Origin of the sequence: Nocardioides taihuensis (genome assembly GCF_042657275.1) — a bacterium.
Classification (GTDB): Bacteria; Actinomycetota; Actinomycetes; order Propionibacteriales; family Nocardioidaceae; genus Nocardioides; species Nocardioides taihuensis.
In genome coordinates this window covers 68,209-123,846 of sequence record NZ_JBHSKD010000023.1, presented here as the reverse complement: position 1 = coordinate 123,846, position 55,638 = coordinate 68,209, and the positions used below count along the sequence as shown (strand labels likewise).

General features: G+C 73.0%; 55 protein-coding genes and 1 tRNA gene (1 of these 56 only partly in view). 37 read left to right on the top strand and 19 right to left on the bottom strand.

Annotation, left to right across the window (positions count from 1 at the left end):
* The 3 genes in view from ACFPGP_RS16885 to ACFPGP_RS16875 are tightly spaced (each overlapping or abutting the next) and all read right to left on the bottom strand, a layout consistent with a single transcriptional unit that may run on beyond the window.
* Positions 1-268 carry the 5' end (the start) of a YlbE family protein gene (locus ACFPGP_RS16885; RefSeq protein WP_378591938.1) on the bottom strand. 1,157 nt of this gene lie to the left of the window's left edge, so 268 of the gene's 1,425 nt are visible here — the first part of the coding sequence; the start codon lies at positions 266-268; its stop codon lies beyond the left edge, outside the window.
* Positions 265-1,671, bottom strand: coding sequence for an FdrA family protein (locus ACFPGP_RS16880; protein ID WP_378591937.1), 1,407 nt, complete (start codon positions 1,669-1,671; stop codon positions 265-267). The genes ACFPGP_RS16885 and ACFPGP_RS16880 overlap by 4 nt, the downstream gene beginning before the upstream one ends.
* On the bottom strand, positions 1,668-2,393 hold the full coding sequence (locus ACFPGP_RS16875; protein WP_378591936.1) for an oxamate carbamoyltransferase subunit AllH family protein: 726 nt from the start codon (positions 2,391-2,393) through the stop codon (positions 1,668-1,670). Before ACFPGP_RS16875 ends, ACFPGP_RS16880 begins: the two co-directional genes overlap by 4 nt.
* Before the next feature lie 79 nt (positions 2,394-2,472).
* Between ACFPGP_RS16875 and ACFPGP_RS16870 the strand changes: the two genes are divergently transcribed.
* From ACFPGP_RS16870 to ACFPGP_RS16835, 8 genes are all read left to right on the top strand, one after another.
* Entirely contained in the window at positions 2,473-3,732 is a 1,260-nt protein-coding gene (locus ACFPGP_RS16870) for a PucR family transcriptional regulator (protein ID WP_378591935.1), read from the top strand.
* Between the two features lie 162 nt (positions 3,733-3,894).
* Positions 3,895-5,259 carry a uracil-xanthine permease family protein gene (locus ACFPGP_RS16865; RefSeq protein ID WP_378591974.1) on the top strand — a complete coding sequence of 455 codons (1,365 nt, stop codon included), beginning with the start codon at positions 3,895-3,897 and terminating at the stop codon, positions 5,257-5,259.
* On the top strand, positions 5,256-6,080 hold the full coding sequence (locus ACFPGP_RS16860; RefSeq protein WP_378591934.1) for an FAD binding domain-containing protein: 825 nt from the start codon (positions 5,256-5,258) through the stop codon (positions 6,078-6,080). Before ACFPGP_RS16865 ends, ACFPGP_RS16860 begins: the two co-directional genes overlap by 4 nt.
* A 13-nt stretch (positions 6,081-6,093) precedes the next feature.
* On the top strand, positions 6,094-6,582 hold the full coding sequence (locus ACFPGP_RS16855) for a (2Fe-2S)-binding protein (protein ID WP_378591933.1): 489 nt from the start codon (positions 6,094-6,096) through the stop codon (positions 6,580-6,582).
* The gene (gene cutA / locus ACFPGP_RS16850; protein WP_378591932.1) at positions 6,579-8,972 is read left to right on the top strand and encodes an aerobic carbon-monoxide dehydrogenase large subunit; all 2,394 of its coding nucleotides are present in this window, start codon (positions 6,579-6,581) and stop codon (positions 8,970-8,972) included. The genes ACFPGP_RS16855 and cutA overlap by 4 nt, the downstream gene beginning before the upstream one ends.
* Positions 8,969-9,586, top strand: a complete 618-nt coding sequence (locus ACFPGP_RS16845) for an SRPBCC family protein (RefSeq protein ID WP_378591931.1) — start codon at positions 8,969-8,971, stop codon at positions 9,584-9,586. Before cutA ends, ACFPGP_RS16845 begins: the two co-directional genes overlap by 4 nt.
* Positions 9,583-10,980, top strand: coding sequence for an amidase (locus tag ACFPGP_RS16840; RefSeq protein WP_378591930.1), 1,398 nt, complete (start codon positions 9,583-9,585; stop codon positions 10,978-10,980). Before ACFPGP_RS16845 ends, ACFPGP_RS16840 begins: the two co-directional genes overlap by 4 nt.
* Before the next feature lie 10 nt (positions 10,981-10,990).
* Positions 10,991-11,413 (top strand): RidA family protein, encoded by a 423-nt coding sequence (locus tag ACFPGP_RS16835; RefSeq protein WP_378591929.1) that lies wholly within the window; start codon positions 10,991-10,993, stop codon positions 11,411-11,413.
* A gap of 354 nt (positions 11,414-11,767) precedes the next feature.
* On the opposite strand, the gene ACFPGP_RS16830 is transcribed toward ACFPGP_RS16835, so the two are convergent.
* Positions 11,768-12,355: a GrpB family protein gene (locus ACFPGP_RS16830; protein WP_378591927.1), complete on the bottom strand. Its 588-nt coding sequence runs from the start codon at positions 12,353-12,355 to the stop codon at positions 11,768-11,770.
* 197 nt (positions 12,356-12,552) lie between these two features.
* On the opposite strand from ACFPGP_RS16830, the gene ACFPGP_RS16825 reads away from it, so the two are divergent.
* The 6 genes from ACFPGP_RS16825 to ACFPGP_RS16800 all read left to right on the top strand — a co-directional run bounded on the left by ACFPGP_RS16825 (position 12,553) and on the right by ACFPGP_RS16800 (position 20,273).
* Positions 12,553-13,758 (top strand): fatty acid desaturase family protein, encoded by a 1,206-nt coding sequence (locus tag ACFPGP_RS16825; RefSeq protein ID WP_465263268.1) that lies wholly within the window; start codon positions 12,553-12,555, stop codon positions 13,756-13,758.
* Positions 13,759-14,165: 407 nt separating this feature from the next.
* Complete coding sequence (locus ACFPGP_RS16820) at positions 14,166-14,852, top strand: lysophospholipid acyltransferase family protein (protein ID WP_378591926.1); 687 nt, start codon at positions 14,166-14,168, stop codon at positions 14,850-14,852.
* 111 nt (positions 14,853-14,963) lie between these two features.
* Positions 14,964-17,057: a hydantoinase/oxoprolinase family protein gene (locus tag ACFPGP_RS16815; RefSeq protein ID WP_378591924.1), complete on the top strand. Its 2,094-nt coding sequence runs from the start codon at positions 14,964-14,966 to the stop codon at positions 17,055-17,057.
* Positions 17,054-18,973, top strand: a complete 1,920-nt coding sequence (locus ACFPGP_RS16810) for a hydantoinase B/oxoprolinase family protein (protein WP_378591923.1) — start codon at positions 17,054-17,056, stop codon at positions 18,971-18,973. Before ACFPGP_RS16815 ends, ACFPGP_RS16810 begins: the two co-directional genes overlap by 4 nt.
* 143 nt (positions 18,974-19,116) lie before the next feature.
* Positions 19,117-19,530 (top strand): SRPBCC family protein, encoded by a 414-nt coding sequence (locus tag ACFPGP_RS16805; protein ID WP_378591921.1) that lies wholly within the window; start codon positions 19,117-19,119, stop codon positions 19,528-19,530.
* Positions 19,527-20,273: an SDR family oxidoreductase gene (locus ACFPGP_RS16800; RefSeq protein ID WP_378591920.1), complete on the top strand. Its 747-nt coding sequence runs from the start codon at positions 19,527-19,529 to the stop codon at positions 20,271-20,273. The genes ACFPGP_RS16805 and ACFPGP_RS16800 overlap by 4 nt, the downstream gene beginning before the upstream one ends.
* A 6-nt stretch (positions 20,274-20,279) precedes the next feature.
* Here the strand turns inward: ACFPGP_RS16800 and ACFPGP_RS16795 are convergent, their stop codons facing one another.
* Entirely contained in the window at positions 20,280-20,963 is a 684-nt protein-coding gene (locus tag ACFPGP_RS16795) for a TIGR00266 family protein (protein ID WP_378591919.1), read from the bottom strand.
* A gap of 184 nt (positions 20,964-21,147) precedes the next feature.
* On the opposite strand from ACFPGP_RS16795, the gene ACFPGP_RS16790 reads away from it, so the two are divergent.
* The 3 genes from ACFPGP_RS16790 (at position 21,148) to ACFPGP_RS16780 (ending at position 23,594) form a co-directional block, all read left to right on the top strand.
* Positions 21,148-22,083, top strand: coding sequence for a carbamate kinase (locus tag ACFPGP_RS16790; protein ID WP_378591917.1), 936 nt, complete (start codon positions 21,148-21,150; stop codon positions 22,081-22,083).
* Positions 22,084-22,112: 29 nt separating this feature from the next.
* Positions 22,113-23,216 (top strand): barbiturase, encoded by a 1,104-nt coding sequence (gene bar / locus ACFPGP_RS16785; protein WP_378591916.1) that lies wholly within the window; start codon positions 22,113-22,115, stop codon positions 23,214-23,216.
* Positions 23,217-23,348: 132 nt separating this feature from the next.
* A complete protein-coding gene (locus ACFPGP_RS16780) occupies positions 23,349-23,594 on the top strand; it encodes a hypothetical protein (RefSeq protein ID WP_378591915.1) in 246 nt (81 codons plus the stop codon).
* Between the two features lie 15 nt (positions 23,595-23,609).
* Here the strand turns inward: ACFPGP_RS16780 and ACFPGP_RS16775 are convergent, their stop codons facing one another.
* Both ACFPGP_RS16775 and ACFPGP_RS16770 read right to left on the bottom strand, forming a co-directional pair.
* Positions 23,610-24,167: a TIGR03086 family metal-binding protein gene (locus ACFPGP_RS16775; RefSeq protein WP_378591914.1), complete on the bottom strand. Its 558-nt coding sequence runs from the start codon at positions 24,165-24,167 to the stop codon at positions 23,610-23,612.
* Between the two features lie 54 nt (positions 24,168-24,221).
* Positions 24,222-25,379, bottom strand: coding sequence for a CaiB/BaiF CoA transferase family protein (locus ACFPGP_RS16770; protein ID WP_378591913.1), 1,158 nt, complete (start codon positions 25,377-25,379; stop codon positions 24,222-24,224).
* A 43-nt stretch (positions 25,380-25,422) separates the two neighbouring features.
* On the opposite strand from ACFPGP_RS16770, the gene ACFPGP_RS16765 reads away from it, so the two are divergent.
* From ACFPGP_RS16765 to ACFPGP_RS16755, 3 genes are read left to right on the top strand one after another with little or no spacing between them, the layout of a single operon-like run.
* Entirely contained in the window at positions 25,423-28,683 is a 3,261-nt protein-coding gene (locus tag ACFPGP_RS16765; RefSeq protein WP_378591912.1) for an ATP-dependent helicase, read from the top strand.
* A complete protein-coding gene (locus ACFPGP_RS16760) occupies positions 28,680-31,913 on the top strand; it encodes an ATP-dependent helicase (protein ID WP_378591910.1) in 3,234 nt (1,077 codons plus the stop codon). Before ACFPGP_RS16765 ends, ACFPGP_RS16760 begins: the two co-directional genes overlap by 4 nt.
* A 28-nt stretch (positions 31,914-31,941) precedes the next feature.
* A complete protein-coding gene (locus tag ACFPGP_RS16755; RefSeq protein ID WP_378591909.1) occupies positions 31,942-32,520 on the top strand; it encodes an STM3941 family protein in 579 nt (192 codons plus the stop codon).
* Here the strand turns inward: ACFPGP_RS16755 and deoD are convergent.
* Complete coding sequence (gene deoD / locus ACFPGP_RS16750; protein WP_378591908.1) at positions 32,507-33,244, bottom strand: purine-nucleoside phosphorylase; 738 nt, start codon at positions 33,242-33,244, stop codon at positions 32,507-32,509. The genes ACFPGP_RS16755 and deoD overlap by 14 nt on opposite strands.
* 50 nt (positions 33,245-33,294) lie before the next feature.
* Here deoD and nudC point away from each other — a divergent pair, with 50 nt between their 5' ends.
* Positions 33,295-34,206: an NAD(+) diphosphatase gene (nudC, locus tag ACFPGP_RS16745; RefSeq protein WP_378591906.1), complete on the top strand. Its 912-nt coding sequence runs from the start codon at positions 33,295-33,297 to the stop codon at positions 34,204-34,206.
* Between the two features lie 81 nt (positions 34,207-34,287).
* Here the strand turns inward: nudC and ACFPGP_RS16740 are convergent, their stop codons facing one another.
* Positions 34,288-34,539 (bottom strand): mycoredoxin, encoded by a 252-nt coding sequence (locus ACFPGP_RS16740; RefSeq protein ID WP_378591905.1) that lies wholly within the window; start codon positions 34,537-34,539, stop codon positions 34,288-34,290.
* Between the two features lie 93 nt (positions 34,540-34,632).
* On the opposite strand from ACFPGP_RS16740, the gene ACFPGP_RS16735 reads away from it, so the two are divergent.
* The 6 genes from ACFPGP_RS16735 to ACFPGP_RS16710 all read left to right on the top strand — a co-directional run bounded on the left by ACFPGP_RS16735 (position 34,633) and on the right by ACFPGP_RS16710 (position 38,328).
* Entirely contained in the window at positions 34,633-36,672 is a 2,040-nt protein-coding gene (locus ACFPGP_RS16735; RefSeq protein ID WP_378591904.1) for an ATP-dependent helicase, read from the top strand.
* Between the two features lie 209 nt (positions 36,673-36,881).
* Positions 36,882-37,070 (top strand): hypothetical protein, encoded by a 189-nt coding sequence (locus ACFPGP_RS16730; RefSeq protein WP_378591903.1) that lies wholly within the window; start codon positions 36,882-36,884, stop codon positions 37,068-37,070.
* Positions 37,071-37,190: 120 nt separating this feature from the next.
* The gene (locus ACFPGP_RS16725; protein ID WP_378591901.1) at positions 37,191-37,508 is read left to right on the top strand and encodes a WhiB family transcriptional regulator; all 318 of its coding nucleotides are present in this window, start codon (positions 37,191-37,193) and stop codon (positions 37,506-37,508) included.
* A gap of 114 nt (positions 37,509-37,622) precedes the next feature.
* Entirely contained in the window at positions 37,623-37,784 is a 162-nt protein-coding gene (locus ACFPGP_RS16720) for a hypothetical protein (protein WP_378591900.1), read from the top strand.
* Between the two features lie 36 nt (positions 37,785-37,820).
* Positions 37,821-38,018 carry a hypothetical protein gene (locus tag ACFPGP_RS16715; RefSeq protein ID WP_378591897.1) on the top strand — a complete coding sequence of 66 codons (198 nt, stop codon included), beginning with the start codon at positions 37,821-37,823 and terminating at the stop codon, positions 38,016-38,018.
* A gap of 133 nt (positions 38,019-38,151) precedes the next feature.
* Positions 38,152-38,328, top strand: coding sequence for a hypothetical protein (locus tag ACFPGP_RS16710; protein WP_378591896.1), 177 nt, complete (start codon positions 38,152-38,154; stop codon positions 38,326-38,328).
* Between the two features lie 11 nt (positions 38,329-38,339).
* Here the strand turns inward: ACFPGP_RS16710 and ACFPGP_RS16705 are convergent, their stop codons facing one another.
* A complete protein-coding gene (locus ACFPGP_RS16705) occupies positions 38,340-39,203 on the bottom strand; it encodes a hypothetical protein (protein ID WP_378591894.1) in 864 nt (287 codons plus the stop codon).
* Between the two features lie 123 nt (positions 39,204-39,326).
* Positions 39,327-39,485 (bottom strand): DUF5679 domain-containing protein, encoded by a 159-nt coding sequence (locus ACFPGP_RS16700; protein WP_089503918.1) that lies wholly within the window; start codon positions 39,483-39,485, stop codon positions 39,327-39,329.
* A gap of 213 nt (positions 39,486-39,698) precedes the next feature.
* Between ACFPGP_RS16700 and ACFPGP_RS16695 the strand changes: the two genes are divergently transcribed.
* The 3 genes from ACFPGP_RS16695 to ACFPGP_RS16685 all read left to right on the top strand — a co-directional run bounded on the left by ACFPGP_RS16695 (position 39,699) and on the right by ACFPGP_RS16685 (position 42,450).
* On the top strand, positions 39,699-40,490 hold the full coding sequence (locus ACFPGP_RS16695) for an enoyl-CoA hydratase/isomerase family protein (RefSeq protein ID WP_378591892.1): 792 nt from the start codon (positions 39,699-39,701) through the stop codon (positions 40,488-40,490).
* A gap of 338 nt (positions 40,491-40,828) precedes the next feature.
* Positions 40,829-41,896 (top strand): PHP domain-containing protein, encoded by a 1,068-nt coding sequence (locus ACFPGP_RS16690; protein WP_378591891.1) that lies wholly within the window; start codon positions 40,829-40,831, stop codon positions 41,894-41,896.
* On the top strand, positions 41,893-42,450 hold the full coding sequence (locus tag ACFPGP_RS16685) for a M48 metallopeptidase family protein (protein ID WP_378591890.1): 558 nt from the start codon (positions 41,893-41,895) through the stop codon (positions 42,448-42,450). The genes ACFPGP_RS16690 and ACFPGP_RS16685 overlap by 4 nt, the downstream gene beginning before the upstream one ends.
* Here the strand turns inward: ACFPGP_RS16685 and ACFPGP_RS16680 are convergent.
* Together ACFPGP_RS16680 and ACFPGP_RS16675 are read right to left on the bottom strand one after the other, a co-directional pair.
* Positions 42,366-42,998: an NUDIX hydrolase gene (locus ACFPGP_RS16680; protein ID WP_378591889.1), complete on the bottom strand. Its 633-nt coding sequence runs from the start codon at positions 42,996-42,998 to the stop codon at positions 42,366-42,368. The two genes, ACFPGP_RS16685 and ACFPGP_RS16680, sit on opposite strands and share 85 nt — an antisense overlap.
* The gene (locus tag ACFPGP_RS16675) at positions 42,995-44,341 is read right to left on the bottom strand and encodes a zinc-dependent metalloprotease (RefSeq protein WP_378591888.1); all 1,347 of its coding nucleotides are present in this window, start codon (positions 44,339-44,341) and stop codon (positions 42,995-42,997) included. Before ACFPGP_RS16675 ends, ACFPGP_RS16680 begins: the two co-directional genes overlap by 4 nt.
* A 40-nt stretch (positions 44,342-44,381) precedes the next feature.
* On the opposite strand from ACFPGP_RS16675, the gene ACFPGP_RS16670 reads away from it, so the two are divergent.
* The 6 genes from ACFPGP_RS16670 (at position 44,382) to ACFPGP_RS16645 (ending at position 49,932) form a co-directional block, all read left to right on the top strand.
* Positions 44,382-44,822, top strand: a complete 441-nt coding sequence (locus ACFPGP_RS16670; RefSeq protein ID WP_378591887.1) for a molybdenum cofactor biosynthesis protein MoaE — start codon at positions 44,382-44,384, stop codon at positions 44,820-44,822.
* A gap of 47 nt (positions 44,823-44,869) precedes the next feature.
* Complete coding sequence (locus ACFPGP_RS16665) at positions 44,870-45,136, top strand: hypothetical protein (RefSeq protein ID WP_378591886.1); 267 nt, start codon at positions 44,870-44,872, stop codon at positions 45,134-45,136.
* Between the two features lie 47 nt (positions 45,137-45,183).
* A complete protein-coding gene (locus ACFPGP_RS16660; protein ID WP_378591884.1) occupies positions 45,184-46,251 on the top strand; it encodes a YlbL family protein in 1,068 nt (355 codons plus the stop codon).
* Complete coding sequence (locus ACFPGP_RS16655) at positions 46,248-46,856, top strand: PPA1309 family protein (RefSeq protein ID WP_378591883.1); 609 nt, start codon at positions 46,248-46,250, stop codon at positions 46,854-46,856. Before ACFPGP_RS16660 ends, ACFPGP_RS16655 begins: the two co-directional genes overlap by 4 nt.
* Positions 46,853-49,810, top strand: coding sequence for a UPF0182 family membrane protein (locus tag ACFPGP_RS16650; RefSeq protein WP_378591881.1), 2,958 nt, complete (start codon positions 46,853-46,855; stop codon positions 49,808-49,810). The genes ACFPGP_RS16655 and ACFPGP_RS16650 overlap by 4 nt, the downstream gene beginning before the upstream one ends.
* A gap of 48 nt (positions 49,811-49,858) precedes the next feature.
* Positions 49,859-49,932, top strand: a tRNA-Met gene (locus ACFPGP_RS16645).
* A gap of 184 nt (positions 49,933-50,116) precedes the next feature.
* On the opposite strand, the gene ACFPGP_RS16640 is transcribed toward ACFPGP_RS16645, so the two are convergent.
* From ACFPGP_RS16640 to ACFPGP_RS16625, 4 genes are all read right to left on the bottom strand, one after another.
* On the bottom strand, positions 50,117-51,295 hold the full coding sequence (locus ACFPGP_RS16640; protein WP_302707428.1) for a tyrosine-type recombinase/integrase: 1,179 nt from the start codon (positions 51,293-51,295) through the stop codon (positions 50,117-50,119).
* Positions 51,296-51,321: 26 nt separating this feature from the next.
* Complete coding sequence (locus tag ACFPGP_RS16635) at positions 51,322-51,777, bottom strand: helix-turn-helix transcriptional regulator (protein ID WP_378591880.1); 456 nt, start codon at positions 51,775-51,777, stop codon at positions 51,322-51,324.
* 64 nt (positions 51,778-51,841) lie between these two features.
* A complete protein-coding gene (locus tag ACFPGP_RS16630; protein ID WP_378591879.1) occupies positions 51,842-53,413 on the bottom strand; it encodes a hypothetical protein in 1,572 nt (523 codons plus the stop codon).
* Complete coding sequence (locus ACFPGP_RS16625) at positions 53,403-53,768, bottom strand: hypothetical protein (protein ID WP_378591877.1); 366 nt, start codon at positions 53,766-53,768, stop codon at positions 53,403-53,405. Before ACFPGP_RS16625 ends, ACFPGP_RS16630 begins: the two co-directional genes overlap by 11 nt.
* Before the next feature lie 229 nt (positions 53,769-53,997).
* Here ACFPGP_RS16625 and ACFPGP_RS16620 point away from each other — a divergent pair, with 229 nt between their 5' ends.
* Complete coding sequence (locus ACFPGP_RS16620) at positions 53,998-54,852, top strand: hypothetical protein (RefSeq protein ID WP_378591876.1); 855 nt, start codon at positions 53,998-54,000, stop codon at positions 54,850-54,852.
* Positions 54,853-54,888: 36 nt separating this feature from the next.
* Here the strand turns inward: ACFPGP_RS16620 and ACFPGP_RS16615 are convergent, their stop codons facing one another.
* Positions 54,889-55,050: a hypothetical protein gene (locus tag ACFPGP_RS16615; RefSeq protein WP_164519692.1), complete on the bottom strand. Its 162-nt coding sequence runs from the start codon at positions 55,048-55,050 to the stop codon at positions 54,889-54,891.
* Positions 55,051-55,059: 9 nt separating this feature from the next.
* A complete protein-coding gene (locus ACFPGP_RS16610) occupies positions 55,060-55,290 on the bottom strand; it encodes a hypothetical protein (protein WP_378591874.1) in 231 nt (76 codons plus the stop codon).
* Positions 55,291-55,638: the final 348 nt, after the last annotated feature.

The following is a 55,638-nucleotide window of genomic DNA, read 5'->3' as shown; positions in this document are numbered from 1 at the left end:
CGGCGTGCAGGAACTCGCCCCGCTCGAGCCCGAGCACCTCCGACGCGGGCCCGACGTCGACGAGGTGGGCGGTGACACCGAGCACCGCCGCGAGCGCCTGCTCGTTGGCGGCCCGGCGCCGGGCGTCGGCCGCGACCGCGACCAGGTCGTCCTCGGTGCCCGGCATCGGCGGGCGCCAGTCGACGCGCGTCACCCCGGCGGCCTGGGCCTCGACCGCGTCGGCGAGCAGGCCGGCGCCCACGCCGACGACGTGCTCCGCGGACGTCATGCCGCACCTCCCGCGGCTCCGGCGAGCTGGACCGCGCGGCGCGCGGCCCGGGCGTTGGACAGGTGCACCTCGGCACCGGCCTCGACCAGCGCGGCGACCTGGCGGTCGCGTCCCTGCGGGTCGCGGGAGGTGCCGACGACCGTCACCACGACGGGTTGGTCGAGCGCCCTGATCGCGGGTGCCAGCCGCGCCGCGGGGTCGGGCTCGGCGCCGTGCCCGAGGACGACGTCGAGCAGGACCACGCCGGTCTCGGGCAAGGCGCCCACCGCCGCCAGCCGCTCGAGCCGCAGCGTGGGGTCGATCATCGGGTGGGCGCGGCCGCGGGTGTACTCGTCGTCGCCGAAGTCGGTGAAGCTGCCGTCCACCCCCAGCGCCTCGGCCACCAGACGCGCCTCGGTGCACAACGTGCCACCGACGAAGAGCCCGTGCAGCCGCCCGCCGCGGCCCTGCCGCGCGCGGCCCGCGACCGGCCACGCGGGGACGGGGCGCCCCAGCTGGGCCAGCGTCGCCTCCGCGACGGCGGTCAGGTCGCGCCGGCCGGGTCCGAGCAGCCCCGACCCCACCGGCGTCGTCAGCTCCCCGACGTACGACGCGAGCGCGGCCGCGACCTCGTCGGCCGGCGGCTTGGAGACGAGCACCACGACCTCGGTCGCGGGGTCGGCGTCGAGCCTGCGGAGTGCCTCGCGGGTGGCCGCGCCGCCGACCTCGGCGGAGAGGTCGCGCCCGCCCACGCCGAGCGCGTGCGAGATGCCGACGCCGGCGTGGTCGAGCAGCGCGAGCAGCTGCTGGCAGCCGGTGCCCGACGCGGCGACGATGCCGACCGGGCCGGGGGCGACGGCGTTCGCGAAGCCCAGCCCCACGCCGCCGACCACCGCGGTGCCGCAGTCGGGCCCCATCACCAGCAGGTCGCGCTCGGCGGCCAGGCGCTTGAGCGCGACCTCCTGCGCCACGGGCACGTTGTCGCTGAAGACCATCACGTCGCTGCCGGCCTCGAGCGCGTCGACCGCCTCGACGAAGGCGCTCGCGCCCGGCACCGAGACCAGCACCAGCGCACCCGGGGCGAGGCGGAGCGCCGAGGCCGTGGTGTGGGGCGGCTCCTCGGCCGCCTCCGACGTACGCCGTGCCGGCGCGCGCAGCGCCTCCTCGACGGCGGCCAGGGCCCGCTCCAGGGTGCCGTCGTCGGCGTCGGGCGCGAGCCGCACGGCGACCACCAGGTCGTTCGGGCCGGTGCCGTCGGGCACGGTGAACCCCATCGTGGTGAGCACGTCGACGTTGAGCGCGGTGGCCATCGCCACCTGCCCGGCGGCCACGCCCGACACGTCCTGCAGCACCCGGCTGACGTCGAGCAGCGCGACGGAGTCGGCGTACGCCCCCGGGCGCACCTCGACGTGGACGGCGCTCACGCGGCGATCCTGCCGATCCCGTCGTCCACGTCGACCGAGGAGCGCCGGCCCAGCGCCAGGGCCGCGCCCGCGAGCAGCCCGGCACCCGACGACGCGCCGACGGCGAGCACGGCGTCCGCGGCCGCGGCCTCGCGCGGCGTCTCCAGCGCGGCGAGCCAGACCCCGAAGGCGGGCACCACCTCGCCCCGGACCGCGCAGTCGAGCAGCGTCGCCGAGAGCAGCGTGGTGCGGCCGGCGAGCGCGCCCACCCGGGCGTCGACCTCGTCGGTCGCGATCCCGGCGGCCCGGTGCACCGCCAGCCACCCGCACAGCACGTCGTCGCCGTACGGCGTGAGGCCGGGGCCGAGCCCGACCAGCCGGTCCACGTCCGCGAGGTCGAGCGTGCCCGGTCGCACGAGAGCCGGGTCGATCCGCGGGACCCGCACGTCGACGAGCCGCGCGACCGGCAGCGGCACGCCGCCGAGGTGCAGCACCCCGCCGGCCACCACCGCCCGACCGTCCGGCACCTCCGCCAGCCGCGAGCGCAGCCCGCAGGGCACCGGCACGGCCGCCCGCGAGAGCACGCCGACCGCCCGGTCGCCGGGCTCGCCACCCAGCGCGACGTACACGGCGTCGGGCCCGCGGTGCACGACCTCGAGCGGGCCGTCGGCGGCGGCGAGCAGGCCCGCCACCCGGGGCGACGCGGCGACCGGGACCGCGGCCGGCAGCGAGGCGTGGCTCATGCCTTCCGACGCTAGCGGCGGGCCGATACGTTTGCCGATGTGAGGTTGTGCCGAACAGACCCGTGGAAGGGTGCAAGTCTTGCCAGCCGTTGACCCGACCGCCGCGCTGGCGCGGGTCGACGCGCTGCACACGGCCCTGACCGCGATCGTGCTGGAGGGCGGCGACCTCGCCGGCATCGCGGCCGAGGTGGCGCGGGTGCTCGACCTCGGCGTGCTCGTCACCTCGACCGACGGCCGCGAGCGCGCCGCCCACCTCGCGCCCGGCCACCGCGACCTGCTCGAGGCCGCGGGCCTGGTCGACGACACCGGCCGGGTCCGCGTGGAGCGGATCGACCCGGCCGGCACCCCGCTGGCCGACGGGCAGGTGCGCTGGCTGCGCGTCGCCGCCGGCGGCGACGACCTGGCGCGGATCGTCGTGCTCCGTCCCGGCCAGCAGGTCGGCGCGGCCGACGTGCACGCGCTCGAGCGCGCGGCCACCGTCGCCGCGCTGCTGATCACCCGCGAGGAGGCCGTCACCGCCGTCGAGAACAAGTACCGCGGCGACTTCCTGCGCGACGTCTTCCTCGGCCGCGCCGGGGACCCGGCGTACGTCGAGGCGCACGCGCGCACCTTCGGTTGGGACCTGCGCCGCCCCGTCGTCGTGGTCGCGGCCGAGCTCGACCCCGACGAGCAGGGTGAGACGTCGCCCGAGGCGCGGCGCTGGCAGGAGCGGTTCGCCGCCGCGTGGCGGCAGGTGACCGCGCGCCTGCACGCGGAGGTGCCGACCGTCGACTTCTCCTCGCAGGTGGTGGCGCTGCTGCCGGTCCCCGACGAGGAGGGCCCGGGTGTCACGGGGGAGAAGGTCGTGCACGAGGTGGTCACCGAGGTGGCCGGCGACAAGGGCGGGGGCCGCCGGCCGTTCTCGGTCGGAGTGAGCCGCCGCGTGACCTCGCTCGAGGAGATGCCCGACGCCTTCGCCCAGGCCTGCCGGGCGGTGCAGGTCGGCCGCCGGGTGCGCGGGGGCGCGTCGACGACGTTCTTCGACCAGCTCGGCGTGCACCGCCTGATCGCGCTGGTCCCGGACGCCGGCGAGCTGCGCGCCTTCGTCCGCGACGTGCTCGGGCCGCTGGCCGAGGACACCACCGAGGCCCGCGACCTGCGCGAGACGCTGCGGATCCTGCTCGACACCAACTTCAACGTCGCCGAGGCCGCACGCCTGCAGTTCTTCCACTACAACACGCTGCGCTACCGGGTCGGCAAGCTCGAGCGGCTCCTCGGACCGCTCTCCTCCGACCCCGACCTGCGCCTCGACGTCGCCCTCGCGCTGCGGGTGCTCGAGCTGCACGACGTCGCTCCATAGGGCGCCGGTCCCGGCGACCTTTGCCAGCCGTCGCGGCGCTGCTCCGGCAGATCGTGCCGTCGAGGGTGTGTGATGGGCGCCACTAGCGTGAGGCGCCTCGGTCGAGCTGCCGCCGGCCGAGCCCTCGAGGGTCATCCAGTGCGCAGGAGGTCCGTCATGTCGATGTTCAGCTGGACCGTCGTCGATCCGGGTCCCGGTCAGCCGGTCGCCCCCCAGCAGCGACTGCCGTGGGGCAAGACGATCGGCGTCGGGGCGCAGCACGTCGTCGCGATGTTCGGGGCGACGTTCGTGTTCCCGATCGTCATGGGGCTCGACCCCAACCTCGCCATCATGTTCTCGGGCATCTGCACGATCCTGTTCCTGCTCATGACGAGCAACAAGGTGCCGAGCTACCTCGGCACCAGCGCGTCGTTCGTGGCCAGCGTGGCGGCCATCCGCAGCCAGGGCGGCGACTCCGCCGACGTGACCGGCGCGATCATGGTGGCCGGCATCGTGCTGGCCCTCGTCGGGCTCGCGGTCCACTTCGGTGGGTCCGGCATGATCCACAAGATCCTCCCGCCGGCGGTCACCGGTGCCGTCGTGATGCTGATCGGCTTCAACCTCGCCCCGGTCGTCGCCCAGATCTACTGGCCGCAGGACCAGTGGGTGGCCCTGCTCACCGCCACCTTCATGGTGTGCGCGGCCGTGCTGTTCCCCGGTTTCTGGTCCCGGATCGCGGTGCTGCTCGCGCTGGTCTTCGGCTACCTGGTCTCGTGGCTCTTCGACGCGGTGTTCGGCACCATCAATTCCTGCGGAGGCCAGGGGTGCACGCCGACCGAGCACGACCGGGTCACCTGGGCCGGCGTCGAGGCCGCGGACTGGATCGGCTTCCCGAGCGGCACGCTCTCGGACGGCGTCAGCGTGGTGCACGGCCCGAGCTTCAGCCTCACCTTCATCCTGCTGGTGCTGCCCGGCGTGATCGCGCTGATCGCGGAGAACACCGGTCACGTCAAGGCGGTCGCGGAGATGACCGGCGACGACCTCGACCCCTACATGGGCCGCGCGATCGGTGCCGACGGAGTCGCGACCGCGCTCGCCTCGGCCTTCGGCGGCGCGCCCACCACGACGTACGCCGAGAACATCGGCGTCATGGGTGCGACCAAGGTCTACTCGACCGCGGCGTACTACGTGGCGGCCGCGGTCGCGATCCTGCTCGGTCTGTGCCCCAAGTTCGGTGCGGTCGTGAGCGCGACACCCGGCGGCGTGCTCGGCGGCATCACCGTGGTGCTGTACGGGATGATCGGTCTCGTGGGCGCGAAGATCTGGGTCGAGAACCGGGTCGACTTCGGCGACCCGGTGAACCTGGTCGGCCTGGCGGCCGGCATCATCGCCGGCATCGGCGGGGTCACCCTCACCTTCACCGACGACTTCGAGCTCTCGGGCATCGCGCTCGGCACGATCATGGTGATCGTCTACTTCCACCTCGTGAACCGGCCGCACCGCACGCACCCGCACGCCGGGGCCGACGAGGTGACCAGGGCGCTGTGAAGCCTGCCCCCTTCGCCTACCGCCGTCCGGGGACCCTCGAGGACGCCCTCGAGGCCCTGGCCGGCGCCCCCGGCGCCAAGGTGCTGGCCGGCGGCCAGAGCCTGGTGCCGCTGCTCTCCATGCGCCTCGCGGCGCCGTCGCTGCTCGTCGACCTCAACGGGGTCCCCGGGCTCGACGGCATCCGGGTCGGCGACGACGGGGTGCGGGTGGGGGCGCTGGCCCGCCACGCCGACGTGCTCGCCTCGGCCGAGGTGGCAGCGGCCCAGCCGCTGTTGCCCCTGGCCCTCGGGCACGTCGCGCACGCGACCATCCGCAACCGGGGCACGCTCGTCGGCTCTCTCGTCCACGCGGACGCGGCCGCCGAGATGCCGATGGTGCTGCGCCTGCTCGGCGGCACGCTCGAGGTCGCCTCGACCCGTGGGCGTCGTACGGTCGCGGCCGACGAGCTGTACGTCGGACCGCTGGAGTCGTCGCTGGCCCACGACGAGATCGCGGTCGAGGCGTTCTTCCCGGCGCTGCCGGTCGGTGCGGGCGTGGGCTTCGAGGAGGTCTCGCGCCGCCAGGGCGACTACGCGCTCGTCGGCGTCGGCGCCGTCGTGCACGGCGAGCAGGTGCGGGCGGGGTTCCTCTCGGTCTGCGACGTGCCGACCGTCGTGGACCTGTCCGGGGTCGCCGACGACGACCTCGGTGACCGCGCGCTCGAGCACCTCGACCCGGCCGCCGACGTCCACGCGAGCGCCGACTACCGCGCGCACCTGGTGCGGGTGCTGACGGCGCGCGTCGTGGAAGCCGCCCGTGCGGGTGCGAGGGTGGCTCCATGACGAGGGAGCGGCGGTGAGCGAGGAGCGGCACGACGTCCGGCTGAGCGTCAACGGCGTGGTGCGCGAGCTGCGGGTGCCGGCGCGTCGCCTGCTCTCCGACGCGCTGCGCCACGACCTCGGGCTGACCGGCACCCACGTCGGCTGCGAGCACGGCGTGTGCGGCGCGTGCACGGTCCTGCTCGACGGCCGCCCGGTGCGCGCCTGCCTGCTGCTCGCGGTGTCGGTCGCGGGCCAGGAGGTGACCACGGTCGAGGGGCTCGCCGAGCCCGGCGGCGCCCTGAGCCCGGTGCAGCAGGCGTTCCGCGAGTGCCACGGGCTGCAGTGCGGCTTCTGCACGCCCGGCTTCCTGACCACGGTCACGGCCGGCCTGCGCGACAACCCGACGCCCACGCACGACGAGGCCCGGGAGATGGTCGCCGGCAACCTCTGCCGCTGCACCGGCTACCAGAACATCGTCAAAGCGGTCGAGCGTGCCGCCGAGATCATGGCGGACCACTCGTGACCACCAGGCTGATGGGCACCAAGGTGCCCCGCGTCGAGGACGACCGGATGCTGCGCGGCCGGGGCCGCTACGTCGACGACGTGCTGTCGCAGGCCCCGGGCACCCTGCACGCCGCCGTGCTCCGGTCGCCGCACGCCCACGCGCGGATCGTCGACATCGACGTCTCGGGCGTGCTCGACGTCGAGGGCGTCCACGTCGTCTGGACCCACGACGACCTCACGGGCGCGATGGCCGAGCCGCTGCCGCTGCTGATCCCGCACCCCGCGCTCACCCACGGCCGCACCCAGCACGCGCTGGCCCGCGACGAGGTCAACCACGTCGGCGAGGCGATCGCCTTCGTCGTCGCCGACGACCGCTACGTCGCGGAGGACGCCCTCGACCGCATCCGGGTGGAGTACGACGTGCTCCCGCCCGTCGTCGGCATCCCCGCAGCCCGCGCCGCCGGGCACCTCGTGCACGACGACGTGCCCGGCAACGTCGGCGCCCGTCTCGAGCAGGAGAACGGCGACGCCCGCTCTGCCGTCGCGGCCGCGCCGCACCGCCTCGAGCTCGACCTCACCGTCGAGCGCAGCGCGTGCACGCCGCTCGAGGGGCGCGGGGTCGTGGCCCGCTGGGACCCCGACGTCGGCCGGATGACCGTGTGGTCCTCGACCCAGACCGCCACCGGCGTGCGCGCCGCCGTGGCCGCCAAGCTCGGCCTCGACCTCGGCCAGGTCGACGTGATCACCCCTGACGTGGGCGGCGGGTTCGGCGTGAAGATCAACCACCCGTGGCCCGAGGAGCTGCTCGTGCCCCTGGCTGCGCGTGCCCTCGGCCGCCCCGTGCGCTTCACCGAGGACCGCCGCGAGCACTTCATCTCCTCCGCGCACGAGCGCGGGCAGGTGCACCACGTCGAGGTCGGCTTCGACGACGAGGGCCGGGTGCTCGGGCTCGACGTGCAGTTCTGGCACGACCACGGCGCCTACACGCCGTACGGGCTCATCGTCCCGATCATCACCTCGACCCAGCTGCTCGGCCCCTACAAGCCGGGCGCCTACCGGGTCGTCTTCGAGAGCCTCTACACCAACACCGTGATGGTCACGCCCTACCGCGGGGCCGGGCGGCCGCAGGGCTGCTACGTCATGGAGCGCACCATGGACGCGATCGCGGCCCACCTCGGCAAGGACCGCACCGAGGTGCGCGCGGTCAACTTCATCCAGCCCGACGAGTTCCCCTTCGACCAGGGCCTGGTCTTCCAGGACGGCCGCGAGCTCGAGTACGACTCCGGTGACTACCCCGCCTCGCTCGCCAAGCTCAAGGAGCTCGTCGGGTGGGACGAGTTCCCGGCCTTCCGCGCCGAGATGGCCGCACAGGGGCGCCGGGTCGGGATCGGCCTGGCCTGCTACGTCGAGGGCACCGGCGTCGGCCCGTACGAGGGCGCGCACGTGCACGTCGAGACCTCGGGCAAGGTCAAGGTCTCGACCGGCCTCACCACGCAGGGCCAGGGACACGCCACGGTCTTCGCCCAGCTCGTCGCCGACGAGCTCGGGGTGCGGCTCGAGGACGTCGAGGTGACGACCGGCGACACCCGCCGGATGCCCTACGCCGTGGGCACGTTCGCCTCGCGGGCCGCGGTGATGAGCGGCTCGGCGGTGCACCTCGCGGCCCGGCGCACGAAGGAGAAGGCACTGCGGATCGCGGCCGAGGCGCTCGAGGCGGAGCCCGAGGACCTCGAGATCGCCGACGGCGTGGTGTCGGTCAGGGGCACCGGCGCCTCGATCGACCTCGGCACCGTCGCCGTGCTCTCCAACCCGCTGCGCTACGCCTTCGACGAGGCCTCCAAGGCCGCGACGCAGTTCAGCGTCGGCGACCCGGGCAAGCCGCCGGTGGCCGAGGACGACGAGCCCGGGCTCGAGGGCAAGGACTTCTACAGCCCCGAGCGGTCCACCTTCGCCTCCGGCATGCACGCGGTGGTCGTGGAGACCGACCCCGACACCGCCGAGGTCACGATCCTCAAGTACGCCGTGGTGCACGACTGCGGCCGGCTGATCAACCCGATGATCGTCGAGGGCCAGATCCACGGCGGCGTCGCGCAGGGCGTCGCCGGCGCCCTCTACGAGCGGATGGCGTACGACGAGGCCGGGCAGCTGCTCAACGCCTCCTTCATGGACTTCCTGATGCCCTACGTCACCGAGGTGCCCGACGGCATCGACATCGACCACCTCGAGACCCCGTCGCCGCTCAACCCCCTCGGCATCAAGGGGGCCGGCGAGGCGGGAGTGATCCCGTCGGCCGCCGTGTTCGCGGCGGCGATCGAGGACGCCGAGGGCATCCCGATCACCGCGATGCCGATCTCGCCGTCGGAGCTCTTCGAGCTGCGCCGGCGCCGTGCCACGGAGGAGGACCGATGAAGATCGCCGGCAGCAACACGATCCCCCACCCCGTCGACCGGGTCTGGGACGCGCTCCTCGACCCCGCCGTGCTGGTGCGCACGCTGCCCGGCTGCGAGCGGCTGGTCGCGACGGACGACCACCACTACGACATGACCGTGACCGCCGGCGTCGCGGCGATCCGCGGCACCTACGACGGCACCTGCGCGCTGTCGGACCTCGTCGAGCGCGAGTCGCTGACGATGCGGCTGCAGGGCGCCGGTGCTCCGGGCACGGTCGATGCGACGGTCGCCGTGCGGTTCGAGCCCGCGAGCGACGGCACGACGGTCGTGTGGGACGCCGACGCCGTCGTCGGCGGCATGGTCGGCGGCGTGGGCCAGCGGATGCTCGGATCGGTCTCGACCCGGATGGCGGGGGAGTTCTTCGGCAACGTCAGCGACGCGCTGTCGGGCCCGGTCGCCGGAGCAGCGCCGTCGGTCGAGCCGGTCGAGACCACGGGTGCCGCCCAGCGCGTCTTCACCGCCCCGCCCCGCGCCGGCGGCCGCGACGACTTCCTGCGCGGCATCGCGGTCGGTGCCGGTCTGGTGCTGCTCGGCGTCGTCGCCGGCGGCATCTTCGGGCGGCGCCGGTCGTGACCGACCTGTCGGTGGACTCGACCGCCGTCGACCAGGCGATCGCCGTGCGGTCGCGGCGGATCTCCGCGCGCGAGCTGCTCGAGCTCCACCTCGCCCGCATCGCCGAGCGCAACCCGACCCTCAACGCGATCATCTCGCTCGACGAGGAGCGTGCCCGGGCCGGCGCGGCCGCGGCCGACGAGCACCTCGCCCGCGGCGGCGAGCTCGGCCGGCTGCACGGGTTGCCGCACGCGTTCAAGGACACCCACGACGTGGCCGGCTGGCGTACGACGTACGGCTCGCCGCTCTTCGCCGACCACGTGCCCGACGCCGACGACCTCGTCGTCGAGCGGGTCCGGCGCGCCGGTGTCGTGGTCATCGGCAAGACCAACGTGCCGGAGTTCGCGGCCGGCTCGCACACCTTCAACCGGGTCTTCGGCACCACCCGCAACCCCGTCGACCCCGGCCGGTCGGCCGGTGGCTCGTCGGGCGGGGCGGCGTGCGCGCTGGCCTCCGGCATGGTGCCGCTGGCCGACGGCTCCGACATGGGCGGCTCGCTGCGCAACCCTGCGTCGTTCTGCGGTGTCGTGGGGCTGCGGCCGTCATGGGGACGGGTGCCGACGTGGCCGACGACCAACCACTGGGAGACCACCGCCGTCTCCGGGCCGATGGGGCGCACGGTCGCGGACACGGCCCTGCTGCTGTCGGTGCTCGCGGGCCCCGACCCGCGCGCGCCCCACGCCCTCGGCGACCCGGGGTCGGTGTTCGCACCGCCCCTGCACGGCGCGCTCGCCGGCCTGCGCGTCGGCTGGACCCCCGACCTCGGCGGCCTGTTCCCCGTCGACCCCGAGGTGGTCGCGGTGGTCGAGGACGCCGGTCGCCTGATGGCCCGCTCCGGTGCGCACGTCTTCGCCGACCACCCGGACCTGGGGCTGGCCGACGACACCTTCCGCACGCTGCGGGCGTGGCTCTTCCAGGCCGGGTTCGGGCAGCTGCTGGCCGAGCACCCCGACGGCCTCAAGGCCTCCCTGGCGGCCAACGTCCGCGCGGGTGAGTCGCTGACCGGCGCCGACGTCGCACGCGCCTACGAGCAGCGCACCCGGCTCGCCGACGTCGCGCGCGAGTTCTTCGAGCGCTACGACCTGCTCGTGCTGCCGACCTCGCAGGTGGCCCCCTTCCCCGCCGACCAGGAGCACCCCCGCGAGGTGGCCGGCCAGCCGGTCACCGACTACCTCGCGTGGATGATGTCGGCGTACGCGATCACGGTGACCGGGTGTCCCGCGGTCTCGGTGCCGGCCGGGCACACCCCCGCCGGTCTGCCCGTCGGCGTGCAGCTGGTCGCCGCCCACGGCCGCGACCGGTTCCTGCTCGAGGTGGCCGCGTCGTTCGAGGCGGCGCGCACCTGGGGCGGATAGCGTCCACGGCATGGCCGTGCACCTGATCCGCTCCGCGACCCTCGACTCCCTGACCAGCGAGGTGCCCTACGCCTACGCGGCCGTCGTCGACGGGGGCGACCTCGTCCTCACCGCGGGCGCCTGCCCGCTGGACGACGCCGGCGACGTGGCCCCCGTCGGCGACCTCGAGGGCCAGGCCGCGCGGGTGATGGCGAACCTCGAGGCTGCCCTCGTCGGCGCCGGGTCGTCGCTCGACCAGGTCGCCAAGAGCACGGTGTACGTCGCGACGTCCGACCGCAGCGACCTGGTCACCGTGTGGAACGTGGTGCGCGCCGCGTTCGGCGACCACGACGCCCCGAGCACCCTCCTGGCGGTGCCGGTGCTGGGCTACCCCGACCAGCTGGTCGAGGTCGAGGCGGTCGCCGTGAGGCCCGCGCCACCGGCTGCGCCATAGACGACCAATTCACAAGACTTTCCCCAACCTGTGGACGATGATCCGTGTGGCTGTGGAGAGGCTGGGGCAATCCTGTGGGGGACACGCCGGAACTCCAGGAATGTCGGCGAAGTTGGCTAGATCCCCTTGCGGGCACGGGACCGGAGCACATAGAACTTCTCCCACGCACTTCCTCCGGGAAGGGCGGGATCAGCCGGAGACGACGATCCGCACGGCACCACCGGTCCGCCGGAGGAGCCGCGGTCGGCCAGGTGACGGGGCCACCGGGATCGCCGGACGAGGGCGGATCGACTGGGAGCGTCACCAGTACCGGTCACCCGAAGGGCCCTTGCAGCTCATACCTGTGAGGGCCCTTCAACCATTTCCACCTGCCTCGTCCGGGCTCCAGCCCACGCTGCTCGCCCAGCGCTCGGCCGCCTCCATCACCAGGTCGCAGACCGGGTCCTTGACGGCGTAGTAGGCCTCGACGTCGGTGGGGTGGGCCCGCGCGAGGGCGACCTTGATCCGGGCGTAGGCACCGGCAGCCGCCACCGAGTGCCGGAGGTAGTCGCGGAACAGCAGCGCGTAGCGGAAGTTGGGCCTCCCCGTCTCGCGGACGTGGAGGTGGGTCGGCCGCCACGAGGAGGGCGGCCGGAAGTAGCGCTTCTCCCACGCCCCGGGGCCGTGCACGTCGCCGGGCGGCACGTGGTCGGAGGTGATGTCCGTGCGGGTCGCGCCGAGCCGGGCCAGGGCCGGCTCGAGGCGCGGGTCGTCGAGTTCGGCGACACCGATCTGCACGTCGATCACGTCCTTGGCCGCGAGGCCGGGGACCGCGGTCGAGCCGATGTGGTCGATGCGCGCGGCCGCGGGGCCGAGCGCATCGCGCAGGAGCCGCTCGATCGCGGCGAACTCGGCCGGCCACTGCTCGTCGTACGGCATGATCAGCAGGCGCGTCGTGGGCACGGGCAGGAGTGTGGCACCGTCCGTCGTCCGCACGCACCGGCGGGCGGCCGCCAGACCGGGCTTGACCACCAGGGCAGGAACATGGCCGGATGGGCCCCGACGGACCCCGACCGGGTCGGTCCGGGGAGCCCGGGCCAGGTCCCCCGGATGACGGCGCCCGTGCGGGGGTACGGAGAGAGATGGGAGGAAGCCAGGTCGTGACGGAGCAGCGCCTCGTGCAGGAGCGCCAGAGCGTGGCCGGTGCCGCCGGAGGGCGAGAGGCCGCGGCGGTGTCGCAGCGGCCGGGCGGCCTCACCGACGCCGAGGTCGCGGAGCTCGCCGCCGAGCTCGACGCGATCCGCCAGCAGGTCCTCGACAGCCGAGGTGAACGCGACGCGGCGTACATCCGGCGTGTGATCGCGGTCCAGCGGACGCTGGAGATGGGCAGCCGGGTGGTCCTGCTCGGGAGCCGGCGCCGCGGCGCCTGGTGGGTCGGTACGACGGGTCTGGCGCTCGCCAAGATCCTCGAGAACATGGAGATCGGCCACAACGTCCTGCACGGTCAGTGGGACTGGATGCGCGACCCGAAGATCCACTCGACCACCTGGCAGTGGGACCACGCCTCACCCGCGGACCAGTGGAAGCGGGCACACAACGAGGTGCACCACACCTACACCAACATCGTGGGCCGCGACAACGACCTCGGGTACGGCATCATGCGCGTCGACGAGGCCCAGGAGTGGAAGCCCTACTACCTGCTCCAGCCGCTGTGGAACCTGGTCACGGGCTGCATCTTCGAGTGGGGCATCGCCCTGTACGACCTCGACCTCGGCGACGACATCCGCTCCAAGGCGTCGATGTCGCCGGAGAAGAAGCGCGAGGCCGGCCGGACGCTGAGGAAGGCCGCGAAGCAGGTGGCGAAGGACTACGTCGTCTGGCCGGCGCTGTCCGGCCGCGGGTGGCGGTCGACGCTGGGCGCCGTCGCCGTGGCGAACCTGACCCGCAACCTGTGGTCGCACGCGGTGATCATGTGCGGGCACTTCCCCGAGGGCGTGGAGGTCTTCGAGGTCGAGGAGCTCGACCCGGACGAGAGCCGTGGGGACTGGTACCTGCGCCAGATGCTGGGGTCGGCCAACATCTCCGGGTCCCCGGCCCTGCACCTGATGACCGGCAACCTCTCGCACCAGATCGAGCACCACCTCTTCCCCGACCTCCCGAGCAACCGCTATGCGGAGATCGCACCCCAGGTGCAGGCGCTCTGCGAGAAGTACGGGCTGACCTACTGCGCGCGTCCCCTGGTCCCGCAGGTCTACTCGGCCTGGCACCGGGTGGTGCGACTGTCGCTGCCCAACGGTTGGCTGCGCGAGACCAACCGGCACAACGTCGTCCGGCAGCTGCGCAAGCTGGTCGCACGCCCGGCCTGACCGACCGGGGGGCGCTGGTGAGCCCCGCTCACGGCGCGGTGGCGCGGGCGCACCTCGTCCCCAGCCGCGCGTGAGATCTGTGGACATCTCGGGCAGTTCTGTGGAGGAACCCCGCCCCGCCTGTGGGGGACACGCCGGAACCAGAAGAATGTCGAAGATTGTCGCCGGAATCCCTTGCGGGCATGGGATCCGAGGGCATAGAACTCTCCCACCGCTTCTCCTCCGGGGGAGGCGGGGACGGAACCGAAGCGAGAGGCACACGGTGGGGCAACCCGCCGCAGCAGCCGGGTGACGAGGCCGCTGGGCTCGCGTGGAGGATTCGTCGGTCGGGTGCGTCACCCGCACGACTGCCCCGAAGGGCCCTTGCAGCTCATACCTGTGAGGGCCCTTCACCTATTTGCGGCTCGATGGGCAAGACTGTGTCCGTGCTCTACGGCGTCGCGCACAGCGTGATCATGCCGGTGGCCAGACTCCTCTGGCGGCCGGACGTCCACGGTGTCGAACACATCCCCCGCACCGGGCCGGTGATCCTGGCGAGCAACCACCTGAGCTTCGTCGACAGCGTGGTGATCCCGTGCGTGGTGCCGCGCAAGGTCGCCTTCCTGGCCAAGTCCGACTACTTCACCGGGACCGGGTTCAAGGGCACGGCGACGCGGATGTGGTTCGAGGGCATCGGGATGCTGCCGGTCGACCGCGACGACACCAAGGCCGCGATGGACAGCCTCGACACCGCGCTCGAGGTGCTCGGGAGGGGCGAGGCGTTCGGAATCTACCCCGAGGGCACCCGCTCGCGCGACGGCCGCCTCTACCGCGGCCGCACCGGTGTCGCGCACCTGGCGCTCACCGCCGGCTGCCCCGTCGTCCCTGTCGGCCTCGAGGGCACGCCCGACATCCAGCCGATCGGCAGCAGCCGCCTGCACCTGGCGAAGGTCGCCGTGCGCTTCGGCGAGCCGTTGGAGTTCGCCGGTCGCTTCGACGGCATGCCGCTCGGCCGGGCGCGGCGCGAGGTCACCGACGAGATCATGCGCGCGATCCAGGGCCTGACCGGCCAGGAGGAGGCCGGCGTCTACAACGAGCGGCCGGCCGACGCCTGAACCCCGGCAGCTCCACGTCTCCGGGTCGGCCATCGTTGCCAACGGTCACCCGGCCCGTCGGACAACTTGTGCCGTGGCCCGCGGGGTCCGCGCACCGATTCACTGGTCGCCATGGCGATCAGGATCGGGATCGACACCGGGGGCACCTTCACCGACGTCGTCGCGCTCGACGAGGAGACCGGTGCGCTGGTCACGACCAAGACCCCGTCCACCCCGGCCGACCCGGCCGAGGGGTTCCTCGCCGGCGTCCACAAGGTGCTCGCGATGCTCGACGCCGGCCCTGACGCGGTCGGGGCGGTCAGCCACGGCACCACGGTGGCCACCAACCAGCTGCTCGAGGGCAAGGTCGACCGGCTCGGCTTCGTCACCAACGCCGGCTACGAGGCGATGCTCGAGATCGCGCGCCAGTCGGTGCCCGACGGCTACGGCAACTCCTACTTCTGGGTGAAGCCGGCGCGGATCGTCCCGCGCGACCTCGTCCGCGGCGTCGAGGGCCGGCTCGACCACACCGGTGCCGAGGTGCGCCCCTTCGACGAGGAGGGCGCGCGCGAGGTCGCCTGCTGGTTCCGCGACCGCGGGATCACCACCCTCGGCGTCTGCTTCCTGCACGCGTACGCCGACCCGCGGCACGAGGAGCGGATGCGGCAGGTGCTGGCCGAGGAGCACCCCGACGCGGTGGTCTCGCTGTCGAGCCAGGTGCTGCGCGAGTACCGGGAGTACGAGCGCGCGATGACCACCCTCGTGGACGCGGCGGTCAAGCCCCGCCTCGCGGCGTACGTCGGGAACATCGCGCGCCGTCTGCACGACCTCGCCGGGCGGCAGGTCCCGTTCTACGTCATGAAGAGCAACGGCGGCGTGCTCTCGGCCGACGAGGTGGTGCACCAGCCGATCACCACGGTGCTCAGCGGCCCGGCCGCCGGCGCGCTCGGTGCGGCGCTGATCGCGAAGGTCGCCGGCTTCGACCGGGTCCTGACCAGCGACGGTGGCGGCACCTCCACAGACGTCTCGGTCGTCATCGACGGCGAGCCGACGCTGACGACCGAGGGCAGCGTGGGCGCCTTCCCGTCCAAGATCCCGATGATCGACGTGGTCACCGTCGGCGCCGGCGGTGGCTCGATCGCCCACCTCTCGCCCGAGGGCACGCTCAAGGTCGGGCCTCAGTCGGCCGGCGCCGACCCCGGCCCGCTCTGCTACGGCAGGGGCGGCACCGAGGTCACCATCACCGACGCCCACGTGGTCCTCGGCCGGATCCCGCCCCACCTGCTCGGCGGCGAGATCCCGCTCGACGTCGACGCGGCCCGCGCCGGACTGGAGTCGCTCGCCGCGCAGCTGGGCCTCGGCGTCGAGCAGTGCGCGACCGGCATCCTCGAGATCTCCGCCTGGAACCAGGCCAACGCACTGCGTCAGGTCACCGTCAAGCGCGGGCTCGACGTCCGCGACTTCGCGCTCACGACCTTCGGCGGCTCCGGGTCGCTGCTGCTGTGCCGGCTGATGGACGTGCTCGGCATCCCGACCGTGCTGGTGCCGCCCGACCCGGGCAACGTCTCGGCGTTCGGCCTGCTCACGGTCGACGTGAAGAACGACTATGTGCAGACCCACGTACGTCTCGCCGACGCGCTCGAGCCCGGCGAGGTGGCCGCGATCCTCGACGAGCTCACCGCGCGGGCGGCGGCCGCCCTGGCCACCGAGGGGTTCGCGCCCGAGCAGCACCGCTTCCAGCGCACCGCCGACGTGCGCTACTTCGGCCAGGCCTTCGAGGTGCGGGTGCCGGTCTCCGACGGACCCGTCGACGCGGCCACGCTGGCCGAGGTGGCGACGCGCTTCCACGCCGAGCACCGCGCCCTCTACGGCTACGACTTCGCCGGCGACCCCGACCAGCAGGTCGAGTGGGTCAACCTCCGGGTCTCCGGCATCGGCCCGATCACCCGCCCGGAGATCCGGCGACACCCGTCGGTCGAGCCTGTCGAGACCACGGGTGAGGGCACGCCCGACCGACGTACGCGCCCGGTCTGCTTCGACCCGGCGGACGGGTACGTCGACACGCGCGTCGTCCAGCGGGCCGACCTCGCGCCGGGACTGGGCCTGCCCGGCCCCGTGGTCATCGAGGAGTACGGCTCGACCATTCCCATCCACCCGGGCTTCCAGGTCGAGGTCGACGAGTTCCTCAACCTCGTCGTGACCCGTGACGAGGAGGCCGACGCATGAGCCGCCGGGCCCCGACCCAGTTCCCCTTCGGCTTCCTCACCGACGACCGGGGTGCGAGCGCCGACCCCGTGCTCGTCGAGATCGTGCAGGGGTCGCTGGCCAGCGTGGAGATGGAGGTCGAGACCGCCATCGCCCGCACCAGCCGCAGCCCGATGATCCGCGACGCCCACGACTTCCGCGCCGGCATCCACGACCGCCTGCTGCGCAAGCTCACCGGCCGGTCCTACTCCGCGCTCGTGCACCCGGTCGCGCGTGACTTCCCGATCGCCGAGATGCGCGAGGGCGACGTCTTCTTCCACAACGACGTCTACCGCTCCGAGGGCGGGATCGGGCACCTGCCCGACCTCTGCGTGACGGTGCCGGTCTTCTCCGACGGTGCCGTGGTCGCGTTCGTCCAGGCCTTCGGGCACCACGACGACATCGGCGGGGCCGTGCCGGGCTCGATGCCGAGCAACGCCACCAGCGTCTTCGAGGAGGGCCTGATGGTGCCGCCCATCCGGCTCTGGGACGCCGGTGTGCCCAACCGCGCGGCGCTGGCGATCATGACCCGCAACTCGCGGATGCCCGAGAGCCTCGCCGCCGACCTCGACGCCGAGTGCTCGGCCTGCCTGATGGGCGCCCGCCGGCTCGGCGAGCTCTTCGACCGGTACGGCGTGGCCGCGGTCGAGGCGTGCTTCGACGCGATCATCGACCGCACCACCACGACGTACCGCCGCGAGATCCTCAGCCAGATCCCGGTCGGCAGCTGGACCTGGGAGGACTACGCCGAGCACGACGGCGTCGACGAGCCGCGGCTGCACGCGCAGCGGATCACCCTGACCCGCACCGCGCCCGACGACCCCGACGGCGAGCGGCTGGTGCTCGACTTCGACGGCACCTCGCCGCAGGCCAGGGGGCCGATCAACCACTGCGGCGACCACAGCGACGGGGTCTTCCTGAAGAAGTGGCTGGCGCCCATCCTGCGCAACCTCGCCGAGAGCCCCGAGCGCATGGCCGAGCTCGACGTCAACGAGGGCGTGGTGCCGCTGATCGAGATGCGGTTCCCCGAGCCCGGCACGCTGCTGACCCCGGTCTTCCCGGCGCCGACCAACGCCCGCACGTTCGTGATCCTGCGCCTGCTCGGGGTGCTCGCCGGCGTCGTCGCCAAGGCCGTCGACGGCCGGATGCCCGCCGACCAGGAGACCATCCGCTACACCGGCGTCTACGGACTCGACCGCGACGGCCGGCCGTACCTGATGCGCGAGGTGCTCGGCGGCGGCTCCGGCGGCCGCTACTACGCCGACGGCGAGGACACCATCCACGTCGTGCCCGACTCGCGGAACCTGCCGACGGAGTTCACCGAGGCGCGCTTCCCGTTCCGGGTCGAGTCGCTGTCGCTCGCCGTCGACTCCGGCGGGGCCGGCGAGCACCGCGGCGGCCTCGGCTACGAGAAGCACGTCCGGATGCTCGAGGACGCCCACTTCATGTCGATCGCCGACCGGTCGATCCTCGCCTGCTGGGGCGTGCGCGGCGGGCTCGCCGGCGCGCCCTTCGAGGTCACGATCGACCCCGGCGGGCCGCGCGAGCGCACGGTCGACGCGCTCGCGGACGCCGAACCCGTCCGCGCCGGCGAGGTGATCCGGATCCGCACCACCGGCGGTGGCGGCTGGGGCGACCCGCTCGACCGCGACCCCGGGGCCGTGGTCCGCGACGTGCGCTGGCGCAAGGTGTCCCCGGAGGCCGCGCTCGCGTCGTACGGCGTGGTGCTCACCGGCTCGCTCGAGGCCGACGACCTCGCCCACGACCCCGACGCGACCACCCGCCACCGCGACGACCTGCGCGCCGCCCGCCCCGCGGACGCCCCGTTCTTCGACCGCGGCCCCGGCTACGCCCGCCTCTCCGGCGGCACCCCCCACCCCGACCTCGACCGCCTCTGAGGCCGAACCGTCACTCAGATCCGTCGAACCGTCAGCTGGATCCGTCGAACCGTCAGTTGGGGCGGCGCAAGTGACGGCTCGTCTGATCTGAGTGACGGTTCAAGCGATCTGAGTGACGGTTCGACGGGGTCTACGCTTCCGGCATGAGGTTCGAGCACGCGATCGAGATAGGGGCGACACCGGCGCGGGTGTGGGAGATCTACTCCGACGTCGAGCGCTGGCACGAGTGGACCGACTCCATCACGTCGGTCGAGCTGCTCGACGGCCCGCTGCGTGTCGGCGCGCGGGCCCGGGTGCGCCAGCCGAAGCTGCCGGTCGCCGTCTGGTCGGTCACGGAGTACGACGAGGGCCGGTCGTTCACGTGGGTCTCCGGGGCGCCGGGCCTGCGCACCACCGGCACCCACCTCGTCGAGCCCAGCGGTGACGGCGCCCGCGCCACGGCGCGCCTCGACCAGGAGGGTCTCTTCGGCGGGCTCGTCGGCCGGCTCAGCAAGGGGCTGACCGAGCGCTACCTGGCCATGGAGGCCGCCGGGCTGAAGGCCCGGTCGGAGGCGTGACCCGCCCGCTGACCCTGGTCACGGGCGGCACCCGCGGTATCGGCGCGGCGGTGGCGCTGCGGCTGGCCGCGGAGGGGCACGACCTCGTGCTCGGGTTCCGGCAGGACGCCGGGGCGGCCGAGGAGTGCCGACTGGCGGTCGGGGACGCCGGCGCCGGGTGCCACGTGGTCCGCGCCGACGTCAGCCGCCCCGACGGTGTCGACCAGCTCTTCGCCCGGGCCGCCGAGGTCGGCCGGGTGACGGGGGTGGTCAACAACGCCGGTGCCACGCTCCACGTCGGCCCGCTGGCCGACACCCCCGTCGACGTCGTCGAGGAGACCGTGCGGCTCAACCTCACCGGCGCCCTGCTGGTCGCCCGGGCAGCTGTGCGCACGATGGCGCGCTCGCGGGGCGGCGCCGGCGGCGTCCTGGTCAACATCAGCTCGGGAGCGGCGACCCTGGGCTCGCCGGGGGAGTACGTGCAGTACGCCGCGGCCAAGGCCGGCGTCGACGCGCTGACGCTCGGCCTCGCCCAGGAGGTCGCTGCCGACGGCGTGCGCGTGGTCGGGGTGGCGCCCGGCATCGTCGAGACCCGGATCCACGCCGACGCCGGCGAGCCGGGCCGCGTCGACCGGGTCGGGCCGCTCGTGCCGCTCGGCCGCGCCGGCCGGCCCGCCGAGGTCGCGGAGGCCGTCGCCTGGCTGATGGGCGACGCGGCGTCGTACGTCACCGGGACGACGCTGCGCGTCGCCGGCGGTCGCTGAGGCGGTTCAGCTGCTCGACGAGGGCTGCGGCAGCTGGGGGATCAGCCAGCCCAGGAAGGCGTCCTGGCTGCGGGTCTGCACGTAGATCCGACCGGGCCCGGTCAGGTCGCACACGAGCCCCTCGCCCGAGAGCATGGTCGACTTCCAGCCGCCCACCTTGCGGACCTCGTAGCCGACGCCCTCGGTCCACGCCACCAGGTGGCCCGTGTCGACGGTGAGCCGCTGGCCGGGCTGGAGGTCGATGCCGTGGATCGCGCCGTAGCTGGAGAGCACGAGGCCGCCGGTGCCGGTGACGTGCAGCACGAAGAGTCCCTCGCGCGAGAAGAACGTCTTGGCGCCGCCCCACTTGGTGTCGATCTCGATGCCGCCGGAGCAGGCCACGAACGACCCCGACTGGACGTAGAGCGAGGTGTTCTCGACCGGCCACGACACCAGGTCGCCGGGCAGCGGCGGGGCGAGGAAGAGCTCCTCGCCGTCCGCTCCGGAGGTGAAGGTGTTCATGAAGAACGACTCGCCGCCGAGCACCGCCCGGCGCAGTCCCTTCATCACGCCGCCCTGCGACGAGGTCTCGATCGAGACCCCCGCGCTCATGGCGAGCATCGAGCCGGCCTCGGCACGTACGGTCTCGTCGGCGGCAAGGGTCAGCTTGGCGGCCGCGTAGGCGGGGCCGTAGAGGATCTCGGTCTGCATCGTCGCTCCTGGAGGGTGAGGGTGGCACCGACGCTACGGTCGGGCCCGCCCCGGCGACACGGGTCCAAGGTCCCCCGCCCACCACGGTGACGCCGCGGTGATTGGCAAGTCCTGCCAGCCCCCGGCCGGCGTGTTGGCCGCTGTTGCTGTCGTCGGGTGCCCGCCGGGTCACTAGGTTCGGCGCATGAGGGTCCTGCTCGCGCTCGGTGGCAACGCCATGACGAACGCCGACGGCCGGGCCCGGGTCGAGGACCAGCAGGCCGCGGCCGCGGTCGCGATGGCCGCGGTGGCCGGGCTCCTGCACGACGACGTCGACGTCGTGCTCACCCACGGCAACGGCCCCCAGGTCGGCAACCTGCTGGTCAAGAACGAGCTGGCCGCGGCCGTCGTGCCGCCCGTGCCGCTCGACTGGTGCGGCGCCCAGACCCAGGCCACGATCGGCTTCACGCTGATGAACGCTCTCGAGGCAGCCCTCGCCACCCGCGGCCTCGAGCGTCGTACGGCGACCGTGGTCACGCGCACGCTCGTCGCGTCCGACGACGACGGGTTCGCCCACCCCACCAAGCCCGTCGGCCGGTTCCTGCCCGCCGACGAGGTCGAGGTGCTGGTCGAGCACGGCGAGACGTGGGAGGACCGCGGCGAGAAGGGCTGGCGCCGGGTCGTCGCCTCGCCCGAGCCGCTCGAGGTCGTCGACGCGGCCGCGGTGCAGGTGCTCGTCGACGCCGGGTACGTCGTGGTGGCCGCCGGCGGCGGTGGCATCCCCGTCGTCCGCGAGAGCGACGGCACCCTGCGCGGCGTCCCGGCGGTCATCGACAAGGACCTCACGGCGGCTGTCCTCGCGCACACCGTGGGGGCCGACGTGCTCGTCGTGGTGACCGACGTCGCCCACGCCGTCCTGCGGTACGGCGCGCCCGACGCCGAGCCGCTCGGCACCGTCGCCGTCTCGCGGCTGCGCGAGCTCGCCGCCGAGGGCCACTTCGCCAGCGGCTCGATGGGCCCGAAGGTCGAGGCCGCGTGCCGCTTCGTCGAGCGCGGCGGCACCCGCGCCGTGATCACCGACCTCGAGCACATCCCCGACGGCGTCCGCGGCGACGCCGGCACCGTCGTCGTACCCGACTGACCACCGTCAGCAACAGGAAGGAACCCGTCATGCCCTCCGCCATCGAGGTCCGCAAGGTCCCGATCCACTCCGTCGCCGACGCCTCGGAGCTCGCGAAGCTGATCGACGACGGGGTCATGGAGGCCTCGCGGGTGATCGCGGTCATCGGCAAGACCGAGGGCAACGGCGGGGTCAACGACTACACGCGGATCATCGCCGACCGCGCCTTCCGCGAGGTGCTCGTCGCGAAGGGCGCCCCGGCCGAGCAGGTCAGGGAGGTGCCGATCGTGTGGTCCGGTGGCACCGACGGCGTGCTCAGCCCGCACGCGACGATCTTCGCGACCGTGCCCGACGACCAGGTGGAGAAGACCGACGAGCCGCGGCTGACCGTGGGCTTCGCGATGAGCGAGCGGCTCCTGCCGGAGGACATCGGGCGCGCCGCGATGATCACCAAGGTCGCCGACGCGGTGCGGGTGGCGATGGAGCGCGCCGGGATCACCGACCCGGCCGACGTGCACTACGTGCAGACCAAGACGCCGCTGCTGACCATCCACACCATCCGCGATGCCAAGGCGCGCGGCAAGACGGTGTGGACCGAGCACACCCACGAGTCCATGGACCTCTCCAACGGGTGTACGGCGCTCGGCGTCGCGGTCGCGCTCGGCGAGATCGAGATGCCCGGCGACGAGGACGTCATGCACGACCGTTCGCTCTACTCCTCGGTGGCGTCCTGCTCCTCCGGCGTCGAGCTCGACCAGGCGCAGGTGGTCGTGGTCGGCAACGCGCCCGGTGTCGGCGGTCGCTACCGGATCGGCCACGGCGTGATGAAGGACGCCCTCGACGCCGACGGCATCTGGGACGCGATCCGCTCCGCCGGGCTCGACCTCCCCGACCGCCCTCACCCCACCGACCTCGACGGCCGCCTGGTCAACGTCTTCCTCAAGTGCGAGGCCTCCCAGGACGGCCAGGTCCGCGGCCGTCGCAACGCGATGCTCGACGACTCCGACGTCCACTGGCACCGCCAGATCAAGGCATGTGTCGGCGGGGTCACCGCCTCGGTCACCGGCGACCCGGCGGCGTTCGTCTCCGTCTCCGCGGCCCACCAGGGCCCCGACGGCGGCGGCCCGGTCGCCGCGATCGTCGACCTCGGGTAACCGCCCGCACGCGGTCCGCACCGGGCTCGAGTGTCAAGCCCCGCCGGGAGGTCGGTCAGCCGATGTTCCCGGTTCCGTACAGGTCGCCTCAAGCACCTGTCACTGCCGTCGGCGAGGTGGAACGCTGGCGTCATGAGCAGGACGCGGGGGCAGGGCTGGTCGACCGGTGAGCCGGTGACCGTCTACTTCACCGAGTCCGACGAGCGGGAGGCGACCTGGCGGGCCGGGAGCGTCCTGGGCTGGTGCCGTCTGGACGACGAGGTCTGGGTCACCGTGCAGTGGTACGACCTCGAGACGCTCGGCTTCCACGCCGACCTCGTGCCTGCGGAGCGCTGCCGCAAGCTCACCCCCAGCGGCCTGCGCCGCACCACTCCCTGACGCCCAGCGACTCCGTCAGCTGACCTCGCGCCCGGCAAAGGCGGCCAGGCGTGCGTAGGGATCGGCGTCCGCGGGTGCCTCGCGCTCGGGAGCGAACGCCTCGCCGCGCATCTCGGGCTTCATCGTGGCGGTCATGAACGCCAGCCCGCGCTCGGCCACCTCGGGGTCGAGGTCACCCTCGTAGCCCACGGCCCGGGCGAGGTCCCACGTGTGCGTGGCGAATTCCGCGGTGTTGAAGTCGGCCGCGCCCGCGTGCTCGTCGTCGACCTGGTGCCAGTGGTGGATCAGGTCGTCGGCGCGGTTGCGGAACTCCTGCGCCCAGCCCTCCTCGACCAGCGGCGGCTCGGCCGACCAGTCGACGTCCTCGCCCCGGCCCATGGCGAGCATGTTGACCGGGTCGGCGAGGAGGTGGGCCACGAGGTGTGCGACGTCCCAGTCCTCGCACGGCGTGGGCCGCCCGAGGTCGTCGGGGTGGACCGCCTCGAGGACGTCGCCGGCCTGGTCGAGCGCCCGGGACAGGACGACGACGGCGCGGTGCGGAGTGGTGTCGGTGACGGGTGTGCTGCTGGTCATGGTGGATCGCCTCCTGCCCTCAGGTTGCCACGGGGCGGGATTCCCAAACGAGGGTCAAAGGTCCAGCCAGTCCCGGATCTCGCGGTCGTGCTGGCCCAGGGTCGGCGGCGCGACGTGCTGCGACCGGCCGCCCGAGAAGGGCTGGTCCTCGAACCGGATCGGTGAGCCCGGCAGCGTGATCGCTCCCAGCGTCGGGTGGTCGACGTCGAGCAGCAGCCCCTGCGACTTCACCTGCTCCCAGCCGTACACGTCGTCGAGCGTGCGCACCTTGCCCGATGGCACGCCCGCCTCGGCCAGCGCCGCCAGCCAGTGCTCCGCCGGGCCGTCCGCGAACCTCGCCTCCAGCGCCGCGATCAGCTCGTCGCGGTTCGCCACCCGCTGCTTGTTGCTCGCGAACCGCTCCTCGGCCGGGTCCCACCCGAGCGCCGCGCACAGGGCCCTCCAGAGGTTCTCCGAGCCGCACGCGATCTGGATCGGCGCGGTCCCGGTCTCGAACAGGCCGTAGGGCGCGATCGCCGGGTGGTGGTCGCCCGCCAGGCCCGGCACCTCGCCGGCCACGGTCCACCGGGTGCCCTGGAAGGCGTGCACGCCGACCATGCCCGCGAGCAGCGAGGTGCGCACGACGCGGCCCCGGCCGGTGCGCGAGCGCTCGTGCAGCGCCGCCAGCACGCCGTACGCCCCGTTCATCCCGGCCACGAGGTCCGCGATCGGCACGCCCACCTTGGTCGGCCCCTCGACCCCGGTGATCGACATCAGACCGCCCTCGCCCTGAGCGATCTGGTCGTAGCCCGACCGCGACGCCTCCGGCCCGTCGTGCCCGAAGCCGGTGATCGACAGCACCACCAGCCCGGGGTTGAGCTCGTGCAGCCGCTCGACCGGGAAGCCGAGCCGGTCGAGCACCCCGGTGCGGAAGTTCTCCATCAGCACGTCGGCCCGCTCGACCAGCCGCGCCAGCACCTCGCGGTCGTCGTCGGTCTTGAGGTCGAGGACCAGCGACTCCTTGTTGCGGTTCGCCGAGAGGAAGTACGTCGACTCCTGCGCGTCCTCGGGCCCCACGAACGGCGGCCCCCACCCCCGGGTGTCGTCGCCGGCGGGTGACTCGACCTTGATCACCCGCGCTCCCAGGTCGCCGAGCATCATCGCGGCGTGCGGCCCCGCGAGCGCGCGGGTCAGGTCGAGGACGATCAGGTCGGACAGCGGCCCCTCGGTCATGTCGTTCAACCTACTGTCGGCACCAGATGATCGAATGGCAGGCATGACCCCGACGGCGACGGCAGCGGCCCCCACCCCGGCCGCCGGCTACCGTCTCCTCGCCCCGGGCGTCGCCCCCGAGGCGCCCCCGCTCGACGCCGACCAGCAGCGCGTGGTCGACCACGAGGGCGGCCCGCTGCTGGTGCTCGCGGGCCCCGGCACCGGCAAGACCACGACGCTCGTCGAGGCGATCGCCGACCGCATCGAGCGCCGCGGCACCGCCCCTGACCGCGTGCTCGCCCTGACCTTCTCCCGCAAGGCGGCCGAGCAGCTGCGTGACCGCGTCACCGCCCGGGTGGGCCGCACGATGAGCACCCCCGTCAGCTCGACGTTCCACTCCTTCGCCTACGCGCTGATCCGGCACTACTCGCCCGCGGAGCTCTACGAGGCGCCCCTGCGGCTGCTGTCGGCCCCCGAGCAGGACGTCGTGCTGCGCGAGCTGCTCTCCGACCACCCCGAGTCGGTCGCCTGGCCCGACTCCCTGGCCCGCGCGCTCGGCACCCGCGGCTTCGCGCGCGAGGTGCACGCCGTCCTCTCCCGGGCCCGCGAGAAGGGCCTCGACGGCACCGAGCTGCGCGCCCTCGGTGAGGCCGAGGGGCTGCCCGAGCTGGTGGCGGCCGGCCTGTTCCTCGACCAGTACCTGACGAACCTCGACCACCAGGGCGCCACCGACTACGCCGACCTGATCCGCCGGGCGACGATCGAGGCCGAGGCCCACCGTGACGAGCTGCGGGCGCGCTACCGCCACGTGTTCGTCGACGAGTACCAGGACACCGACCCCGGCCAGGTCGCCCTGCTACGGGCGATCGCCGGCGACGGTCGCGACCTGGTCGTCGTGGGCGACCCCCACCAGTCCATCTACGGCTTCCGGGGTGCCGACGTGCGCGGCATCCTCGACTTCCCGGCCGCGTTCCCGCGGCTCGACGGGTCGCCCGCCGACGTGGTGGCCCTGCGTACGACGCGCCGCTTCGGCCCGCGCCTGCTGGTCGCCTCGCAGCGCGTCGCCCACCGGCTGGCCCTGCCGGGCTCGATCCCGCCCGAGGCACGCGCGGCGTTCCTCGAGCCCGCCGCCGACGCGGGCGACCTCGGCGACGGCCGGGTCGTCGTCCGCACCTTCGACACCGAGCGGGCCGAGGCCGAGCACCTCGCCGACCTGCTCCGGCGGGCCCACCTCGAGGACGGCGTGCCGTGGGACCAGATGGCCGTGCTGGTGCGGTCGGGGCGCTCGTCGATCCCGCCGCTGCGCCGCTCGCTGGGCGCGGCGGGGGTCCCGGTCGAAGTGGCGAGCGACGAGCTGCCGCTGGTGCGTGACCCGGCCGTGCTGCCCCTGCTCGACGCGCTGCGGGCCGTGGTCAACCTCGACAACGACGACGTCGAGCACGTCGACCACATCGACGCCGGGCGGGCGGAGGCGCTGCTGCTGAGCCCGCTCGGGGGGCTCGACGCGGGCGACCTGCGCCGTCTCGGTCGCGCGCTGCGCACGCGCGAGAAGGCCGTCGCCGCGACCGAGGTGCGCCCGCCGCTTCCCTCCCGCGAGCTCGTGCGCCGCGCGGTCGTCGCCGACGGGTTCCTCGAGGGGCTCGCGGGGCCCGAGGCCGAGCGCGCCCGCGCCCTCACCATCCTGCTGCGCGACGCCCGCGCCCAGCTCGACGACGGCGCCACCAGCGAGGAGGTGCTCTGGACGCTGTGGTCCGGCACCCGCTGGCCCGAGCGGCTCCGGCGCTCGGTGGAGCACGGCGGCGGCTCCGCGCGCCGCGCCCACCGCGACCTCGACGCGATCTGCGCGCTCTTCGAGGTGGCCGCCCGGGCCGAGGAGCAGCGCGACCACGTCGGCGTGCGGGCGTTCCTCTCCACGCTGGTCGCGCAGCAGATCCCCGCCGACACCCTCGCCGAGCGCGGGGCCCGCGGGGCCGCCGTACGCCTGCTGACCGCGCACCGCTCGAAGGGCCTCGAGTGGCGGCTCGTCGTCGTCGCCCACGTGCAGCAGCAGGGCTGGCCCGACCTGCGTCGCCGCTCGACCCTGCTGCAGGCCGACCGGATCGGCGCCGGCGAGGTCGTGCCGCCGGTGACCACCCGCGAGCTGCTGCTCGAGGAGCGCCGGCTCTTCTACGTCGCCTGCACGCGGGCCCGGCAGCGCCTCGTGGTCACCGCGGTGAGGTCGCCCGACGACGAGGGCGAGCAGCCCTCCCGGTTCCTCGAGGAGCTCGGCGTCACCGTCGACCACGTCGTCGGGCGCCCGCCGCGTCCGCTGTCGATGTCCGGGCTGGTCAGCGAGCTGCGGCGCACGCTCGCCGACCCCGAGACCAGCGAGCCGCTGCGCGCGGCCGCGGCTCGCCGGCTGGCCCGGCTGGCCAGCGAGACCGTCGGCCACCGCCTGCTGGTGCCGGCCGCCGACCCGGGCACCTGGTGGGGCACCCGCGCCGCCACCCGCTCGCCCGCGCCGGTGCGCCCGCCCGACCAGCCGGTGCCGGTCTCGGCCAGCGTGCTCAAGCTGATGGACGTCTGCCCCACCCACTGGTTCCTCTCCCGCGAGGCCGGCGGCATCGCCCGCGCGCACCAGTCGGCCAACCTCGGCGAGCTCCTGCACGCTCTCGCCCAACGCGTCGCTGCCGGCGAGATCGTCGCCGGGCCCGACGACACCGACGTGCTGATGGCCCACGTCGACGAGGTCTGGGACCGCCTCGAGTTCCGCACGCCCTGGTCCCAGCAGCGCGAGCACGAGCGGGTGCGCGCCGCGATCGGCAAGTTCCTCGCCTGGCACCACGCCAACCCGCGGGAGCTGCTGGCGACCGAGGCGCCGTTCACCACGGTCGTCGACCTCGAGGGCGGCGAGCAGGTCAGGCTGACCGGCTACGCCGATCGCATCGAGCTCGACGCCGAGGGGCGGGTGGTCGTGGTCGACCTCAAGAGCGGCCGCTCGGCCCCGAGCGGAACGTCGGTCAGGGGCGACCTCCAGCTCGGCCTCTACCAGTACGCCGTCGACGCGGGCGCCGTCGACGAGCTCGCCGGCCGCGAGGCCGAGGCCGGGGGAGCCGAGCTCGTGCAGCTCGGTCTCGAGGACGGCAAGCCGGGCGCCACCGTGCAGCCCCAGCCGGCCATGCCGGACGACAGCCCGGCCCGGCGCGAGCTGCGCACCAAGCTGGCCCGCTCGGCCCGGCTGCTGCGCGAGGAGACCTTCCCGGCGGTCGCCGGCGAGCACTGCCGCGACTGCGACTTCGTGCCGCTGTGCCCGATCAAGAGCGCCGGGGCGGTGACCGCCCGGTGACGCCGCGACCGATCGGCTCGCCCGAGGAGCTCGCCCGGGTGATGCGCACGCCGTACGTGCCCTCGCAGCAGCAGTGGGCCGCGATCTCGGCGCCGCTGTCGCCCTCGGTCGTCATCGCCGGCGCGGGCTCGGGCAAGACCACGCTGATGGCCGCGCGCGTCGTCTACCTCGTCGTCACCGGCCAGGTCCGACCCGACGAGGTGCTCGGCCTGACCTTCACCACCAAGGCCGCCAGCGAGCTGCGCTCGCGGATCCTCGGGGCGCTGCGCGAGGCCGGCGCCCTCGACGAACCCGGGCCGGCCGACCCCCGGGGAGACGGCGCCGGGGGCGACGACGACGCCGACGACGTCCTCGAGCCCACCGTGGCGACCTACAACGCCTACGCCGCCGCGCTGCTCACCGACCACGGCCTGCGGATCGGGCACGAGCCCGACACCCGGGTGATCACCGACGCCGCCCGCTACCAGCTCGGCGCCCGCGCGGTCGACCGGTTCACCGGCGAGGTCCACCACCTCACCGACCACCCCGAGACCGCGATCCAGAACCTCCTCGCGCTCGACTCCGCGATGAGCGAGCACCTCGTCGGCCCCGACGACGTGCGGGCCCTCGATGCCGAGGCGCGCCGCGGGTTCCAGCGTGCGCTCGAGGAGGAGGTCGCCGGCAAGGACCGCAAGACCTACCGCGAGCCGGTCGAGAAGGCGATCTCCGCGATCGACCGTCGCGCCGAGCTGCTCGAGCTCGTCGAGGCCTACCGGCGGCTCAAGCGCGACCTCGGGCTGATGGACTTCAGCGACCAGATCGAGCTCGGCGCCCGGCTGGCCAGCGAGCAGCCCGACGTCGGGGCCCTCGAGCGGTCGCGGTTCAAGGTCGTGCTGCTGGACGAGTACCAGGACACCTCGGTCGCCCAGGCCGTGATGCTCTCGCGGCTCTTCGGCGGGGGCCACGCGGTCACCGCCGTGGGCGACCCCAACCAGGCGATCTACGGCTGGCGCGGGGCCTCGGTGTCCAACATCCTCAACTTCGCCGACACCTTCCCGGCCGCCTCCGGCGAGGTGCCGGTGCTGCCGCTGACCGTCAACCGCCGCTCCGACGCGCGCATCCTCGAGGTCGCCAACCGCCTCGCCGAGCCGCTGCTCGCTGCGCACGGTCAGGTCGAGCCGCTCGAGGCCAAGCCGGGCGCCGACCCCGGCGAGGTGACGACCCGGGTCTTCGAGCGGCAGGCCGACGAGCTGGCCTGGCTGTCCGACGCCGTGCGTGAGGCCCACGACGACTCGTGGGCGGCGATCGGCGTGCTGACCCGCGACAACGCGCACGCCGCCGACGTCTTCGACGCGCTCACCGGCGCCGGCATTCCCGTCGAGATCGTCGGCCTCTCCGGCCTGCTGCGCCTGCCCGAGGTCGCCGAGATCGTGGCGGTCCTGCGGCTGCTCCACGACGTCACGGCCAACTCCGCGCTGCTGACGCTCCTCAACGGCCCACGCTGGGCGATCGGCCCGCGCGACCTCAAGCTGCTCAGCAGCCGGGCCTCCGAGCTCGCCGGGCAGCGCGGGCGCGGTGCGACACCGGCGTCGGTCACCGACCACCTGCTGGCCATCGCCGACGGCATCGACCCGGCCGAGATCCCCTCGCTCGACGACGCGCTCGCCGACCCGGGGGACGCGCCGTACTCACCCGAGGCCCTGGAGCGGTTCGCGCTGCTCGCCGCGGAGCTGCGGATGCTGCGCGGGCACGCCGGCGAGCCCCTGCTCGACGTCGTACGCCGGATCATCGACACCACCGGCACCGACGTCGAGCTCGCCTCGGCGGTGAGCCCGGCGGCCTCGGCGCGGCGCGACAACCTCGACCTGTTCGTCAAGGCGGTCGCGGACTTCCAGGCGGTCGACGGCGACGTCTCGCTGCCGGCCCTGCTGGCCTACCTGACCGCCGAGGACGACCAGGGCAACGGCCTCGACGTCGCCACCCCGAGCGAGGCCGACTCGGTGAAGCTGCTGACCGTGCACCGTTCCAAGGGCCTCGAGTGGGACGCCGTCTTCCTCGTCGGCGTGTGCGAGACCCGGTTCCCCTCGAACCGCTCGCGCACCCTGTGGACCTCCTCGCCGTGCGTGCTGCCCGCGCCGCTGCGCGGAGACGCCGGCGACCTGCCGCAGCTGGCGGGCTACGACAAGGCCGCGCTCGACGCCTACCGCCAGGCCACCCGCGACCACGACGCCGAGGAGGAGCTGCGCCTGGGGTACGTCGCGTTCACCCGCGCCGCCCACCGGCTGTCGGTGACCTCCTACCTCTGGAGCCCGCGTGCGACGCCGTTCGGTCCCTCGGCCTACCAGGTCGTGGTGCGCGACCAGCTCCTCGCGTGGGGCGAGCCGGTGACCGGCTGGCTCGACAAGCCGGCCAAGGGCGACCCCCACCCGTACGCCGGCGTCGACCAGTCGCGTCCCTGGCCCGCGACCGAGCAGGGCCTCGAGGCCGCACTGCGGCTCGAGGCCGCCCGCCGGGTGCGCGAGGCCGACCCGGCGGCCCCCGACTCCGGTCTCGACATGATCGAGGCGGCGCGGGTCGCCGACTGGGACACCGAGCTCGACCGGCTGCTGGTCGAGGCCCGCCACGACCGCGCGGCGGAGCGCGACATCGCCCTGCCGTCGAGCCTCTCCGCCACCGCGCTCGCCCGGCTGCGCGACGACCCCGAGGCGTTCGCCCGCGACCTCGCCCGGCCGATGCCGCGCCCGCCCTCGTCCGCGGCCCGCTTCGGCACCCGCTTCCACGCCTGGGTCGAGGCCCGGTTCGGCCAGCAGCCCCTGCTCGACCCCGACGACCTGCCCGGCCGCGCCGACTCCGGCATCGACGACGAGTCCGAGCTGCACGAGCTGATCAAGCGGTTCGAGGCCGGGCCCTTCGCCGACCGGGTGCCGCACGCCGTCGAGGCGCCGTTCGCCCTCGTGCTCGACGGCCAGGTCGTCCGCGGCCGGATCGACGCCGTCTACGCCGATCCGGTCGACGGCGAGCCGGGCTACCTGCTGGTCGACTGGAAGACCAACCGCTCCGCCACCGCCGACTCGCTGCAGCTCGCGGTCTACCGCGTCGCCTGGGCCGAGCTGACGGGCGTCCCGCTCGAGCGGGTGCGCGCGGTCTTCTACTACGTCCGCACCGGCGAGGTCGTCGAGCCCGAGGGCCTGCCCGACCGTGACGGGCTCGCCGCGTTTGTCGCCGGGGGCACGGGGGGATCCTCCGGCTGAGGGTCACGGCGGCCCGGAGGGGGAGGGCATGGACGAGACCGAGGTGATGGCCCGCTTCCGGGCCTGGGACGACCAGCTCCTGCAGCACGACCGCGTGGAGATCGGCTTCAAGCGCGTCCGGCTCGCGCTGTTGACGGGGGTGTGCCTGGTCTTCGCCGCCATCGGCGCGGCCCTCGCCCTGTCCTCCACGGGCTTCGACCTGGTGATGGCATGGGCCTGCCTGCTGCTCTTCGGCGCAGGCGCCGTGGCGCTCGGACGCCAGGCGCTCCGCGGTGGCGCGGGTGCGGTGATCACCTCGCGGGAGGTGCTGTCGCCGACGCAGGGGTGGTCGGTGCCGTGGTCGGCGGTCCGCGGGGCGTTCGTCTTCAGCTCGCGGGGCACCCACCTGGTCACGATCGTGGTCGACCCGACCTGGTTCGCCGACTGGACCCGTGGGCACGGGGCGGTGAAGGCCGGCCTCGCCCGCGTCAACAAGGGCTTCCTGGGCGTCGAGTCGATGTCGCTGCCGGGTCAGCTCGACGTCGACACCGACCTGCTGGCGGCCTGGATCGACAGCCGCGGCACGGACTTCCGGAAGAAGGTGGGAGACGGCCCTACGGCTGGCTGAGCCCGGCCCGCAGCGCGATCTCGACCATGTGCGAGAACGTCTGCTGCCGCTCCTCCGCCGTCGTCTCCTCGCCGGTGACGACGTGGTCGGCGACCGTGCAGATCGTCAGCGCCCGGCGTCCGAACCGCGCCGCCAGCGTGTAGAAGGCGCTGGCCTCCATCTCGACCGCGAGCACCCCGTGCTCGACCATCCGCGCGGTCACCTCGGGCTTGGGGTGGTAGAAGCTGTCGCTGCTGAAGAGCAGCCCGACGTGCACGCCGGGCTCCTGCCCCGTCTCGCGGGCCTCCTCGGCGACCCGCACCGACGCGTCGTACGCCGCGCTGAGCAGGCCGAAGTCCGCCACCGGCGCGTAGTCCCAGCCGTCGAAGCGGATCCGGTTCATCGAGGAGTCGGTGCAGGCGCCCGAGGCGAGCACGAGGTCGCGCAGCTTCAGCTTCTCGGACAGCCCGCCGCACGACCCGACCCGGATCACGGTGTCGACGTCGTACTCGCTGAAGAGCTCGTGCAGGTAGATCGAGGCCGAGGGCTGCCCCATCCCGGACCCCTGGATCGACACCCGTTCGCCGCGCCAGGTGCCGGTGTAGCCGTACATCCCGCGCACCACGCTGTAGCAGTGCGGGTCGTCCAGGAAGGTCTCGGCGATCCACTTGGCCCGCAGGGGGTCGCCGGGCATCAGGACGACGGGCGCGACGTCACCCGGCTGGGCGCCGATGTGGGTGCTCATGGTCCGCAGCCTAGGGGAGCCCCCGCCCACGCCGGGACTAGCCTGCAGCCGTGACATTTCCGCACCTCGAGCTGGCGGCGAACCCGCACGACCGGATCGGCGAGCGCCGCCACGACGAGGCGTGGCTCGACGAGCGGTGGGCCGATGCCGGCACCCGGGTGCTGGTGGTCGCGGGCACCCGCCTGCGCCCGGTCGACGGGCGGCCCGACTGGGTCGCGCCGGCTGACGCCCCCGAGGGGTTGCGGGTGCTCCTGGGCGAGCACGACGGCCGCACCTGGTTCGCGGTGATCGTGCCGCCGGACCGCGCCCCGGGGGAGAAGGAGGAGTGGCTCGGCCTGCGCGCCGCGCTCCCTCACCTCGCGCAGACCGGGGGCGCGGAAGCGCCCCTGCTGTTCCACGCGATCGGCCTGGCCGAGTGGCACCACGCCACCCGCTTTTGCCCGCGCTGCGCCGGCGACCTCGCAGCACGCGCCGCCGGCCACGAGCTGGTCTGCGGCTCGTGCGGGCGCTCGCAGTTCCCGCGCACCGACCCCGCCGTGATCATGGTCGTCACCGCGGGGGAGCCCGGCGCCGACGACGAGCGCTGCCTGCTCGGCCGCCAGTCGACCTGGCCGCCCGGGCGCTACTCCACACTCGCCGGGTTCTGCGAGCCGGGCGAGACGCTCGAGGACGCCGTACGCCGGGAGGTCGCCGAGGAGGTCGGCGTCCGGGTGGGCGAGGTCGAGTACTTCGGCAACCAGCCCTGGCCGCTCCCCGCGAGCCTGATGCTGGGCTTCGTCGGCCGCGCCGAGACCACCGAGATCAGCGTCGACGACCACGAGATCGAGGATGCCCGCTGGTTCACCCGCGCCGAGATGCAGGCCGAGGCCGAGGCCGGCACCCTCGTGCTCCCGGGCGGCGTCTCGATCTCCCGCTCCCTCGTCGAGCACTGGTACGGCGGGCCCCTCCCCGGGTCCTGGTGACGCTGACCCGCCGTTGACTAACGGCGGGTCACCTGTCCGATAGCCGACCCGCCGTTAGTCAACGGCGGGTCAGCGCACGATTCAGGAGGCGGAGGCGAGCTCGTCGAGCTTGGCGCGGACCTGGGCCACCGAGGGGTTGGTCTGCGCGGTGCCGTCGACGTAGACCAGGGTCGGCACGGTCTGGTTGCCGTTGTTCGCGGACTCCACGATCGCGGCTGCGTCGGGCTGCTGCTCGATGTCGACGATCTCGAAGGCGATGCCCTCGCGGTCCAGCTGGGACTTCAGCCGGTGGCAGTAGCCGCACCACGGGGTCGTGTACATCGTGAAGGTCATTGCGGGCAGTGTCCCCTCGTCGGTCTAGGGTGAAAACGCGCCCTGATCGGGGCGTCTCCGGTCCAACGACATCACGGCGGTGCTTGTTCCTCGATGCCCACCCCCGACGAGCTCCTCGCGGCCCTCGACCCGGAGCAGCGACGCGTCGCCGAGGCGCTGCGCGGCCCGGTGCGGGTGCTGGCCGGGGCCGGCACCGGCAAGACCCGCGCGATCACCCACCGGATCGCGTACGGCGTGGCCACCGGCGTCTACCAGCCCACCGAGGTGCTCGCGGTGACCTTCACCACCCGGGCCGCGGGGGAGATGCGCGGACGGCTGCGTGCGCTGGGGGCGCCCGGGGTGCAGGCCCGGACCTTCCACTCGGCCGCGCTGCGCCAGCTGCGCTACTTCTGGCCGGCGGCCACCGGCAACGACCTGCCGACCCTGACCGAGTCCAAGCTCGCGATGCTCGCCCTCGCCACGCGCAAGGTGCGCGTCGACGCCAACCAGGCGCTGCTGCGCGACCTCGCCTCCGAGGTCGAGTGGGCCAAGGTCAGCAACGTGCACCCCGACGACTACGCGCGCCTCGCGCCGGCCCGTGGCCGCGCCGTCGCCGACCTCGACGCCTCCACGGTCGCGCGCGTGTTCTCCTCCTACGAGGACGTCAAGCGCAGCCAGGGCCGGATGGACATGGAGGACGTCCTGCTCTTCGCCGCCGGGCTGCTCGCCGACGACGAGCGGGTCGCCGCCCAGGTGCGCCGGCAGTACAAGCGCTTCGTCGTCGACGAGTTCCAGGACGTCTCCCCGCTCCAGTCGGCGCTGCTCGACCTGTGGCTCGGCGGGCGCGACGAGCTCTGCGTCGTCGGCGACCCCGCGCAGACCATCTACTCCTTCGCCGGAGCCGACGCGAGCTTCCTGCGCAGCTTCCCGACCCGCTTCCCCGGCACCACCTCGGTCGAGCTCGTGCGCAACTACCGCTCCACGCCCCAGGTCGTGGCCACGGCGAACACCCTGCTCGCCCGCAGCTCCAGCCGTGGTGTCGAGCTGCGCGCCCAGGCGCCCGCGGGCGCGGAGGTCACCTTCCGGCCCTACCCCGACGAGGTCGCGGAGGCCGAGGGCGTCGCGGCCCGGGTGGCGGAGCTGGTCGCCGCCGGCACCCACGCGGGGCAGGTCGCCGTCCTCTTCCGCATCAACGCCCAGTCCGAGGCCTACGAGGACGCCCTGGCCGCGCGCGGCCTGCCGTACGTCGTCCGCGGGGCGGCGCGGTTCTTCGACCGGGGCGAGGTGCGCCAGGCGGTCACCCTCCTGCGCGGCACGGCCCGCGGGGGGCAGGCGTCCGACGACGACTGGGTCGACACCGTGCGCGCCACCCTGGCCGGCATGGGCTGGGCACCCGAGGCGCCTGCCACACGCGGGCAGGTGCGTGACCGGTGGGAGTCGCTCCAGGCTCTCGTCGACCAGGCGGCCGAGCTCGCCAGCACCGATCCCGGCGCCGACCTCAATTCCTTCGTCGACGACCTCGACCGCCGCGCCGCCGAGCAGCACGCGCCCGTCGCCGACGGCGTCACCCTGGCCACGCTCCACGCCGCCAAGGGGCTCGAGTGGGACGTCGTCTTCGTGGTCGGCGCCCAGGAGGGCACGCTGCCCTTCTCGGCCGCCCAGGGCGACGCCGAGGTCGAGGAGGAAAGGCGGCTCCTCTATGTCGGCGTCACCCGCGCCCGTCGCGAGCTCACCATCTCCTGGGCGCAGGCCCGCAACCCCGGTGGGCGGGCGACGCGCAAGCCCTCGCGGTTCCTCGACGCCCTGCTGCCCGAGGCGGTCCGCGAGGCGGCCGCCCCCCCGCGCGCCAAGCCGCGCGGGGTCGCCGCCTGCCGCGAGTGCGGCAAGCCGCTCACCGGCCGGGCGCGCAAGACCGGGCGCTGCGACGACTGCCCCGCCTCCTACGACGAGGAGCTCTTCGAGCGCCTGCGCACCTGGCGCCGCGACCGTGCCGAGCAGGAGAAGGTGCCGGCGTTCGTGGTGTTCACCGACGCCACCCTGCAGCTGATCGCCGAGCACAAGCCGCAGACCCCCGAGGCCCTGCTGCGCGTCAACGGGATCGGCCGCTCCAAGCTCGAGCGGTACGGCGACGAGGTGCTCGCCGTGGTCGGCTGACGGTCCGTCGCCGGCCCGCTGCGCCCCGCCCGCGGGGCCAGATCGGGCCTCGAGAGGCCAACGGCAGGATGTTGCCGGAATTTTTCCGAAATCTGCCACTAAATGGTTTGCCCATGACGCGAGCGCTCCAGTAACGTGCTTCGAACCACAGGAGAAGCGCAACGACTCTGGCACGGTCGGCGCCCGACGTCATCGAGGAGGTGACCGCAATGAACAGCATCAAGACCCGCACGACGGCCCAGACCCCGTCGCGCCTCGGCATGCCCATTTCCGGTTACGCCTTCGGTGCTGCGGACGTCTGCGCCACCGGTGCGTTCGCCACCCGCGAGCGCCTCGTGGCCGCCCTCGTCCAGGGCACCTTCCCGGGTACCTCTGCCTGGAGACCACCGACCTGTTGACCCCAACAGCATCGGCAGCCTCCAGGCCGCGGAACCCGAAACCCGGGATCCGCGGCCGTTTTGTATTTCCAGCCACATCGACACATCCAGCGATCAGGTCAGAGGAAGGAGGTGAGATGCATGACCACCAGCGTTCTCGACAGAACTGAAGGGACTCAGGTCCTCGGCCAGCTGCACGACACCGCCAGTCAGGTGGAGGAAGAGCTGCTGCCCTGCCGGGCCAACGACCCGGAGCTGTGGTTCGCCGAGTCGCCCGCCGACGTGGAGTTCGCCAAGGCGCTGTGCGTGGACTGCCCGGTCCGCGAGCTCTGCCTCGACGGCGCCCTCGAGCGCCGCGAGCCGTGGGGCGTCTGGGGAGGCCAGCTGTTCCTGCAAGGCGTGGTGATCCCGCGCAAGCGGCCCCGTGGCCGGCCCCGCAAGGACGAAGCCGCCGCCTAGCGGCAACGACGGCGACGTCCGCTTCAACACCCGATGTATCAGCAGCACCCGCACCACCCTCTGCACCACCGCACCACACCAACCCGTGACCGATATCGAGACAAAGGCGTCGAGATGACCTCCTTGAACGAGAACCTGGCCCGCGCGCAGATCCGCGCCCGCCTGGGAGACGCGCACGAGCGTCGGCTGGGGCACCAGCTCGCCCGTGCGCACCGCGTCAGTCGCAAGGCCGAGCAGGCCGCGCGCCGGACCCGGGACTCCCTCGCCGGCGTCTGAGCGCCGCCCTACCTGGAAAGAACCGACAAACCCACCATGGACAACACGACCCTGAAGCGGAGCAAGAAGATGGAACTCATGCACGAGAACCTGGCCCGCGCACAAATGCGCGCGCGCCTGGGAGAGGCGCAAGAGATGCGACGAGGCCACCAGCTGGCCCAGGCCAAGCGCCTGAGCCGGAAGGCCGAGAAGGCCGCGCAGCAGGCGCGGCTGGCCCTCGCCCGCGTCCTGTGATCAGGCGCGGCAGCGCCGCGTCCCCCACCCCTGGTCCTTGACCTGATCGCGGGTGAACCCGAGAGCCGGGTACGACGAGCCACCGAGGCCGTCGTACCCGGCTCTTGCGTCGTCGGCGGAGTAACCTGCCGGCGTGTCCGAGGAGCAGTCGACCACCTGTGACTTCTGCGGCCGGCAGGAGCCGGACGACGCGCGCCGGCTGACCTGGTCGACGTCGGTGGAGAACGGGCGCCGCCGCACCTACTGCGACGAGTGCTCCCGCACCCACCTGCGCGCCATGGAGGGCAAGCTCGACAGCGAGTGGTGGTGACCCGGGCAAGCTCACCCGACGTCCGCCAGCCGCTCGCCCCAGGCGCACCCGCAGCCCGGGTGCCGCGGCCACTCCTGGCGCTCGAGCACCAGGCCCGGGTCGACGGTGACCGTGGCGGACCACAGCCGGGGCAGGTCGCCCTCGACGAACGCGACGACGTCGCGCACCGCCCACGCCAGCGCCAGGTGCACGAGCGCCGGGTCGAGGGCGTCCGCGCCCGACCCCGCCTGCGCCCGCACCGTGGCGTGGCCGGGGTCGCGCTCGCAGCGGTGCACCAGCAGGCAGCGGTGGCACGCCGTCAGGCCGGGCGCCACCAGCGGCCCGACGGTGATCCGGCCCGAGGCGCTGCCGACGAGCAGGTAGGGATCCTCGCGCCGGAGCAGGTCGTCGAGGTGCCCGGCGTCGGCGTCGCCGAGCAGCACCACCACCGTCGGCCGCTCGCCCGCCTCCGCGAGCCGCAGCCCGCTGCCGGCGAGCAGGCGCAGCGCCGGCGACCGCCACGGGGGAGTGGCGGCCAGGGCGACCCGGGCCGCCGCACGGGCCGCCAGCCGGGCTCCGGCGCGCTCCTCGCGGGTGTACGCCGCGAGCACGGCCGCCCGGGGCAGGCCCAGCGCGAGCGACTCCTGGCGCTCCTCCCGGTCGGCCACGAGGCCGTGGTCGCGCAGCGCGGCGTACCAGCGTGAGTCAGGGGGCCGGCGACCCCCCTCGACCGCCGCGAGCACGCCGCGCACCTCGGGGGTGTCGGGCAGCACCAGCCGCTGGTCGGGGTGCTCGCCGACCTGCAGGTGGTGGTCGTCGCGGCGTACGACGCGCAGCCCGGGGCGCAGGGCGGGTCGGCTGGGTGCGGGCTCGGGCGCGGGGCTGCGGCAGGTCATGCGGTCCACCGTGGCACGGCCCGGAGGGCCGCGGCGCCCGCTCTCCACAGGCCCGGGAAATGCGCGACGGCGGAGCGGTCCCGAAGGACCGCACCGCCGTCGGTGCTGTGATGCGGCTGTCGACTACGCCTTGCCGAGGATGCGGTTGAGGTTGGTGCCGCAGACCGGGCAGACGGCCTTGGCCATCCGGGTGCCCTTGTCGTTGACCCGGACCTCGCCCTCCGCCTCGCGCTTCTCCTTGCACTTCACGCAGTAGAACTCGCCGCTCCAGGTCTCCGCCATGACGGCCTCCTTGCATATTCGATGTCTCGGTCGTCGCGACGGGGTCGTGGGGGAAGCCCGCCGGAGCCCCGACCGTAGCGGTGCCACGCCCGGGAGCCGTGCTCGACCCTACGACACGCGGGGTCAAGCGTGCATCAGGCGCACCGCGCGGCGGGGATCACCGGATAGCGGACGCCTGCGGGGGGGCCGTGACCCCTCAGTAACCTCTGCGGCATGACCGAGACCCACCTGCGCCTCGAACGCCCCTCCGACGGGGTCGTCCTGCTCGTCCTCGACAACCCCGACCAACGCAACGCGATGTCGGACGCGATGACCGACGCGTGGGTCGCGGCCGTCGACGAGGTGGCCGCGGACCGGTCGGTGCGGGCCGTCGTGGTGACCGGTGAGGGCTCGGCGTTCTGCTCGGGCGGCAACACCTCGTGGATCGCGAGCGAACCGGACGCGACCGTGGACGAGCTGCGGGAGCGGATGCTGCCGTTCTACCGCGCCTGGCTGTCGATCCGGCGGCTCGAGGTGCCCACCATCGCCGCGGTCAACGGGCCCGCGATCGGTGCCGGGCTCTGTCTGGCGCTGGCCTGCGACCTGAGGTTCGCGGCCGCGGGGGCCCGGCTGGGCGCGCCGTTCGTCAAGCTCGGGATGCACGCCGGGATGGCCGGCACCTACCTGCTCCCCGACGTCGTGGGCCTGGCCCACGCGCGCGACCTGCTGCTCACCGGACGCGTCGTGGACGCCGAGGAAGCCCTGCGGATCGGCCTGGTCTCGCGGGTGCTGCCCGTCGACGGCTTCCGCGACGAGGTGCTCGGGGTGGCCGCGGACATCGCGGCGACCGCGCCGATCGCGAGCCGGCTCACCAAGCTGGCCCTGGCCGGCGGCGGGCACGCCGACTACGAGAGCGGACTGCAGTGGGAGGCGCTGGCGCAGCCGCTGACCCTGGCCACCGAGGACCTCCAGGAGGGGATCCGCGCGGCGCGGGAGCGGCGGGCGCCGCGGTTCACGGGGCGCTGAGCCGCCGAGCGGGCCAGGACCGGTGCGGGCACAGAAGAGGCCCCCGTCGCGTCCACTCTCGCTTGCCTTCCCCTTGCGAGCGAGGGTGGATCGGCCGGGGGCCTCATCTGGCGCCCAACCTAGGAGGCGCGTCGGAGCAGGGTCAACGCCGCGGGCCCGCACCCTGTGGACAAGGTTGTGGACAAACCTGTGGAACGGGCCCGTAGCCGGTGGAGGACACGCGGTGGACGCGGGACACGGCTGTGGAGGAATCGCACCTGCAACCCGGCAACCGACCCTTGACCAGCCACAATGGGAATCGACAGGGTGTGGAGAGAAGAAATCTGGAGGCGGACGGCGTGTCGGACGGCATGGCAGGCGGGAGCACCCCGCTCGGCCCCGTCGCGGCGCTGCGCCGGATCGCCTTCCTGCTCGAGCGGGCCCGCGAGGACACCTACAAGATCAAGGCGTTCCGCGCGGCGGCCGCCGCGATCCTGCCCCTGTCGCCCGAGGAGGTCGCCGAGCGGGCTGCCGCCGGGACGCTCGCCGACCTGCCGGGCGTCGGCGCGTCGTCGGCCGCGGTGATCGCCGCGGCGGCCCGCGGTGAGGTCCCCGAGCGTCTCGCCCGGCTCGAGCGCGAGCACGCGGGGCCGCTGGCGGCCGGTGGGCGCGAGCTGCGGGCCCTGATCCGCGGCGACCTCCACTCCCACTCCGACTGGTCCGACGGCGGGTCGCCGCTGGAGGAGATGGCCTTCACCGCGATCGAGCTCGGCCACGAGTACCTCGTGCTCACCGACCACTCGCCGCGGCTGCGCGTCGCCAACGGCCTCAGCGCGGAGCGGCTGGCCCGCCAGCTCGGCGTGGTCGACGCCGTGAACGAGCACCTCGCCGGCAGCGGCTTCACCCTGCTCAAGGGCATCGAGGTCGACATCCTCGACGGCGGCGAGCTCGACCAGACCGACGAGCTGCTCGACCGGCTCGACCTGCGGGTCGCCAGCGTGCACTCCAAGCTGAAGATGGACGCCGGGGCGATGACCCGGCGGATGCGGTCGGCCGTCGCCAACCCGCGCACCAACGTGCTGGGCCACTGCACCGGCCGCCTGGTCACCGGCAACCGCGGGGTGCGGCCGGGCAGCGAGTTCGACGCCCGCACGGTGTTCGAGGCCTGCGTCGAGCACGACACGGCCGTGGAGATCAACAGCCGCCCCGAGCGCCGCGACCCGCCGACCAGGCTGCTCGAGCTCGCCCGCGACGTCGGCTGCCTGTTCTCGATCGACAGCGACGCCCACGCGCCGGGCCAGCTCGACATGCTCGACTACGGCTGCGAGCGTGCCGAGGACGCCGGCATCGACCCCGACCGCATCGTCAACACGTGGCCGCGCGAGCGGTTGCTCGCGTGGGCGAACCCCCTCCGGGAGGCAGCATGACCGAGGCCGCCCAGCCCCAGGTGGAGGTACGCCGCTCGCGCCGGCGTCGCCGTACCGTCTCGGCGTACCGCGACGGCGAGCGGATCGTGGTGCTGGTCCCGGCGAGCCTCAGCCGCAAGGAGGAGGCCGAGTGGGTGACCACCATGGTCGCCCGGCTCGAGCGGTCGGAGCGCCGGCTGCGTCCCAGCGACGACGAGCTGCTGTCGCGGGCGCTCGAGCTCAACGACAAGTACCTCGGCGGCCTGGCGACGCCGGGGTCGGTGCGCTGGGTCGACAACCAGCGCTCCCGCTGGGGCTCGTGCACCCCGGGTGACCGCACCATCCGGCTCTCCGCGCGCCTGCAGGGGATGCCGCAGTGGGTGGTCGACTACGTGATCGTCCACGAGCTCGCGCACCTGCTGGAGCCCGGGCACGACCAGCGCTTCTGGTCGTGGGTCGAGAACTACCCCAAGGCCGAGCGCGCGCAGGGCTACCTGCTCGGCTGGTCGGCCGCCGCCCGTGTCGACGAGCCGCCCGGCAGCGACGTCGAGGGAGCCGGCCCGGCCGAGGGCTGACCGGAGGCGAAGCGCGCGCGGGCGAGCCCGATGAGCTCGTGCATCTCGTCCTCGAGGTCGTCGGGCAGCGCACCGACCGGCCACCAGCGGACGTCGAGCGACTCCTCGCTGGCCGCGTGCTCGGCATCTGCGGGCGCGACCGCGCCGAACCGGACGTCGAGGTGGTGCACCGTGCCGCGCGGGTCGCAGAAGCCGACCTCGTGCTCGTCGAGGTGCAGCGGCACGGGGTCGACGACGAGGTCGGCCAGTCCCGACTCCTCGACCGCCTCGCGCGTGGCCGCGCCGGCCAGCGTGGTGTCTGCGGGCTCGCAGTGGCCGCCGAACGCGAACCACCGACGGGCCTTGCGGTGCAGGTTGAGCAGCACGTGGTCGAGGTCCGCCGACAGCACGAGCGTCCCGGCGGTGAGGTGGTCGGGGAAGCAGCCGCGGCTCAGGCCGTCGGGGTGCGCGGCGAGGTGCGCGACGTACCGGTCGCGCAGCGCGGCCTGGTCAGGGGACGGCGGGGTCCACGCCCGCAGGACCGCGAGCGCGTCGGCGTGGAGGCTCACTCCTCGCGCTGCCCGCCGGTCTCGTCGGTCTCGTCGGTCCCCCCGGGGCCGCCGTCGAGGAGGTCCTGGAGGGCGGCGTCGAAGTCCTCGTCGCTCATCGTCTCCGGCGCGGTCGCGCCCTCGCGGAAGCCGAGCGGGTCGTCGAGGTCGGCCGCGGTGGGCAGCAGGTCGGGGTGCATCCACACGCCGTCGCGGGCCTCGGTGCCCTGGCGGGTGCGCAGCGAGCCCCACAGGGTGGAGGCGTCGCGCAGCCGGCGCGGGCGCAGCTCGAGGCCGACCAGCGAGGAGAACGTCTGCTCGGCGGGGCCGCCCGAGGCACGGCGGCGACGGATCGCCTCCTGCAACCGCGCGGCGGCGGGCATCCGCTCGTGGGTGGCCTGGCCGACCACCTCGTCGACCCAGCCCTCGACCAGGGCGAGGGTGACCTCCAGCCGCTGCAGCGCGGCCTCCTGGGCGGGGGAGCGGGGCAGGTCGAACATGCCGCCCGAGAGCAGCTCCTGCATCGCCTCGGGGTCGAGGTTGGTCGGGTCGATGCCGCGCATCTGCTCCTCGACGCGCTGCTGGATGCTCGCGGTGTTGACCTCGATGCCGCGGGCGTAGTCGGTCACCGCGCCGATCAGGTGCTCGCTCAGCCACGGCACATGGGCGAAGAGCCGCTGGTGGGCGGCCTCGCGCAGCGCGAGGTAGAGCAGCACGTCGTCGACGTCCTCCTCGAGACCCTCGGCGAACTCCGTGACGTTGGTCCACACCAGCGCGGCGCGGCCGGGGGGCGAGAGCGGCAGGCCGACGTCGGTGGCGCTGAGCACCTCGGAGGCCAGGGTGCCGATGCCGGAGCCGACCTGCGAGGCGAGCATGGCGCCGATCGCCTTGCCGAGGATGCCGAGGATCGGCCCTGCCATCTGCCCGGCCTCCTGCGGGAGCGCCTGGCCGATCGAGGCGACCGAGCTCTCGGCGATCGGCTCGACGAGGGTGCGCCACGACTCCGAGGTCGCCACCACCCATTCCGCGCGGCTCCAGGCAGCGGTGGAGGTGACGGCGGAGGGAAACTCCGTCACCTCGTCGAGCCAGTGGTCGGCGAGGCGGACGGCGTCGGCCACGGCGTCGCTCTGCTTGCCGCCGGGGGAGGGGTCGCTGCCGCTGGCGACCACCTTGCGCGCGGTGTCGACGGCGAGGTCCCAGTTCAGCGGCCCGTCGTAGGGCTGCATGAGGTTCTGGATCTGGCCGAAGAGCGCGCCGAGGTCGGGGGCGCCGCCGGCGAAGAACTGCTCGAAGGGGGTGCCCCGGAACGGGTTCTGGTCGTCGTCGGGCGAGTCGCCGGACGAGCCACCGGGGAGGCTGGTCATGGCTCCACGGTATCGGCAGCCTGCAAGTAGGGTCGCGCCTGTGAGTGCTGTGGAGGACGCCCCCGAGATCCGGCTGGTCGCCCTGCGGGAGACGCCGCTCGACGTGGCCGAGGTCGTGGCCGCCCTGGACGACGACGCGTCCGGCGGCCTGACGCTGTTCGTGGGCCGGGTGCGCGACCAGGACGGCGGCCGCGGCGTCACCGCGCTGGAGTACTCCGCGCACCCCACCGCGCTGGCGAAGCTGCGCGAGGTCTGCGAGCGGGTGGCCGCTGCCCACGAGGTGCACGGCATCGCCGCGGTCCACCGCACCGGTCGCCTCGAGATCGGGGACGTCGCGGTCGTCGTCGCCACCACCTCGGCCCACCGAGGCACGGCGTTCGACGCCTCGCGCGAGCTGATCGACACCCTCAAGGCCGAGGTGCCGATCTGGAAGCACCAGCTCTTCGCCGACGGCGGCGAGGAGTGGGTGGGCACCCCGTAGGGCGCGCCTTCCGGCGCGAGGGGCCGCGGCTGCCTACCCTCGTGGCCGTGGAGATCCTCCTCTGGCTCGTGCCTCCGGTCGTGGTGACCTGCCTGGCCATGCTCTGGGTGTCGTGGCTGGGCCGGGAGGGACGCGGCGAGGTCGACCCCGAGGTCGCCGTACGCCGGATGGCCGAGGCGCTGGGCAAGGAGCCGCGGCCGCACGCCAGCCGTCGCCCGCCGACCCCGGTGCGTGACCGGAGCACCGGCATCGCCGTCCGTCCCTCGCGCCTGCCGCGCCGGGACGAGGCTCCCCGCGACCGCCGGTCCGCCTGAGCCCGCCGACTGCGGTCCTCCTTCCCCCGGATGGGACACTGGGCGCCATGACGCAGCGCATCTGGGCAGGCCTGATCGCCCTGCCCCTGCTCGTCGCGCTGTGGGTGGCGGCGATCCTCACGCCCCTGCCGTACGTGACCTACGCACCCGGCCTCACCGTCGACGTCCTCGGCGCGCCCGACGGGCACGAGACGATCCAGGTCAGCGGCCACAAGACCTACCGCACGGACGGCGAGCTGCGGATGACCACGGTGTTCGTGACCCAGCCCGACGCGAAGCTCAACCTCTTCAACGTGATGGGCCGCTGGTTCCAGTCCGACGACGCGGTCTACCCCTACGGGGCGGTGTACCAGGAGGGCGAGTCCGACGCGCAGAACAAGGTCGAGGGCCAGATCCAGATGGTCTCCTCGCAGGACGCGGCGATCGCGGTGGCGCTGACCGAGCTCGGCATCGACTTCGACCCCGCGGTGCGGGTCTTCGGCGTCGACGAGGGCACGCCGGCGGAGGGGGAGCTCGAGGTCGGCGACCTGATCCTCGCGGTGGACGGCAAGCCGGTCGCCACGACCGACGACGTCCGGCAGGCCGTGGAGGACGCGGGCGCGGGCCAGCCGGTGACGCTGCGGGTGCTCAGCAAGGGCAAGGAGGGCACCGTGCGGATCACGCCCGACGAGGTCGACGGCGCGCCGCGGCTCGGCGTCCGGCTGCTGCCGGCCTACCACTTCCCGTTCGACGTCTCCGTCGACATCGACCCCGCCATCGGCGGGCCCAGCGCCGGGCTGATGTTCTCCCTCGGCATCTACGACACCCTCACCCCGGGCTCGCTGACCGGCGGCCACGTCGTCGCCGGCACCGGCACCATGGACGCCAGCGGGAAGGTCGGCCCGATCGGCGGCATCCAGCAGAAGATCGCCGGCGCCCGCGACGCGGGGGCCGAGCTGTTCCTCGTGCCGCCCGACAACTGCGCGGAGGCGCTCGGCGCCGACAACGGCGACATGCGCCTGGTCCGCGCCGACACGATGCACGACGCGGTCCAGGCCGTGGAGGCGTGGGTCGACGACCCGGACGCCGAGCTGCCGACCTGCTCCGCGAGCGCGAACGCGGGAGCCGCCTCGTGAGCTCCCCGGGCGACCACGACGGTCTGGACGGTCTGGACGGTCTGGACGGTCTGGACGTCGCAGCCGCGCTGGACGTCGACCCGGCCCTGGCCTCGGCGGTCCTGGAGATCGAGGGACACATCGCCGACGGCGGCTGGGACCAGCCCTCGCGGCTCTACGCGCTGGTCGCCACCGGTGAGCTGGTCGAGCACGAGCCCGAGCTCGCCCGGGCGATGGGCCTCGACGAGGCGGCGAGCGAGGGATCACTGACACCCGTCGAGCAGGAACTTCCGGGTACTGCTCGTCCGTTGGAGGAAGTGCTCGAGTCGATCTCGTGGCCGGCCGGCGTGTCCGGGTGCGCCGCGGTCGTCGAGCGACTGGTGCTGCCACCGGACGCCGACGGGCAGGTGCCCGACGATCCGCGCCGTGCCGAGGAGTTCGCCCGCGAACACCCCGACCGGCAGGAGGTCCGGATCGTCGCGGGGGCGACGCGTGGCGGTGCCACGTACTGTGCGTTGCGGTTGCGGGCGCACGACGATGCGGCATCCGTGGTCGGAGGTACCGACCTGGTACCCGGCCTGCTGCACCTGCTGGCCGCCACGCTGGAAGAGGAGACGGACGAGTGAGCGAGCTGTTCGAGGAGGAGCCCCGAGGCGGGCGCCCCCAGCCCGCCCCCCGGCGCTCGCGCGCCCTGATCATCACCGCGGTCGTGCTGGTGCTGGGCTTCTTCGCCCTCACCACGTCGGCGTCGTTCTTCACCGACCGGATGTGGTACCAGTCGGTGGACTACTCCTCGGTGTTCAGCACGCTGTTCTGGACCAAGGCCGGGCTGTTCCTGGTCTTCGGGGCCCTGATGGCGCTCGTGGTCGGCGTGAACATGTACCTCGCCTACCGCCTGCGCCCGATCTTCCGTCCGCAGTCGGCCGAGCAGACCGGTCTCGACCGCTACCGCGAGGTCATCGACCCGGTGCGCGTGTGGCTGCTCGTCGGCGTCTCGGTGCTCCTCGGCCTCTTCGCCGGCACCTCGGCCTCGGGCCAGTGGCGCTCGTTCCTGCTGTGGCGCAACGGCGGCGACTTCGGCACCACCGACACCTACTTCGACAAGGACATCGGCTTCTACGTCTTCGACCTGCCGTGGCTCCACTACCTCGTGGACGTCGGCATGGCCTTCACGGTGGTCGCGGTGCTGATGGCCGGCCTCGTTCACTACCTCTACGGCGGGGTGCGGCTGCAGACCAGCCACGACCGGCTCTCCGGTGCTGCGCAGGTGCAGCTCTCCGTGCTCGCCGGCCTCTTCGTGCTGGCCAAGGCCGCCGACTACTACCTCGACCGCTTCGACCTCGTGCACCAGAGCGGCCGCCTGATCACCGGCATCACCTACACCGACGACCACGCGGTGCTCCCGGCCAAGACGATCCTGATGCTGATCGCCGTGATCTGCGCGGTGCTCTTCTTCGCCAACGTGCTGCGCCGCACCTGGGTGCTGCCCTCGGTCGGGCTGGCGCTGCTGGCCCTGTCGGCGGTCCTGCTCGGCATGATCTGGCCGGGCGTCGTGCAGCAGTTCCAGGTCGACCCGACCGAGGCGGACAAGGAGTCCACCTACATCGGCGCCAACATCGACGCGACCCGTGCGGCGTACCAGCTCGACAGCATCGAGGTCGACGACAACTACACCAGCAATGCCAGCATCTCCAACACCCAGCTCTCGAGCCTGACCTCGGAGACGGCCTCGGCGCCCCTCGTCGACCCCAAGCTGGTGCGGCAGACCTTCGAGCAGCTGCAGCAGGTACGCGCCTACTACTCGGTCGCCGACGTGCTGGACGTGGACAAGTACACGATCGAGGGCCAGCAGCGGGCCATGGTGCTCGGTGTCCGCGAGCTCGACCAGACGGGCATCAGCGAGGGCGACCGCAACTGGTCGAACCTGCACACCGTCTACACCCACGGCAACGGCGTGATCGCCGCCTTCGCCAACCAGCGCGGCCCCGACAACGCGCAGGAGCAGGAGGAGATCCAGTTTGCCGAGGGGCAGCAGGTCGACGAGGACCAGCTCCAGAAGCTGTTCCCCAACGGCTACGAGAGCCGCGTCTACTTCGGTGAGGACAGCCCCGACTACTCCATCGTCGGCAAGACGCCGGGGGCGCCCGACGTGGAGCTCGACCTCGGCGCGGCCGGCGGCAACACCGAGGACACCAACCTCACGACGTACGACGGGGAGGGCGGCGTCCCGGTCGACAGCTTCCTCGACCAGGTGCTCTACGCCGTCAAGTTCGGCGACCCCAACTTCGTGCTCTCCGAGCGGGTCAACGACAACAGCAAGGTGCTCTACATCCGCAAGCCGGCCGAGCGCGTGGAGAAGGTCGCGCCGTGGCTGACGCTCGACCAGGACCCCTACCCGGCGGTGGTCGACGGGCGGATCGAGTGGATCCTCGACGGCTACACCACGACCGACCAGTACCCGCTGGCGCAGCGCGAGTCGTTCGAGGACATGACGACCGACGCGCTCGCCCAGGGCAACCAGTTCGGCACGCTGCCCACCGACGAGATCAACTACATGCGCAACGCGGTCAAGGCGACCGTCGACGCCTACGACGGCACCGTGACGCTCTACGCGTGGGACGAGTCCGACCCGATCCTCCAGGCCTGGCGCAGCGCCTTCCCCGGCACCGTGAAGGACCGCTCGGAGATCCCCGAGAGCCTGATGGAGCACCTGCGCTACCCCGAGGACCTCTTCAAGGTGCAGCGGTACCAGTTCGCGCGCTACCACGTCACCGACCCGACCGACTGGTACTCCGGCACCAACCGGTGGGCGGTGCCCGAGGACCCCTACGCGACCACGCAGCTGCAGCCGCCGTACCGGCTCTTCGTGAACCGGGCCGACGGCAGCGGCCAGACGTGGGGCATGTCGACGGTCTTCGTGCCCAACGACAAGAGCAACCTCGCCGCCTACATGGCGGTCGGCTCGGACGCGACCGACGAGGAGAGCTACGGCAAGATCAAGGTGCTGCAGCTGCCCCCCGACCAGACCCAGACCCCGGGTCCGGGTCAGGTCGCCAACGAGATGGCGACCAGCGCCAACGTGCGCGACGCGCTGCTGCCCTTCAACCAGGGTGAGTCCAAACCGATCTTCGGCAACGTGCTGACGATGCCGGTCGCCGACGGGCTGCTCTACCTGCAACCCGTCTACGCGACGCGCGCCACCTCGACGGCGGGCTTCCCCGAGCTGCAGTACGTGATCGTGTCGTACGGCGGGTCGGTCGGCATCGGCACGACCCTCACCGAGGCCCTCGCGGACTCGCTCAAGGTCAGCCCCGACCAGCAGCCGACGGAGCCGAGCGGCCAGGGCGACGGCAAGGGCGACTCGGAGCCGACCGGGAGCATCAACGCCCAGATCCGCGACCTGCTCGACCAGGCGCAGGCGGCCTTCGACGCCGCCGACCGCGCGCAGACCGCCGGCGACACGGTGGAGTGGGCCAAGCAGATGGAGAAGGGCCGCGCCCTCGTCGAGCAGGCCATCCAGCTCTCCGACAGCCAGTCGGCCGACAGCCAGTCGTCCAGCAGCAGCGACTCCTCGAACTGACCCCGATTTGGGTGGATCCGACCGATCCACTAGAGTCGTCGTCACCGACGCGGGGTGGAGCAGTTCGGTAGCTCGCTGGGCTCATAACCCAGAGGTCGCAGGTTCAAATCCTGCCCCCGCTACAAGAAAGTGGCCCCTGACCTGCGGAAACGCAGATCGGGGGCCACTTACCTTCTTGAGTCACATTGCCTTATGTCGCGTTTATGTCCCAGAAACCTTTGCGCGGGTGACCCACTCTGGTACCGAGTTGGGGCCGGCGTTGGGGCCAAGCAGATGCAGGGCTGGTGCTCGAAACACCCCAGGACGTCAGTCGTCTGATGCGGTCGTCGTGGCCTTGCCGGCGAAGGACTGAAGGATGTGCGTCACGTCAGGTGTGGTCCTGTCCTTCTCGATGTAGAACTCTTTGGTGATCGCATCTGAGGAGTGGCCCAGGACGCGGGCTGCGGTGTCCGAGTCGACCAGGCGGTCGATCAAGGTGGCGACGGTCTTGCGGAACGTGTGTGGCGTCACCCAGTCGAAGCCTGTGTCTGCTCGGATCGTGCGCCACCGCCGCTCGATGTTGCCGACCTGGTGCCAGGTGCCGTTACGGGTGGCGAAGACCGCGTTGTAGTGATTTGGTCGTTGCTCGATACGCCGCCTCATCAGAACATCGACAGCAAACGGCGGCAGCGCGATGGTGCGTTTTGAGGCGTCCGACTTCGGCTTGGGCTTCCGGTACGTGCCCTTTCCCGTCTCCGTCTTGATCGTGCCACTGATTGACACCGTCGGCGGGGTCGCACTCAAGTCGATGTCTGTCCATCGGATCGCGAGCACTTCTCCGATCCGGCAGCCCGTGGCGAGCAGCAGGTCAACGATGTCGGGCATGTCCTGGTTCGGCTTTGGACCGGGTCGCTTTTTGGTCATCCAGGCGTCTACAGCAGAGCGGACGGCATTGAGATCTTCCACCGAGAGCGCTTGGACGTCCTTCTTCTGGCCTCGAAGCCGAGACGTGGAGGAGACCGGGTTGGCCGGGAGCGCATCGTCGATAACCGCGGCGTCGAACATCATCTTGAGGACCGTCTTGGTCTTCTTGCGGCGGCTGTGGGAGTCCTGCGACCTGATGAGCCGTTCCAGGCGACCAGCTGTTGCCTCGCGCAGGCGAATGTTGCCGATGGCTGGATTGATGACGTTTTCGATGATGCGTTGGTACTCGTTCGCGGTAGTTGCCTCGGAGCGCTGTTCGGCGCGATACAGCGAGAGCCAGATGTCAGCCACTTGGCTGATTCGCATGTCGGGGCCGATGAGGTCACCGGATGGGGCGCTTCGGTCGGCGATCTTGACCTTGAGTTCTCGTACTGCGGCGGCGGCGCTTCGAGCGGTCCCCTTGATTTCGCGCGTGACGCCGTCGAAGTCGCGGAAGCGCGTTCGCGCGCGATACACCCCGGGACGCACCTCCTTCGTCGTGATGGTCCCGAATGTTCCGATGGGCAGCGGGGGGCGAGCCATGGGCGTTCCTTCTTGAGGTCTGAGCGCTATCGATGCCGTGGACGGGACCGTCGCGACATGGAACCTAGCGTGCTGGATGTTGCTAGGTGGTCACCCGTCGAGCCCCGGCCGTTGTCGTCGATGACCATTTCCGCTTCGAGATCCAGTGTCTCGGCGTGGGCCTCGATCCAAGCATCAAGATCCGAACGGCGGTACCGCAGTGCGCCGCCCGCCTTCACCGCGCGTGGTCCGAACCCCGGGCGTCGCGTGCGCCAGGTATAGAGCGTCGACTTCGCGATCCCGATGTAGGCAGCCGCTTGCGCAATGTTCATCGTGGCAGGGGTGAGTGCGAGCCGGCGGCGTTCTGTCGGGAGGGGCTCGTCGGAAGGCGGCGTGGCGTGTTCACTCATGTCTGTGACGACATCCTCAAGGATGCGTTCGCTCTCCTGAGCAGCTAGCGGTCGGTGGCCGCCGACGCTGAGGGTCTCCTTCACCGTTTCCATCTCGTGTCTCCTCCGACCTGCGGTGGTGGGTCTCGGTGGTCGCAGCCCACCTGGTGTCTGATGGTCACCTAAGTGGTCCGACAGGTGCTGAGCGATCAATGCCCGCAGACTTTCTGCATGGCATGCCGTGGTCCGGCGAAGATGCTGGGGTGCAGTGGCCGCCATGTTGCGCGTTGTCCGCTGCCGAGAGCCAAGCGGGGCGATGGCTACTGCCGTTGGAGTGCGCGAGCATGGCAGAGGCTGCCGCCGTGGATGCCGCGGACGCGGTTGCCGTACTCGCCGAACGCAAGGCTTCCCGTACGGGCTTCGGCACCGTGACGGCGCGTCGGGCGAGGATGTCGGCGGGGGAGACCCACACGACGTCACCCTCGGCCGGCGGGCTGGCCAGCCCGGACTCGACGTCGTTGTGCGCTCGCCGGGACAGGGCTCGCGCGGGGCCGGTGAGGTTAGGGGTGTCGGCCTTCTCGGCTACGACGTGCGCGAGCTCGGAGCCGGCCTCGATCGCGCGGAGGGTCGCCACCGTGGCCTGGGGGAGTCCGGGCCGGGTGCCGATGACCTCTGGTGTTGCGAGGGTGGTGGTGTCGTGGGTGATCTGGCGGTAGGCGGCGCGGACCTCGGCGGCCGCGCGAGCCAAGAACTCCTCGAGGCGGGCTCCTGGGGGAGCGAGGTCGCCCCAGCGGCTGGCCAGGTTGCTCCAGGAGCGCCCTGCGTCGGCGATCGAGGGGACCAGGCGGTCCGAGGGCTCGACGATGCCGGCGGTGGCGGCCGCTTCGACGAGCACCATGCTGGCACCGGCGATGAGTGCCTGCGTGCGGGTGATGAGCAAGATGTTGGACGGCGCGAGGTCGCGAGCCAGCGCGCGGTGGGACTGGATGTCCCACTTGGCCAAGGCCTGCGCCAGACGGCCGGAGTCGTCGACGGGCCGGATCGCTTCGCCGGCGAGGGCTTGAGCGAACCGGTCGGTTAGGTAGCTGCGTGCGGTGTTCTCGCACGCCGACATCCGATCGACCCAGACCCCGGTGGGTGCGATGGCGTAGGGGGAGTGGTGCTGGGCGAGCTGGACCCGGCGGCCCGAGCCACGGGCGTCGTTGACGCGGTCGCGGCCGTTGTCGTGCAGGGCGACGCTGACGGCGTGGGCGGTCAGGTAGAGACCGTGCATGATCCTGGTCCGGGCTGCCTCGAGGTCGCGGTGGGCCTCGGTCTGCTCGTGCGGGACCTCGGCGCCGTAGCGGCGCACCAGAGCCGCGGCGTTGAGCAGGGTCTGGGTCATCTGGTCGATGCGGGGGTTGGTCGGGCCCGGACCTGGCCAGGCCTTCCGGCCGGACAGGCTGGCCTCGATGGTCGAGGCCTGCGCCGACAGGCTGGTGATGGGCCGATCGCGCTCGTCGACGCCAGGCCGGCGACCCGGTAGCGAGGCCCACAGGTCCTCCGCGGCCGCGACCATCGTCGGCCAGCTCCGCAGGAGCGTGCCGGCGTCATCGCCGCCGACGTCCATGAGCAGCTGGCGAGCCAGGTAGTCGACGTCGAAGAGCATCTCGCCGACGCTGCGTACGTCGCGCGAGGTCACCGGGATCTGGTCGACGTCGAAGAGCTCCTCGTCGATTTCGGCGTAAGCCAGGCGCAGGTCAGTAGCCAAGGCCGCGGGCTTCCCGGATGAGGTCGCACAGGTCGACGACCAGCTGCGAGCCGTGGACCAGGTCCGGCTGGTGCAGCGGTAGCGGGCGGGTCAGCTCCTCGGCCTCGGTGAGCAGCTGCAGCGGCGTGCGCTCCTCGAGGTTGGGGAGCGGGTCGTCGTCGGGCAGCTCGTAGTCGTCGGGCAGCAGGGCGCTGGCCTGGGAGTGCGCGAGGTAGACCCCCAGCCCGAGGTCGTGGAGCGGGGAGTTGGGGGTGGCCTCGTCGGCGTCGCTCCACACCTGGGCAGCGGCCTGGTGCAGCAACTGGGCGATCGAGCCGAGGCAATCCCAGGTGCCGTCAGCGTTGAGGGTGTCCACGGGTGTTCCTTTCAGTCGGAGGTCGGTCTGGCTCATGAACCCACGTCCCGGCCGCGGCCCGCTGCGCCGAGCGGCGGGCTGTGGATAACTCGGGGTGCTGTCGGCACCTGGGCACAGACTGGTCTCGTTCGCCTATGTCGCTCGGCGGTTGCCGGACGATCACCGCGAGCAAAGTCAAGAGATCCGCACTAGTGCTGCAAGATGGAGGAGGGTCGAGATGATGTTCCCGATGACCGTGCTGAGAGCCGTGACGCTGGCGCCGGCCGTGCTGGTGAGCTTCGTCCTCACCGTGGTGGTGTGCGCCCTGCTCCCGCCGGCGCTGGGCCTGGCGGCGTTCATGGCTGCGGGCGGCGTGCTGGTCGCGCTGGCGCTGGGACAGCTGCAGGAGCCTGCGATCGCGGCGTTGACCAGGTCGCGGCCGGCGACGGAAGCCGAGTTGCGGGTGATGGCGCCGGTGCTGGCCGAGCTGTGCGGCCGCGGTGTCGACATCGGCGCGCTGTTCGTGCGCCGGATCCAGCGCCCGAGCACCCCGGTGGCGGTGTCGATCGGCCGGCGCACCGTGGTGGTCAGCCCTGGGCTGGTCGAGGCGACGTTCCGCGGCGCTGTGACCGGCGCGGAGGCGGCCGCCGCGCTGGCTCATGCGGTCGGCCGGCGCGAGGCGATCCGGCCGCGTCTGGAGTTGGCCGTACTCGCGGCGACGACGCCGTGGCGGCTGATGGTGGCGACGTTCCGCGGTGTCGGCCGTGCCTTCGCCTGGCTTCCGTTCATGCGGCTGGCTTGGACGCTGCGCGGCGTCGTGGGGGTCATCTGCGTGGTGCAGTCGGTCGCCGAGGACCGGGCCTGGGCCGGTTTGCTCGGGGGCGCGGTCATCGCGCTGACCTACTTGGTGCCGGCGGCCGGCCGGCGGATCGAGCTCCACACGGAGGCCGAGGCCGACCAGTTCGTGCTCTCGCTCGGCCTCGGTCCCGTGCTGGCGGGGCTGCTGCGGCGCTACGCGCACTCGATGACCCTCGAGCGGATGCAGCGCCTGGAGACGGCCGTCGAGCAGCCTCAGCGGCCGCGACTGCACCTGGTGCACGGCTGAGGCTGTTGCTCTGGCGGTGCGGCGGCCGGCGGCGGGTTACTCGTCGTCCTGGAAGCCGGACGTGGAGTGGTGCACGCAGCCGCGGCCGTCGCCCTCGTGCGGCTTGTGGTTCATGCACGGCAGCGACCCCAGCTTGTGTGAGCAGTCGACCCAGCGGACGGTCGAAGGGCCGGTTGTCGGCGCGAGTGCGGTAGCCATCGCGGCCTCCTATCGGCGCGGGCTGCGGCGGCGGCCGAGCTGGGGCCGCTGGTAGGCGGCGGTGTCGGTGTGGTCGTGCTGGCGGCCGGACCGGTGGACCTGTGCGATCTCGGCGTCGGGGGAGGGACCGGTGTCGGCGGCCGCGGCCTGGGCTGCGGCTTCCTCGCTGGCCCTGATCTCCTCGGCGCGCTGTCGCGCCTCTTCCTCGAGCGCGGCTTCATCGCGAGCGGCGTCACTCATGTGAACTCCCATGGATCCCGTGGACCGGCACCGGCTGCGCCGGTCCTTCTGGTCACCTATGTGCGGACCGAGGGCCCGGGCGATCACCGCGGCCCGACTGGATTGGAAAGTCGCGGGGCACTGGCCGCTCAGGCCGGCTGGGCCAGCAAAGCGTGGCGCCCAGCATCTGTGCCGTGTGCTTGAGGACGGCGTGGGAACCGGTCCCGCCCGGGCGGTCGCAGCACGGAGGGTGTCAAAGCCCTCGTCGACGACGATGCGGTGCAGTTGGCCACCGCAGGCACGACAGTGCCGGCCGGCGTGGGTGGGGCACCCCTCGACCGCCACGGCGCAGGGCAAGCACGCCGCGGG

Excerpts from the sequence above, each read along its gene's own strand:
- ACFPGP_RS16725 (WP_378591901.1), top strand. The coding sequence starts at position 37,191 with ATGACCACCAGCGTTCTCGACAGAACTGAAGGGACTCAGGTCCTCGGC.
- ACFPGP_RS16770 (WP_378591913.1), bottom strand. The coding sequence starts at position 25,379 with ATGACCGAGGGGCCGCTGTCCGACCTGATCGTCCTCGACCTGACCCGC.
- ACFPGP_RS16790 (WP_378591917.1), top strand. The coding sequence starts at position 21,148 with ATGAGGGTCCTGCTCGCGCTCGGTGGCAACGCCATGACGAACGCCGAC.
- ACFPGP_RS16675 (WP_378591888.1), bottom strand. The coding sequence starts at position 44,341 with ATGACCAGCCTCCCCGGTGGCTCGTCCGGCGACTCGCCCGACGACGAC.
- ACFPGP_RS16635 (WP_378591880.1), bottom strand. The coding sequence starts at position 51,777 with ATGGAAACGGTGAAGGAGACCCTCAGCGTCGGCGGCCACCGACCGCTA.
- bar (WP_378591916.1), top strand. The coding sequence starts at position 22,113 with ATGCCCTCCGCCATCGAGGTCCGCAAGGTCCCGATCCACTCCGTCGCC.
- deoD (WP_378591908.1), bottom strand. The coding sequence starts at position 33,244 with ATGAGCACCCACATCGGCGCCCAGCCGGGTGACGTCGCGCCCGTCGTC.
- ACFPGP_RS16865 (WP_378591974.1), top strand. The coding sequence starts at position 3,895 with ATGTTCAGCTGGACCGTCGTCGATCCGGGTCCCGGTCAGCCGGTCGCC.
- ACFPGP_RS16660 (WP_378591884.1), top strand. The coding sequence starts at position 45,184 with ATGACGCAGCGCATCTGGGCAGGCCTGATCGCCCTGCCCCTGCTCGTC.
- ACFPGP_RS16620 (WP_378591876.1), top strand. The coding sequence starts at position 53,998 with ATGACCGTGCTGAGAGCCGTGACGCTGGCGCCGGCCGTGCTGGTGAGC.
- ACFPGP_RS16780 (WP_378591915.1), top strand. The coding sequence starts at position 23,349 with ATGAGCAGGACGCGGGGGCAGGGCTGGTCGACCGGTGAGCCGGTGACC.
- ACFPGP_RS16815 (WP_378591924.1), top strand. The coding sequence starts at position 14,964 with ATGGCGATCAGGATCGGGATCGACACCGGGGGCACCTTCACCGACGTC.
- ACFPGP_RS16640 (WP_302707428.1), bottom strand. The coding sequence starts at position 51,295 with ATGGCTCGCCCCCCGCTGCCCATCGGAACATTCGGGACCATCACGACG.
- ACFPGP_RS16730 (WP_378591903.1), top strand. The coding sequence starts at position 36,882 with ATGAACAGCATCAAGACCCGCACGACGGCCCAGACCCCGTCGCGCCTC.
- ACFPGP_RS16835 (WP_378591929.1), top strand. The coding sequence starts at position 10,991 with ATGGCCGTGCACCTGATCCGCTCCGCGACCCTCGACTCCCTGACCAGC.
- ACFPGP_RS16695 (WP_378591892.1), top strand. The coding sequence starts at position 39,699 with ATGACCGAGACCCACCTGCGCCTCGAACGCCCCTCCGACGGGGTCGTC.
- ACFPGP_RS16805 (WP_378591921.1), top strand. The coding sequence starts at position 19,117 with ATGAGGTTCGAGCACGCGATCGAGATAGGGGCGACACCGGCGCGGGTG.
- ACFPGP_RS16820 (WP_378591926.1), top strand. The coding sequence starts at position 14,166 with ATGGGCAAGACTGTGTCCGTGCTCTACGGCGTCGCGCACAGCGTGATC.
- ACFPGP_RS16610 (WP_378591874.1), bottom strand. The coding sequence starts at position 55,290 with ATGAGTGACGCCGCTCGCGATGAAGCCGCGCTCGAGGAAGAGGCGCGA.
- ACFPGP_RS16735 (WP_378591904.1), top strand. The coding sequence starts at position 34,633 with ATGCCCACCCCCGACGAGCTCCTCGCGGCCCTCGACCCGGAGCAGCGA.
- ACFPGP_RS16715 (WP_378591897.1), top strand. The coding sequence starts at position 37,821 with ATGGACAACACGACCCTGAAGCGGAGCAAGAAGATGGAACTCATGCAC.
- ACFPGP_RS16875 (WP_378591936.1), bottom strand. The coding sequence starts at position 2,393 with ATGAGCCACGCCTCGCTGCCGGCCGCGGTCCCGGTCGCCGCGTCGCCC.
- ACFPGP_RS16755 (WP_378591909.1), top strand. The coding sequence starts at position 31,942 with ATGGACGAGACCGAGGTGATGGCCCGCTTCCGGGCCTGGGACGACCAG.
- ACFPGP_RS16775 (WP_378591914.1), bottom strand. The coding sequence starts at position 24,167 with ATGACCAGCAGCACACCCGTCACCGACACCACTCCGCACCGCGCCGTC.
- ACFPGP_RS16720 (WP_378591900.1), top strand. The coding sequence starts at position 37,623 with ATGACCTCCTTGAACGAGAACCTGGCCCGCGCGCAGATCCGCGCCCGC.
- ACFPGP_RS16810 (WP_378591923.1), top strand. The coding sequence starts at position 17,054 with ATGAGCCGCCGGGCCCCGACCCAGTTCCCCTTCGGCTTCCTCACCGAC.
- ACFPGP_RS16765 (WP_378591912.1), top strand. The coding sequence starts at position 25,423 with ATGACCCCGACGGCGACGGCAGCGGCCCCCACCCCGGCCGCCGGCTAC.
- ACFPGP_RS16615 (WP_164519692.1), bottom strand. The coding sequence starts at position 55,050 with ATGGCTACCGCACTCGCGCCGACAACCGGCCCTTCGACCGTCCGCTGG.
- ACFPGP_RS16700 (WP_089503918.1), bottom strand. The coding sequence starts at position 39,485 with ATGGCGGAGACCTGGAGCGGCGAGTTCTACTGCGTGAAGTGCAAGGAG.
- ACFPGP_RS16740 (WP_378591905.1), bottom strand. The coding sequence starts at position 34,539 with ATGACCTTCACGATGTACACGACCCCGTGGTGCGGCTACTGCCACCGG.
- ACFPGP_RS16685 (WP_378591890.1), top strand. The coding sequence starts at position 41,893 with ATGACCGAGGCCGCCCAGCCCCAGGTGGAGGTACGCCGCTCGCGCCGG.
- ACFPGP_RS16705 (WP_378591894.1), bottom strand. The coding sequence starts at position 39,203 with ATGACCTGCCGCAGCCCCGCGCCCGAGCCCGCACCCAGCCGACCCGCC.
- ACFPGP_RS16795 (WP_378591919.1), bottom strand. The coding sequence starts at position 20,963 with ATGCAGACCGAGATCCTCTACGGCCCCGCCTACGCGGCCGCCAAGCTG.
- ACFPGP_RS16845 (WP_378591931.1), top strand. The coding sequence starts at position 8,969 with ATGAAGATCGCCGGCAGCAACACGATCCCCCACCCCGTCGACCGGGTC.